Genomic DNA, 57,671 nt, shown 5'->3' on the forward strand with positions numbered 1-57,671 from the left:
AGGGGATCTGCCTGCTTCCCGCGCTCGACTTGCATGTATTAGGCACGCCGCCAGCGTTCGTCCTGAGCCAAGATCAAACTCTCCAATAAAAAGTTTGCGATAAGATTGACACCGATCAATCTCATGCATATCTTAGCTTCAAAAATTGATACAGGGTTATGAAGTCTTCTGCCGAAATCAACACGGCTTTCAACTTCTTAACCTGACATCTGTTTCAGGCTGGTTGTTTTGTTCAGTTTTCAAGGAGCAAATTCAATGTCGCCTCTCGAAAAGCGACTTAACTAATATACCATCTATCAAGAACAAAGTCAACACTTTATTATCTTTAAATTCTTGTTAAAAGATGTTTTTTAATTGGTTGCCTCTAATGCAACTTAAATAGTATATCATCATGATTAATGGCTGTCAATAGATGACTAGATGGAATCGGTAAATGCTTGGCTGACAAAACTTTTGGTTCAGCGAAGCAGTATTCCATTTGCCGTTAGCAATCGCCATAAGTAAGCAATCTTTTTTAACAGCACGATAAATAATACTATGCGAATATCGAAAAGTCAACAGTGATTTTTACCTTTTTACGAATCAGATGAATGTTTTGATCGCCTTAATTTACTTTATCCCGGAATTACGACTTTAAGGCGATCGAAAACAATCCAGCTTTGAACCGTAGCCGGGCGGAAGGTAACCAATTAGATTTAAGGTTATAGAAATTTTACCCCATCTGCATAAGCTTCAGGAACTTTAGACGCTAATTCAACCTTTAGCGGTAACCCGTGCTAATAATGACACTGGAGTACAGTGATAAACTGAGTCATTGGATTGTCAGATTCTCATTCTTTAAGATATGGATTAATGTGGTTAATCAGATCCTGGATTTCTTTTGATTGATTATAATACATTTGCTTGGCAGCCTGGTCATTTGTTTGAATCGCGAACCCTTCCAGATCGGCTTGAATTTTCCGGAGCTGTGCTGACAGGAGTGGTTTTTGTTTAACTTGCTGCTGTTTTTCTTCATCATTATACAAATCAACATAAACCTTCCCCGTTGAATCAATTTGGGCTAGGTAAATCTCTTTAAAATCCTTTGCCCCCTGTTTCATCACTTCACCAAGAAGCCATTCCTCCGAATAACCAAGATAATTCAGGCGCTTCGACATAAGGACACCATCAATAATAATAAGTGAGGGCGTATGCTCCGACTCCACCGGCAAATTAATATCTTTTGGTGTTAACGGATTATATTCTGTCTTCTTCATGACACTTATTTTACCATTTGTCTCCAGTACTGCCGCTTCAACGTCAGACAATTTAAAGGCATTTTTTTCGCGCAAACCCATCATCAGGTCATCAAACGTTATATTAACTTTTGCTAAATTCTTTTCCAAAACATCCCCATTTTTTATCAGGATCGTCGGACTTCCTTCCACGAGCTTCCGAAACGTCAGGGATCCTATCGCCCCCCGCGCAATGAGAAGTGTTAAAACGGAGAATATCGTGACCCCTATCACGGCATTAATCGGCTGCAATGACGCGTTAATAGCCATTGCTGAAGCCATATTTCCAATTGTAATACCTGTAATGTAATCAAAAAAAGTCAACTGGGCGATTTGTTTTTTCCCAAGAATTCTCGCCATTAATAGGACAAAGAAAAACGTCATTAATGACCGGACAACAATGACCATATATTCCGGCATACGCATCCTCCATTCCAAAGCATCATTCATATTTTTTCTTATTGTGGTTAAGTTAGGTAAAAAGATACTGCAAGGAGGATTGGCTATGAAGATTTTAAGGTTAGGAATGATTTTTATAGGTTTATTTATCTTATTTGGATGCTCAACCGAAACCATTCAGCAATTACCGATTTCCGAGACAGCAACAGATATTGAGTACTTGGTTAACGAGGGACAATGGAAACAAGCAAAGGAGGGAGCAAGTCAGATCAGGTCGTTATATAAAGATAATGAATGGAGGTATCAGCTGATGGGAGATAAAACAGAATACAGTAATCTTGATGAAGAAATTTCAAAGCTTCAGGTATCTATAGAGGAAAAAGATACAGAAGAGGCTAAACGGAGCATCGCCGGCATCAAACACTACATTGAATCTCTTTATTTTCGATAAGTTCCGGAAAAGATGAAGGAAAAACCTGCCTCTAATAAAATCTGCTTCGAAAGAAAAAATACTAGAAGAGAATGGAGGTTTTGTATAATGGATAAAAAGAATCGGAATAAGACGGATCGGCGCGTCACTGCTCCAGGTATTGACCCGGATGATTCCTATGGCGAACCCGCAACAGATGCCGAAATTGAAAAAGGTGAATCCACAAAGGTTACAAGATTCACGTATGATGAGTATGACCCAAGCGAGAAATAAGTTGTCTCCAGCACATATCGAACTATCAGGAAAGTAGGTACTATAAATGGAAACGTCCGAATTACTGTTGCGAATTGTCATATCTTTTATTCTGCTTTTTTTACTGGCAAGAATTATGGGTCGCAAAGAGATCAGCCAAATGACTTTCTTCAATTTTGTTTCCGCTATTGCGATTGGTTCGCTGTCAGCAAATTTTGCTCTTAGTCCGGATTTAAATATCCGTAACGGCATTTTGGCAATAACCGGATGGGCTGTATTTACACTGATTATGGGGTTCATTGATATTAAATCAAAAAAAGCACGTAAATTGACAGTAGGTGAGCCGTTAATCGTTATTAAAAACGGACAAATTATGGAAGATTCACTGCGGAGCGCCCGATTGGATATTGATTCCCTGAACGCTTTGCTGAGGCAAAAAAATGTCTTTTCGATAGCTGACGTCGACTATGCCATATTTGAGACAAGCGGGAAACTTTCGGTCATGAAGCAGGAAATCAATCAACCCGCCACAAAAGGCGATATGAACGTAACAAGCACCATTCCGAATGCCCATCCGATTGCAACGGAAGTTATATCTGACGGGACCGTTAACGAAAAAAATCTTTCTGCATTAAACCTTGGCATGAACTGGCTCGAACAACAAGTCGAACAAGCCGGGATAAAAACATTTTCACAGGTCTTTTATGCACAAGTCCAGCCGGATGGAACGCTTTATATTGATAAAAAAGATGACGTCGTGCATTAAGACGTTCATAAGTTTAACAGAAGTTTTTTCAAATTCATTTTTAGAATACTTCGGCATTCGCTATACGATGAAGGACGGGGCGAATGCCGAAGTTTTTCTAATAAGGTCAATTTATAACTTTTTGACGTTAGAAAAAAACGTGCGTTGATCAAAACGGTTAATCAATGCACGTTATTCTTATTGCTCCTGGCTTTGTTTTTCAAATTCGTGATTACACAGCAGCCTTTCATCATGCGGGTGTTCTTCACTTTCCATCTGGACGGTCACATGACCTATACCTTTGTTCTCCAATTCGTGCTCAATGGTCCGCAGCAGTTGTTCACTTGCATGTACCGATAAATCCCCATTTACCACTGCATGGCAGGAAAGTGCATTTTGCCCGCTCGTAATACTCCACACATGCAGATCGTGTATATTGATAATTTCCGGGACATTTTCCATCGTATTGATAATATCATCCAAATCGACATTTTTAGGGGTGCCCTCCATGAGGACGTGAACGGCATCTTTCGTGACGCGCCAGCCACTCGTCAGTACAAGGATTGCAACAATGACACTTGCTAATGGATCGGCCCAGCCCCAATTGAAAAACATAATGAGTAATGCCGCAGCAATCGCACCGACAGAGCCAAGCAAATCACCCAATACATGCAGAAAAGCTGCTCTCAGATTCAAATTTTCCTCTGTATCCCCGCGCATTAAAATCCATGCAACGACGATGTTCACAATTAAACCGATGATGGCGATCGTTAACATGCCAGTCGATGCAACCTCAGGTGGACTCGTAAACCGGTGGAACGCTTCGTAAAAAATGTATAATGAAATCAATATGAGTGTTACGCCATTAAAAACCGCCGCTAATATTTCAAAACGTTTATACCCATACGTATTCCTGTAGTTGGCGACTTTTTCGCTGAATACGAAAGCCAGTAGTCCTACCCCAAGTGATATCGCGTCACTTAACATATGACCCGCATCTGACAGTAAAGCCAGACTATTAGTTAAGAAGCCGCCGATTGCTTCAATAACCATGTATACTGAAATGATGATAAAACTGATCAGTAACGCCTTTTTGTTTGCACCATGTGTATGATCATGCGTGTGATCGTGTCCCAATTGAGCACCTCTCCAATCAACTTCTATTTATCGTTTAATATAAATGATACCGCTAACTGTGATAAGCGTGATCGATTGTTTGTTTTAGCAAGTTCATAACATGTTCGTCATCACATGAATAATACAATGTTGTACCTTCCCGGCGATTTTTCACTAAACGTAAATTTTTCAGGAAGCGTAATTGATGCGATACGGTTGATTGCCTTAGATGCAAGTTCTCAGCAATCTGGTTAACCGAATATTCATGCCGAAAAAGCAAATGGAGAATTCGAATTCTGGTCGGATCCCCTAACGCCTTGAATGTTTGAGATACGACAAATAGCGTTTCTTCGTCCAAATCTTCAAATGAACCGTTCTCAGGCTTTACATTGTATTCATCCATTACAATTCCCTCACTTTTAATTTTAAATTCCTGTTACGTAAGTCGTATCCATTATATGATATACGCTTATATTAGCATATGTTCATATTATAAAAATGTTAACATGTACTGTCAACTGTCCAAATCATTACATTATGATCATCCATCCCATGCTTCTTTATCAGAACCCAAATAACGGGGAAATAAGATTGTTCTAATATATTATCTCTTCCACATCATCATATAACAATCGACTTTCCACCGGCAGGATCTATCGAAGCTGTATTTTTTCTTTCAGTTTGGAGTAATACTAAACAGAAAAGATTCCCCGTTTCAGAATGAACAGAACTAAGGTGCTAATTTCAGGGAGGCATTTACATGAACCAAAGTATGAGCATAGGCAAAATCAGTCAATGGAGGCCAAACAATATAACCTTAAAACCCTTGGAAGATCAGGTCATCGTGATTACAGGGGCATCAAGCGGTATCGGCCTCACAACAGCAAGAATGGCAGCTGCAAAGGGGGCAAAAGTTGTCGTAGCGGCAAGGAATGAAGATGCATTGCAGGAATTGGTTGATGAATTACGGGAAAAAGGTTACGCTGCAGCGTGGGTAAAAGCAGACGTCGGACGTGAAGCAGATGTAAACAAAATTGCGGAAACAGCTATCGAGGAATTCGGGCGTTTTGATACATGGGTGAATAATGCTGGTGTCGCCATCTTTGGCCACGCTATGGATGTAAGCAATGAAGACATTAAACGCATGTTTGATACTAACTTTTGGGGTGTCGTGTACGGTTCGAAAATTGCCGTCAATCATTTCAGGGAAAGAGGTGTTCCGGGTGCTTTAATTAATGTTGGCAGTCTGTTTGGAGACAGAGGCACCGTGATTCAATCCACATATGCCCCCTCCAAATTTGCCGTGCATGGATGGACCGAAAGCATCCGCATGGAATTAGAAAAGAAGAAAGCACCCGTTTCAGTTACACTTATCCATCCCGGCAGAATTGATACACCTTACAATGAACATGCCACGAGTTATATGGAAAAACAACCGGCACACCGAGGCATGATTTACCCGCCAAAAGCTGTAGCCGAAGCCATCCTCTATTCTGCAGAAAACCCGAAACGAGATATGTATATCGGGTCACAAGCAAAAGCGCTTGAATTGTTCGGCACACTTTTGCCTCGCATAACTGACAAATTAATGGAACTTGTCATGTACCCGACCCAGCACGTTGATAGACCATCCAAACCGCGGGAAGAAAGTGCGCTTCATCAGGCGGGGTATGGGATGCATGAACGGGGAACGAACAAGGGGTGGATCCGCTCGTGCAGTATCTATGTGAAAGCTTGTAAGCGTCCAATCCTCTCCACTGTAGCAGTAACGGGCATTGGTTTAGCAGCCTGGGCTTGTGCTAAGCGGAAAGATTAACCGCACATACCGCCAGTCTCTCGTACTAAATTTATCAAGACCGAGGACACAATCATCTTCGGTCGGCGTTTTCTTTAAATAGAAAAGACACAGGTGCCACCATTGATGACATGTTAATCAATAGCATAACGAAGTCATTTGAAAATAGGTACCATTTTAGTTTTTATTGTTTCCAAATTTGCTTTTGTCTGCGAGTAAATAGTAAAGGCCGGAGATACGGAATATCTCCGGCCGGCAATTCATCAAGCTCTAACCAACTCAACTTTACAAAACAAATCCGCCATATACCAGTGTTCCCATAATCACAAACGCTGGGTGAATTTTGAACCGTTCCATTAATAAATAGCTGGCCACGACGAGGAAAGCAGTCTGCCATATACCAATATCTGCATAGGAATCAGCAAAAAACCGCCATGCCATCAGACCGAGCAAAATGGCAATGACAGGTCGGACATACAATGTCAGTCGTTTGACTTTCGGCGAATCTTTATATTTATATAAAAGGCCCATTAATAAAATCATCAGGATTAAAGATGGGGCAACCGAAGCAAAAACAGCCACAATCGCACCCGGGATGCCGCCCACCTCATAGCCGATATAACCTGCCATTTTTGTCGCAATCGGACCGGGCAGCGAATTGCCCAGTGCCAGCACCTCACTGAATTCCTGCACGCTCATCCACTCATAGTTCTGGACAACCTCATTTTCCACCAGTGGGATTGATGCGGGCCCGCCACCATAACCCAGAATACCCGGGATGAAAAAGGCGAGAAAAATTTGCCAGTAAAGCATCACGATGCATCACCTTCCTTTGAATGGTCTGCATCTTTTCTTGCTAAAGCCGCAATGATCAGGACACCAATAACAATGCCTGGATGAATACCTGTCGATTCCAATAAGACCAATATGATCGCGCCCATGATAATGGTTTGTAGCCATCCCATGCCTTTACCTGCTTTAGCAAAAAACTGCCATGTCAAGACAGCCAGCATGACACCGACAACCGGAACAACCGCAGCCGTCATCCCTTTCACCCAATCAAAATCCTTGATGGACGATAACGACATTAATAACACAATCATTAACAGGATTGTCGGCAGTATGGTCGCCATAATGGCATTCAGCATCCCCATCACCCCGGATACCCGATGTCCGATATAGCCGGCGAGTTTCGTGGCGATCGGTCCGGGGAGTGTATTGCCCAGTGCCAATATATCACCAAATTCTTCATCACTTACCCATTGATATTTATCCACCACTTCTTTATGGATCAGGGGGATCGATCCGGGGCCTCCCCCGTATCCGAGCATGCCCACCCGGAAAAAGGCGAGAAAAAGCTGCAGCTGCTGTCTTCCGGGATTTTGTTTTTCTTTGGCTGCTCCCTCACTGTTTACCAACAAGAAACCCCACCATCTGTCCGTGTCTCAGTACCACCGACGAGCACACCGGTATCCGGATCACGCCAAATGATCTGACCTCTGCCAAAGCCGTTGGGCTCAAGCTGGATCGTCACATCATGCTCTTTTTCGGCCAGTCCTTGGGCAAGGTTATGAGGAAAGCGATTCTCCACTTCTAGCTTTCTATCTTTAAACCACTGCCATCTCGGCGCATCCAAAGCAGCCTGTGGTGTCAGACCAAAATCAACCGTATTCATAACAACCTGTACGTGCCCTTGTGGCTGCATGAAACCGCCCATGACGCCAAACGGTCCGACCGGTTGATCGCCTTGTGTCATGAATCCTGGGATGATGGTATGATAACTTCTTTTGCCGCCGGCCAACGCGTTGACGTGTTCCGGATTCATGGAAAAATTATGGCCACGGTTCTGCAGGGCAATCCCTGTACCTGGAACGACTAGACCGGAGCCAAATCCCATATAATTACTCTGAATAAACGATACCATATTCCCTTCATTATCCGCTGCAGCCAGATAGACGGTTCCGCCCTGCGATGGTTCGCCCGCTTCAGGAAGTCCGGCAGTCTCGCTGATCAGCTGTTTCCGGCTTTTGGCATAGTCTTGACCCAGCAACTCGTCAGTCGTATATCGCATATGGCCGCTATCAGTAATATGTGCCTGACCATCCGCAAATGCCAGTTTAATCGCCTCGATTTGTTTGTGGTACGTATCGACGCAGTCCTTTTCCGTGAAATTAAATTCTTTCAAAATATTAAGTGCCTGTAATGCCACAAGCCCCTGACCATTTGGCGGAATTTCCCAAATATCATAGCCCCTGTAATTGACGCTGATCGGTTCCACCCATTCAGACTGATGAGCCGCTAAATCGTCAGCGGAGAGGAACCCGTCATTTTGTTCTGAAAATGATGCAATCTGTTCCGCCAGCTCACCCCGGTAAAATGATTCAGAATGAGATTCGGCGATTTTTTCCAACGTTCTGGCATGATCTTCCGAAGACCAGATGTCACCAGGTTTCGGAACGTTTCCATCCGGGGCAAACGTCTTAAACCATTCCGTGAACATGTCGTCTGTCAGATGTTCCTTAAACGTGTTGAAACCCTTTTTCCAAAACCGGCTTAATGTCGGGGAAACCGGAAAACCTTCCCGCGCGTAATCGATCGCAGGCTGCAACACGTCCCGAAACGGCAGTTTGCCAAATTCCCGAGACAGATCAGCCCAGGCAGCCGGAACACCAGGCACCGTTACCGGAATCCAGCCATATTTGGGGAGTTCCTCGTGTCCTTTTTCCTTTACAGCCTCAATAGAAATCGATTTAGGTGAACGTCCACTGCCATTCAATCCGTGCAATTTACCTTTTGTCCAGACAAGCGCGAACGCGTCACCACCGATCCCATTTGAGGTCGGCTCGACAACTGTTAGACAGGCAGCCGTCGCGATGGCGGCATCAATCGCATTCCCGCCTTTGCGTAAAATATCCAACCCAGCCTGTGAAGCAAGCGGCTGTGATGTCGCGACCATTCCATTCTTCGCAAACGTGGATAATCTTGGCGAAGCATATGGATAATTAAGGTGATCAAGAATTTTCATTCCCATTTTCCTCCCTGCACCTGATTGTAAATTTTCTAAATTTGATCTCATTTTACTTCCCAATAAGTTAATTGTCAACCTCTTATACCAACATAAATGAACCAAATATTTATAAACACTTTCATTTATTAAGTATTATACATTTCACTGGTTACATTTGATTGAAACATGATATCATAGGCTTAAGTCATCCTTTGGAGGTGCGCCATGAAAATGGACGATATCGATAAAAAGCTATTGGAGGAATTGGTTGAAGACGGAAGAGCTTCCTATGTTGAACTGTCGGACAAGGTTGGCATATCACGCGTGGCTGTCAAAGATCGGATAAAAAACTTGAAGGAAAAAGGCGTTATTGAAAAATTTACAGTGGTCATCGACTCGGAAAAATTCGGAAAAACGGTATCTGCTTTTTTTGAAGTGGATGTGGAGCCCTATCGTTTTCAAGAAGTGGCCCAGAACCTCGCTGATCATCCGAATGTTGCCAGTATCTACCAGATGACCGGACCAAGTACCTTACATATGCATGTTTTGGTAGAGGATTTTATGGAACTGGAGACCTTTATTAATCGTGAGCTATATTCCGTCCAGGGGATTACGAGAGTAGAGAGCAGTGTGATTCTGAAGCGATTCAAAAGTCGGGCAGGCTATAAACTGTAATAGCCGCTGTTCATTTTTCCATGATACTGGGAAGTTCCCCTGGCATTGTGCAGCGGTTTACGGAACAGCAGACACTGCCAAAACGACTCTTCATTTGACAGCTCTATTAAAAATGGCAATAATATGCCGCTCCCTGTTAAAATACTAAAAGCGGGAAAAGGAGAAATATCCGAAACTTATACCGATCTTTTTTTCCGGACTCTTTTGTCATACTGCCCGCCCCGCAGTGTGGGCAGCTTAACTTTGTGTCCAATATAACCATGCTTTAAACATTCGCATTATCAAAGCAATTTTGGCACGTCGACTTCCTCCCAACTTCCCCCTGATATTTTATAGCTTCATCTTTTTTCCCTGCCATGCATAGACGCATTAGCTCATGTCATCTGATAGTGTTCAAATAGTCATTCAAGCTATTTTCTGCACACTCAGCTATCAATTCGAGGAAGGGCTCGACATTTTGGTCAACACTTGCCATTTCTAACGTTTTATAATATCTGGCCCGTTGCTCATCTTCGGCTTTCACAATGGCAGGAGGATAACCGTTCTTCATTAAGATGACATTCATTAACAGCCCTGCGGTTCGCCCATTTCCATCTGAAAAAGGATGAATATACACAAATTTAAAATGGCATAACGCTGCTGATTCCACAGGATGCAGCTCATCCTTTTTTTGTTCATACCAGGTAAAAAGCTTACCAATTTCATTTTTTAATTGAAGAAAATGTGGTCCCCTCGATGGCATTGGAATTGTACGTCCAATCAACCCGATACACTTCTGAAAGATTCTTAATTACTTCCGGGGGGAGCGGTCTGAGTTGATCCAGTTCGTTTTTCAACTTATCTATATGATCGAAATTCACCATAAAGCCCTCTCTTTTTTTATTTAAATCATTATCCGCTGAAAACCTTTATTATCATCTATTCTACATTAATTCAAAATTTCCTTTAAACTTTTATCATCAAACAATACAACCTATCAGAATAGTAGTTCCTATTGCTTCAGTATATTTTTTGACAGTTTGGTATTCCAATTAATTACTTATCACACCGTAATGGACTTCCATTTAGTAACATTATAAAATAGGCATACAACACAAAAGTCAGGAGAAACAGTATGAGCCTAGCAGAACAGAAACTTTTATCCCAAAGTGTAACCAAAAGTTTTTTCCAGTATTTCTTGCCTACCCTTATTGGCATGATGCTGATGTCAGCGAATATTGTGATCGATGGCATTTTTGTCGGGAATGGCATCGGGTCTGTCGCGCTTGCAAGTGTCAATGTGGCCGTTCCTGTCTGGTCCATCATCATTTCCATTTCTCTCTTGATTGGTATCGGCGGCGGCACCTTATACTCCATCACGACCGGCGCACGGGACACTGACAGGGCACAGCGGGTGTTCATGCTCGCTATGGTGGGTATCACCATCGTAATGACCGTTATCGGGGGGATTGGGTATATAGCCGCTGAGCCGCTCGCACGTTTATTTGGCGCAAATCCAGACACATTGGACTATGCGATGGATTATATGCAGATCATTTTTATGTGGGCTCCCATCTTGGCGTGGGAAAACGTTCTCAGCATATTTGTCCGCAATGACGGCAGCCCGCAGCTGGCCATGTCGGGCCTTGTCGTATCTGCTTTACTCAATATTGTCCTAAACTACTGGATGATTTTTATCCTGGAGATGGAAGTTACCGGGGCTGCACTGGCATCGGTCATCGCCACAGCAGCAGGATTGCTGATTTATACAATTCATTTTTTCAAAAAAGAATCCGGATTGAAATTCGTCCGACCGGTTTGGAAAAAAGACGACCTCCTGATGATAGGCAAATTGGGCTTCCCCAACTTTCTGTCAGAAGGTGGAACAGCTGTCTTTGTGATCGGGTACAATATTGCATTATCTTACTATGCGGGAACAACTGGGCTGGCAGCATTTTCCGTGATCAATTATTTGCATACCTTTATGTTCCTGGCGTTTATCGGGATCGGCACGTCCATCCAACCGATGATCAGTTTTTATTATGGTGCCAAGAAATATGATTCGATCAAAAATACGGTGAGGATTGCTGAAATAACAGGACTTACACTGGGTGTTATGTTTCTCGCAATTGGCTGGTTTGGTGCCGGGGGGCTTGTTTCGATTTTCGGTGTGGAGACGGAAGCCATACGTCAGCTTGCCATGAAAGGCATCACACTTTTCTTCATAGGTTATTTATTCATGGGAATTAACTTCATCTACATGACCTATTATCAGTCGATCGCTTACTTGCGCCCGTCGATTGGCATCACCCTATTTCGCGGCTTTATTTTGTTAATTGCCGCACTTGTTATTCTGCCGGTCTGGCTCGGCACAACAGGCATCTGGCTTGCGCTACCGGTTGCAGAGGGATTGACGGCCATCTTCCTGGTGGTGTTTGCAAGGCGGGGTGTGATGAACCGGGAGTTGAGATCACATGGGTTTTGAAGAACGCCAACAGCAGGCACTTGATGAGATTTACAATGTTCTATGACCCAAGGCAGCTATGTTAATCTTAGTAAGTCAAGTCTTTTTACAATTCATGCATTTTTTGTTTGCAAATCAGCAATTCGTGTTATAATATACATAGAAAGACATACAATATGAAAGGCCGAAGATACTGGTATATCTCCGGCCAGCAATGAATCGCTCCCCTTCAAGAGGGGCCAGCGCCAGTAAGGAATAGACCTCACCAGCCTGTTAACTCCAGGGAGGTCTATTTTTTATGGTCGATGATTGCCACAACGCGTGTTGCGAATGCAATCATGATAACCATTGCCTCGAACACGGACATAGGCAACACCTCCTTCCGTTATAGCGTATCGCATGACACCTACAACGACGGAAATGCGCCGACCCCCCTTGAGAAAACGATCATTGCATGTACTGATTTTACCATATTATTTCTACTATTTTAGAGCTTGAAAAAGTATTTCTTTTTTTGATTTATCAGAACAATAGCTAACATGATAGAGAAACGTTTTGTAAGATGTTTTTCATTTTCTTGGTACGTAGAGAAAGGTGTCTCAGATTATGTTGCAAAAGTTTTAGTTTTTTCATAATTGCCTTATGGAATTGCCAATCAAGACTGGCAAAATTATTGTCAAATTGGGGTAGTCAAAAAGAATCCACTTTTGACCCGAAAACCATTGAAGTGATGCAACTCCTTTCCTACCTAATCAATATGGATTACAGTTGAAACGTTTCGCTTCTAAAACAAAAGACATCCTTAAATACTAAAAGATGTCTTTTTGCCTAAGTTGCTATTTTTCTTGCTGATGGTCTTGGAGCACGGCCTTTAATAATTCAACAGCACTTTCCTCGGTTGGGTCGTTCGTGCCCAGTTCGCCGCGGAAAGCTTTGGAGAGAATGGATTGTTTAATAGTCTCACTATCGAGCTTTTCCAATAAAGCATTCGATTTGTTCGATGCTTCAAACAACCCTTTTAAACTATTTTTTATTTCCAATTGTTCATCTAAAGGCGGTATCGGAATTAAACTATCTCTTAATTTCCCTAAACTGACAAATTTCTGTGTACTCCCCTTCGCTTTATTGATTAGAGGTTGGACATAACCAGAACTTTCTAAGTAATAAGCCAAATATTCGTTATCTATACCTTCATAGGGCTTAAATAAGGCGACATTTTTAATACTGAACGCATTATGAATCTCCTGAATAAGAGCGGGGTTTCCAATAGTTCCAATCATTGCAAACAAAATATCGCCTTGATCCACCTTTGACCTCTTGCCTATATTCATATGATCCGCTTCACTTATATAATTTACGTTCGTAAAATCAAGTTTACCATTTTTAAGGTTTTTGGAGGTGATTAGCGGATAGCCTTCACTTTGATACTTTGGAGAATCATGCGTGCCATCCCGAACATCAGCGACCTCAGTTGCTCTAACCCAGATCCAGGTATCAGGGATTTCAAATGGTAGTTCATCTCCCATTATTTCTTTTTGTTTTTTTGTTACGTGTTGTTTCGCTTTGGCCTCTTCTATACAATCCATTGCCGGTTTAAGATTGGCATTATTTCTTCGCCACTCAGCAGTCAATTCCCCTCGAAATGCCTTATCCAAAATAGCAGCACGGCGTAGCTCAAATGTTTCCTTTGCTTCTTCGATTAATTGTTTTGCTTGATCGACTTTATCTAAAAGTTCTTCCACTCTATTAGCAATACGTTTTTGTTCATTTATTGGCGGTAAAGGAATCGGTATCATAGACATCTTTGATTTATTAATAATAGAAACAGTAGTGGCATAAGATCGATTGATTAGTTCATTTTGAAAATAAGGTGTTATCGACTGATAATAATTAAAAAGTGGATTCAATATTTCTTTTTTCGGTACAAGAGAATTAATTTGTTGATTGGTACTACATTCAAAATTATTAAAACCAACCTTGCCAATGGACCCAATACAACAAATCAAAGTTGACTCAGAAGGAATTATTTTAGATACTTCTTTCCCCTCATTAGTTAAAAACTCAGATCCATCCCTTACATTTTTTTCATCGCCAAGTTCTGTTGGCTTTATAAAGGGAAAATTCCCACCATAATTTTCGTCTTTCTTTTTAGAAGGTGTCGAACCAGTCACTATATTATTAAGCGTGCCAATACTAACCCAAACCCAATTCGCCGGCACGTCATATGGTTGCTCCTCTTCCGGCACCAGCGCCTCGTCAAGCAATTCCTCAACTGTTTTCTGTTTCTTCTTACTCATCTTTACCTGCCTCCGTGGCTTTCAGTTCGTCGATGACGTCGTTCAACAGGGCGGTTGCCTCTTGCAGTTTTCCGACTGCCTCTTCGGCAGAATCGATTGGGTCGGGCAGATTTTCGTAGACAGATAGGGATTCATCGGCAATCAGGCCAATATCCAGGCTGTCATCTTTTTTCCGGATATCGTCACGGGTGAAGTGATTCCAGCGTTCATCGGCAACGTTAGACCGATCTTCTGTCTGGTATGCCGCCACAAAATCATCGAAATGTTTCACTGTCAGTGGCGTCCGTTTCCCAAAGCTTGGCATGTTCGTGCGCATGTCATATACCCAGACATCGGTCGTGTTGTCTTTATCCTTTTTTCCACGCGTAAAGAACAGCACATTCGTCTTAACGCCCTGCGCATAAAAAATTCCCGTCGGCAGGCGCAGGATCGTATGCAAGTTGCATTTGTCCATTAAGTCAGCACGGATTTGCGCACCCGTTCCACTTTCAAATAAAACATTATCCGGCAGAACAACCGCCGCGCGTGCTTCGTCATTGGTTTTTAATGACCGGTAGATGTGCTGCAGGAAATTCAACTGTTTGTTCGTGGTCGTAAAGGTCAGGTCATCACGCGTTGGGCGCTCGCCACCTTTTTTTGTGCCAAATGGTGGATTCGTCATGACGACATCATAATTCTTCATCGTCGTACCCATATCGGACAGTGTATCACCAAGCTTAATATCGCCGCGCATGTTATGGAGGAGCGCATTCATCAGGGCCAGTCGGTGCGTATCTTTGACAAGCTCCGCACCGGTAAAGGCTTCATAACGCTGAAATTCCGCGTCCTTCTCACCCAAATCAAAATGGTCGTCGGTTTTCGATTTGATATGCGTATCGCCAGCAATCATAAACCCGAACGTACCGGCTGCCGGGTCATTCAAGCGTTCCCCCGGTTGTGGATCGATCAGCTTCACGATCACATCAATCAACGGACGCGGTGTAAAATATTGGCCGGCACCTGATTTGGTTTCACTGGCGTTTTTCTCCAAGAGCCCTTCATATAAATCGCCAAGGCCTTCTTCTTTGGCACTGTACCAGTCAAGGTCGTCAATGGAACGGATGATTTTTTCCAGGTTTTTCGGTTCATCAATATTCGTGGTCGCGTTTGTATAAATCTGTTTCACAATGTCGCTGTCGACTTCACCCAGGTCCAATAAGAGCTGCCGGTAGTGTCTGTGCAGTTCGACTCCATGTTTTTCCGTCAGTGAGTCCCAGCGATACTGTTCCGGAATGTCAGCTTCATTATCCTTCTCCTTCATCATTTTCAAGAATAATATATACGTTAATTCCGTTACGTATTGATGATAAGTAATCCCGTCATCACGTAGCACGTTGCATAGATTCCATAGTTTCTGTACGATTTCCTGATTTCCCACTAAGCTTCTTCCCTTTCGTCATATAATGCTTCATTAATGTCACGGACAAGACTGTCTAACTCACCATCAAAGATTTTGTTCAGCCGGTTATAACCGCCGCTGCTTTTGAACGGTTCGACATTGAATGCTTTCTCCGGATTCGGATCCAGCACACTTTCTTTGAGCAGTTGCTTTTCAATCCGCTTTAGCCAATCTTTTTGGGCTGGCGGCCATACTTTCATTTGATAGATTTTTTTCATAGCGTTCCGAATACGCTCTTCATGGCTTATAAGCGGATCACCCAATGCCTGTTTGCGGATAAAGCTAATGATATCCGCGGCAATGTCTTCGTTTCTCGCATCACGCCAGGCTGCCTGCAGATTTTTCTCGTTGTAGCCCATCTGATCAAGGGAAATCCGCAATTGGCGCAGATCCTCACGTGTCAGGTCTTTCGGCCGGGTGCAGATGATATTCAGTGCCGGAATCTGGTTTAAGTTTTCGTGTATGAATTGGTTGAAGCCTTCCAGATAGTCTTCCGGTTTATCAGCCTTGCCGTACCCGCGATTGACCGCGATGATCTCATCTTCATGCTCAGATATATATTGTCTCGGTGCCTTGGTATGATTTTCATCGATAAATGTGACAAGCGATGGCTGCTTTTTAAACGTATCGGCTGTTTGCTGATGGCCGGTCTGCTTTAAATCATTTAAGAATTCATCAATCGATTTCCCGCCGGACAATGCTTTGAAATCGTCATGTGCTTTATCATCCCACGTTTGTTTTTTGCGCTGGATTTTGGCAATGATAGCTTCTTTCTGTTGCCTGAGTTGTTTCGTGTCAGCAAGCTGTTCATATTCGTCCGTTAACTGACTGAGCGATACCTTGGGCTTTTGCACCACCGGTTTCATGTCAGTATATGGCTTTAACGTTTCATACAGGCCGACCGCATCGAAAATGTTAAAGTGATCTTTACCGATGTCATCACTTCGTCTAGTTGCCCGTCCGAGCATTTGCTCATACAAAATACGAGAACGGACTCGGCGCAAAAATACCAGATTGGAAATACGTGGCACATCGATGCCGGTTGTTAACAAATCAACCGTCACCGCAATTTGTGGCAGACGCTCATTTTTATAGTGCTTAATCGTTCCAAGCGGATCCTTTATTGAGCCCGTAATTTTGGCAACCAGATTATCCTCTATCTCACCATATTTTTCAGTTAACGCGTGTTTTAAAAGCCGTACAACCATATCGGCATGATCATCCGTTGCGGCAAAAATTAGTGTTTTACCTTCTTGGTCCGGGTGGATATAGTTCGTCAATTCATTTAAAATGACTTTGTTAAAGTTTTCGGTAATGACAAGTTTGTTGAACTGGGTGACGTCAATATTCACGTCATCTTCCAGCCGTTCTTTTTCTACACTGCCTGTACCAGCATTGTAAACGGCTACTTCCTCGCCTATTTGCCAGTTAATACCATTTTGTTTCAATGCTGTTTCAAATTGATAGGGCGGCTCGTGGTCGATCAAATACCCGTCAACGACCGCTTCACGATAGGAATAATTGAACACCGGATCACCAAAAATATCGACCGTATGGAGTGCCGGTGTAGCCGTCAACCCAATTCGGATCGCATCAAAATAATCCAGTACTTTGCGGTATTTGCTGACATAGTCGCGATGATCACGGAAAAGGAACTCAACATCGCTCATTTCTTTGTCCTGTGTATACCCGCGGTGAGCCTCATCCACAACGATACAGTCATATTGGTCAACGGTCGGCACATCTTCGTCCGATTCATTGTAAAACAGCCGCTTCACCATACCTTGAACCGTTGCAATATGGACCTTCGTTTCCGGATTGGCTTGTTTTTCCTCCAAAGACTGCAAATTATAAATTTGTGTGAAGGATTGATAATTTTCCAGTTTTGAATCTTTAAAAGCCGCTTCTGCCTGCTCACCAAGGGCTGTCCGGTCCACGAGAAACAGGATCCGGTTGAAGCGATTTGTTTTGACAAGCCGATAAATAAGCCCGATCGCCATGCGCGTTTTCCCAGTACCGGTTGCCATCGCAATCAGAATGTCACGCTGTTCGTTGGATAAGGCGTTTTCGACGGTACGTATGGCCTTGTTTTGATAGTCGCGCAGCCCTAAATAGGCCATGTTTTCGTCTCGTAACTTTTCCGTCGCCTGTTCGACATCCCGCTTCAGAAGTTTTTTCAGGCCTTCTGGTGTATACCAGCCTTTTAACGGACGTGGATGATTAGTGGATTTGCGGGCATCCAGAAACCAGATCCCTGATTTTTGCTCAATTTGCTGTAAGTATTCCCTGCCGTTTGTCGCAAATAGAAATGGAACCCGATAATCACCCCATGACTCATGAATCATTTCATCGCCGTGTTGCGTCACCTGTTTGGCATATGATTTGGCTTGTTCAATATCGGCAGAGATATCTTTACTGGCCTTTTTCGCTTCCACAATCCCGATCAGTTCCAGACCGGCGAATAACGCATAATCAGCAATGCCAGCAGCGAACGGCCATTCGGCAATCGCCATGTTGCGGCCTTTTTCCGGACGTGTCCCATTGCCAAAACGGAGAGTTTCCGTATCGGCTTCCCACCCGGCAGTCTTTAGTTTTTCGTCAATGACAATGCGCGTTTCTGCTTCGTCCAGGTTAACAAGGCTGCCCAATTGTTTCGCGTTCGCTTTACGCTGCATTTTTTCCTGATCGGATTTATATAGCTGCTCGCTGCGGAGTTTAGCCAATTCCTCCTGTAAATGCGCCACTTTTTCCTGATAAGCCGATTCAAGTTGTTCTTTTTCAAACGGATCATCCGGCGTTGCTTCAGGTTCCATGTAATCAGGCGCTTCAAAATCCCACTCACCATAAACCTGCATGAACCAGATGCTCAGACGGAAAGCCATATGCAATAAGCCTGATGCTTCTTCTGTCGTGCCATAGCCTTCGTGCACAGCTTTATTGCCTTTACGGCGAATGGTGTTCAATATCTCATATAAATCGTGGTTTAACAGATCTTCTCGGCTGAGTTCGCTTAACCGGTCAACCTGTCTCAGTTCATATGGCTCGTTTAGTTCTTCCAGCGCATACATATATTTGGTCACCGATTCGCCAAACAGACGCAGCTTGATCAACGTTGTGTTCGGATCCTGATGGACATTCCGTTCAGCTGTTTCACCGAGATTTGCCAGCAGCGGCCAATGCGCCTGCAAAAATGAAAAATTGCTGTTCCCCATACACTCACCCCAAAAGCAGGTACTTTCCTACTATTATAGTACATTTCGCTTGGGAAGACATCGGGAAAATTTTTGCTAGAGGCGCCCCCTTTTACGGGTGAGACTCGATTATAGTTATTGATAGGTATACTTATGTAATATATACAGGTCCATTATCACAGCCGACTATCCGGAATCGGAACAAAGAGCCTGTCTCCGCCCCCCTGAATAAACATGTAAATTCTGGGAAGTGTAAAAAGTAAATAGAAAGGAGGATACACAATGAGAAAAAAATCAATTCTGTTTTTGGGGGCTATTTTACTGTTAGGTGTAGTTTTGACAGGCTTTAATACCAACATGGGGCAGCAGCATGCGGCCAAAGTCGATGGTGATGTACTTGAATCAGCGAAACCTGATCACGGCATTGGATCCCAAGATAGCAGCGACACAGAAATACAAAATGGCACCAATGAAGTGATTACCAAAATAAAGGAATTGAAAGAATTAACTGAGAAACAAGTAAACAATCGTGATGAAATCAATCAGCTTGGAAAAGAAATAGAGGAAAGCTGGGATGAAATCGAAAAGAAAGTGGAAAAGGCTTACCCCGAAGATTACCAAAATATTGAGGAAAGTCTTTATCCACTAATTACGATGGCTAAACAGGAAAAGCTAAATAAAACAAAGATTCGTACATTATCACTGGAAACATTGGATAAGTTAGAACAATTCAACCAAAAGTTATAGGGACAGGTGGACAGGTCCATTGCCCCAGTCGACTATCTGGAATCGGGACAAGGGGCCTGTCTCCGCGTCCCAGTATTGCCAATAACTGTTATAAAAACGCCTTTGTAAAATGATTCAACACTGCTGATCCGAATGCCTGCCTGTTTTACGGTTGCAAGTGTGTCACGATTTAGGTGGCAGCCATCACACAAGTGTTTCCATACAGGTGTCAGGATGTCCTGTGCTTTTTCCATAACTGCCTGGTTCACACGGACATGCTCAAACAACAGGATTGCCGCACCAGGTTTTGCTACCCGCCGTATTTCCTCTAGCGCTTGAAGCGGATCAGGGATGGTGCAAAATACAAGCGTCGCTACGATCGAATCAAACGTGTTATCCTGAAATGGCAATTCTTCGGCGTGTGCTGACCATACTTGAATTGGTGCGGCTGATTCAAGTCTGTTTTTATAGGAACGTTCCCGCATAACAGGATTCGGTTCAATGGCTTCAACTGATACGGCATTGCTGTAATGCGGGAAATTGGCACCCGTTCCGGAGCCGATTTCCAGCACCCTGCCTGTCGCCTGTTCCACAAGTTTCGTTCGGATTTGTTTAAATTTTCTTCGTTCCAGCGGTTTCATAACCGTATCGTACAAGCGCGGAAACCATTCCCCCATCCAATCACCTCGTAGCGGTCAGATGAAAATTTTTACATCGGACCCTCTATTAAAAAGAGCATTCATCAACAAAACTCATCTTTCTTCCATTATAATTCATTCCCCTATGGCCTGACCATTCTCGGGGAAAGATAGTTGTGTTTCGACGGTTCCCCGGTTCCACCCATCCTCAAATAAAGCCCATACCTCGGGAGAAGCATGGGCCTGTTAACTGATTTATCTGCCGTCCTATAAGACATCATGATTATTCTGCTGCGCCTCTTGAACTTGCTGACGGGTATCGTGCAGCTGTTCATAGGCCTGTTGAAATTGCGGATTTTCGGTCGCTTCCGTTCCCGCCTGATCCTGGATCGTTTGTAATTGCTGATCGGCTTGCTGCAGCTACTGTTCTGCCTGCTCAAGCAGCTGGGCATCTGAACCCTGTGCCAAACGCACGGATTCCTGCGCTTCGTTCACTTGCTGACTGGCTTGTTGCAATTGCTGGTGCAAATTCTGGTGTGCCATCTATGTCGCCTCCGTTTATGTTATGATCGTCCATATACAGTTTTTCCCCAATTTTGCATAATATGTATAAGATCAATCACGTATGTTTTATCAGCGGTTTTGACTGGTTTATCATCGCCCGCCCTTTATCACCACTGACAAACCAAACCGTCACGAACGCTTGCCGTCTTCTCTTTTTCGCGCCACATCATTAATCAGCCACATCAGCCAGCGGACAAGTAATAAAAACAAAAACTGGCTTACCATTGAGTAAGACCAATGCCAGTTAATGTAATGGATAAGATCGGTGTTCTGCTCCAGTATAATTTCAAACGCAGTCAGGACACTGCTATAAGCGAGCGCCTGCCAGCACCAGTCGACCACACCTTTATGATAAGTTGTCTGGTAGTAGTAAAGGCCCATTAGCGGCAGCAGCAAATACTCATAAAGAACACTTGACTGAAATTTGGAAAACAATTGAACAGGATAGGAAAGCAAATGATACTTTGCGATCAAATCGCCTAAAAATGTTGTGAAATATGCTGCCGTCAAAAAGCATAACAGCCAATCTTTAAGCGGTGCTTTTTTAATTGAAATACTTAAAAGAATGACGCCTAAAACAAGAAAAAGCCACAATAGAATCTTTTCCATGCTACACAGCTCCCGCGACATTGATAACTTAAGAAAAACTCGGCTGCCGTCTCGTCTTTTCAGATGCCAGAGGTCAGAAGTCAAATTGGAAGAAAATCCGATTTCAATATTGAAAACGTCACCTAAAATGATATACATTCTGACCTTGTTAAAAAAGCCAGGGCACCTTAAATATGGAAAGTAAGGTGGCAATCGTAATAGCAGATAGACCATATGTGAGCAGAGGCCGTTTATAATGCAATCGCAGCATTGGAAACATGACCAGTACGAACAGTGATGACCAGCCAATTGACCAGCCATGATGGTAGTCGATTGCTCCCAGGTAATACCCGCCCCATTCAAATACAATATATAACAAAATCCATTTTGCTGTATAGAAGCATTTATTCATGAACGCATCAGGAAACTTAGTCAGAAAGATAATGACAGTTAAAGGAAGAACAATAAACGCATGTAGGAGGTCCAGAACGCGTCCGGATATACCGATGTTTGAGTGAAATGTCCACAGAGGGTAATCAAATGTAAAAAAGAAATATAATAAATCCATAGCTGTAATATACAGCATCGTCGCATGAAATTTATGAAACCGGGACCAGTCTCCCAAGCGCCATGCCGCTAAAATAATTAACATCACAATTAGAATGTGCATTTAAATTCACCTAACATATCAAATAACTTCCAGAAAACAAGTAACCGTTCACTGGATATAACGATACCCTTTGGCGTTACACCAAAGGGTTCGGCCAACGTTTCATTCGATTAGCTGCTTATTTTTTCTGCCAAGGGTTGCGTCGGAATTGGCCGTTCCGGTTGCTTTTGCCTATAAAAACACAGCTTCCGGCGATTCAGTATTCTAAATCACATCTACTAAATCGGATTCCGGACGGCTTTTTCCCGATCAGTGGCCAGGGGAGGTTCCTCAAACCAGCCTTTTTCGATCATCAAATCCTGTCCTTTGTTCGCATAAAGTCCTATTTCACCAATAAATTTTGCATACTTTGCATGAATGTCATGTCTTAAGGATCGCGACATTGATACGCCAATGTTTTCCATACCCAACTGATTAGCCAAAAGCACATGATAGGCCATTAGCTTGTCACTGAACGCAGGTATTTTTGAATCGGTTACGCGCGGGTCCATAAGCATTGGGGATGATATGTTGTCATTTGCCAAAATATCACTAAACTGCTTAATTTGTCTATCAGCAAGCTGCCAGCCGTTTTTGAAGTAATTTCTTAAGTTTTGGGAAGAAGCTGTTTGCGCAAAACCCATCATCAGCGATTTCCCCAATACATTCGTGGTAATATTTAAAGTTAAATACTTCATTTCCAATCCGGCTATTGGACGCATCTTTCCTCGGAAAAAATTATTAAAGGACTTTTTATCAATGAACGCCACAGACTTGGGATATGGAATGTTTGGCGGCTTCATAATCGCTCCTTTTTCCTGGAGAAGATGTGTTGCTCTTTCATAAATTTCATTAAGCTCCTGTATCCCCTGCCGGTAATAATCCATTACATCTTGTCTCATTGTACTGGCATAGGCCCGTGTATATTGGCCGAATGCGCCGATTGCCATTTGTTGGACATAAAATAACATAAACGTATCATCAAACAGGCGGGGTGTTCCTTTATAGACATCTGATGAACCGAACGCAGCCGGTACCGGAGTGCCTTCTCGCACAAACAATTCCGCAATCGTGTTCAAATGACGCTTGGAAATCCCTTGATTAAACAGCAGAAGGTCTTTGATTTCATCATCCTCGACGACTTCCAAAAAATGCTCAAAAACACAACTGAACATGGAATCGCCCATGTAATTGCTCCACAAGTCACTTAGTTCAGCGGAATTAAGCTTTATGTGTTGCTGATGCTCGGATACTTGGGATTCGAGCTGTTTATCCTTTTCCGATCTTTGGTTCTTCGGATCGTCCATCGTGCTTGCTCCTTTCAAACGACTGTTCGTGTGTCAGGCTGGTGCCGCTCACTCACTCGATCCCGGGCCGCTTTTCGCTCGATTTTGGCCCGTGCTTTCTCGAACTTCGGGTTGTCCATTAGTTGATGTACTCTCTATAGCTTCCCAACCACCATATAAAATATGCATACAGCATATCCCGGTGGTGTCATGTGCTAAAGCGTCATAAAAAAACCGGCTCCCTATTAAAGAGAACCGGTTAGCCTCTATCACACGATGACATCATAGCCTTGCTCTTCTACTGCTTCTCGCATCGCCTCAATGTTGGTTTTAGCATCGTCATATGTGACATCCACTTTGCCTGTACCCAAATTGACTTCAACACCTTGCACACCTTCTAAACCTTCAAGCGCTCCTTTTACGGCACTTTTGCAATGCCCACATGTCATGCCTCTGACATCCAATGTTATTTGCATGATGATATCTCCCCTTTTTTAATAATTAGGCTTTCCAATTTTCTGTGGAGGAAACCGCTCCACAGAAGGAACCTTCCTTCATTAAATCTTAACCCGTTTCAGGCGAAGTGCGTTGGTCACAACACTGACAGAACTCAACGCCATCGCTCCGCCGGCGATCCATGGTGCTAAGAGGCCGATAGCTGCAATCGGGATGCCGGCACTGTTGTAGGCGAAAGCCCAGAATAAATTCTGCCGGATATTTTTGATGGTTGCTTTGCTGATGCCGATCGCTTTTGGAATCAAGAGCAGCTCACCACCAAGAATGGTCACGTCCGCTGCTTCAATCGCAACTTCAGTCCCTGTTCCGATCGCAATACCGATGTCAGCCACGGCAAGTGCCGGTGCATCATTAATCCCATCACCAACCATGGCGACTTTTTTCCCTTCAAGCTGGATCTCTTTTACTTTATCCGCTTTTTCTTCTGGTAAAACTTGTGCGATAACCTGGTCGATCCCAACTTGTCTGGCAATCGCCTGCGCAGTCAGTTCATTGTCGCCAGTCAGCATGATCGTTTCCAGCCCTTGTTCGTGCAGCTGTCTGATCGCTTTAACGGCCGTCTCTTTAATCGTGTCTGCCACCGTGACAATGCCGCGATATTCACCCTCAACGGCTATCAGCATGGCGGTTTTACCATCTGTTTCATAGCTGGCCATGTCATCATTGGCTCCACTGATGGCGACGTTATGTTCGTTCATTAATTTTCTGGTTCCGACCAGTATTTTTTGATCGGCAACAGTTGCTTTGATGCCCCGGCCAGGTACTGCCTCAAACGAATCGGCTTCTGCGATGGCGATATCCTGCTCCGTGGCATACGCAACGATGGCTTCCGCGAGCGGATGTTCCGAACCTTTTTCCGCGCTCGCCAGCAGCCTTAACGTTTCGTCATCACCAGTAAAGTCGGTCACTTCCGGTTTACCTTTTGTAATTGTGCCAGTTTTATCCAAAATCACCGCATCAAGCTGATGGGTCCGCTCCAAATGCTCGCCGCCCTTGAACAAAATACCGGTTTCGGCGGATTTCCCGGTGCCGACCATAATCGACGTCGGTGTCGCCAACCCTAAAGCACACGGGCAGGCGATCACGAGCACAGCGATCGACGCAACCAGCGCCGGTTCAAATGCACCAGGCTGTACGAACGCAATCCAGACAATGAATGTCAAAATGGCAATGCCGACAACAATCGGAACAAAATAACCAGAAATAACATCGGCCAGCCTTTGAATGGGTGCTTTGGACCCTTGGGCATCTTCCACGACTTTCACGATGGAAGCAAGCGCCGTATCCTTGCCGACTTTCGTAGTTTCCATTTCAATCGTCCCATTTTTGTTCATGGTCGATCCGATGACATCCGATTGCACATCTTTTTCAACCGGGAGCGATTCACCGGTGATCATTGATTCGTCAACCGATGTTTTGCCCTTAACAACCGTGCCGTCCACCGGAAATTTTTCCCCCGGTTTAACCATGAGACGATCACCAACTGCTACATCTTCAACCGGGACCATCACTTCATCGCCATTGCGGATGACACGTGCCTGTTTGGCCTGCAGGTCCAGCAGTTTTGACAGCGCGACTGTTGTTTTACTCTTAGCACGCGTTTCCAGGTACTTTCCGAATAAAATAAGCGTAATCAAAATCGCACTCGTTTCAAAATAAAGATGTGGCATATACCCCGGGTTGCCGATTGTTTTCAATGCTTCGTATAAACTGTAGAAATACGCCGCACTCGTACCCAGGGCAACAAGCACATCCATGTTGGCCCCACCATTACGCAAATTTTTATAGGCACCAACGTAAAACTGCCAGCCAATGATGAATTGAACCGGCGTTGCCAAGGCAAATTGGAACCACGGATTCATCAGGATATCCGGGACATTCATACCTAACAAATGGTCAGCCATCGTGATCAACAGCGGAATTGCCAGGAGAGCAGAAATGATGAGTTTCGTTTTCATTCGCTTAATTTGCTTTTCTTTCTGCGTCTGTTTGCCTTCTTGGTCCGCTTTCACCTGGGCGTCATAGCCAAGCTTCTGAATCCGGCCAATAATATCGTCCGATTCCATCAGCCCCGGATTGTATTCCACAGCAGCACTTTCGGTTGCCAGATTAACGCTGGCCAGTTTAACACCGCTCTGTTTATTGAGCACTTTTTCTATCCGATTAGAGCATGCAGCGCACGTCATGCCATATACGTCAAATTCTGCTTTCTCGGTTTGCACGCCATAGCCCAGCTTTTCAATTTTGGCAGATATATCATCAATGGAGGCGGCAGAAGGATCATAGTCAACAGCTGCTTTTTCTGTTGTTAAATTGACTTTCGCTTCGACACCGTCCATTTTATTGAGTACTTTTTCAACCCGGTTCGAGCAGGCAGCACAGGTCATCCCTGTTACACCAAGCGTTGTGTGTTCTGATTCACGCATCATTTATCCCCCCTACTTGGAAAACTGCTTCATGACTTCCATTAACTCTTCGATGGCTTCGTTACCTTCGCCTGATTGGACCGCATCACTGACACAATGCTTCGTATGCCGTTCAGCTACGGAAAATCCGACTTTTTTCAAGGCCGCATTAATCGCGCTAATCTGAACTAAAATATCCACACAATACCGGTCCTCTTCGACCATTTTTTGAATACCCCGTACTTGTCCTTCAATCCGCTTTAGACGATTAACAACAGCTTCTTTCTCATCTTGTGTCCGGGGTGTCACCGGATGGTCATGCATATATTCGCCCAATTGCTCTCCTCCTTTCACCTTCTAATTATAGGGTACCCCCCTTGCGTATATTTGTCAACTTATAAAATCAATCTAAATTGGTGTCAAAAAATAAACGCTACCAATTGTTCAATAATTTGACTTATTTTACCCGGGAAAAATGGAATTTCAGTATTATAATGATCATTGAAGGGACAAACTTTTCTGTCGGTCAGGATGAATATAACGTACCCGCCGGAGCAGAAGTAATGATCTCCCTTGCCAATGAAGAAGAAGGCATCATGGCGATGATATCAACCTGGAAGATGGCGATACAGCAACATTTACACCTGATGAACCGGGTGAATATACCATCTATTGCTCAATTCCATGCGGTAATGGACATAACGAAATGACAACAACATTGGTAGTTGAATAAAATATAGCCGTAAAGAAGCTATTCCAGGGGGGGGAAGCTTCTTTTTGTTTGGCTTTGTTAAAATGACTTGAGAGTTGTTTTGAAGTAAAACGCCAGACTTCAAAACAAAAATGCCAATTAGACTTCAATTCAAATGCGAGAGACTTTAAATCAGCTTTACCGCTCTTTCCTCTTATCCGATGGGTTTTCTCTTATGCCTTTAGCAGCTTGGCATTGATCGCCACAATGATCGTACTCAAGCTCATCAGTACTGCACCAACTGCAGGGCTGAGTACAATGCCGATTGGTGCAAGCACACCTGCTGCGAGCGGAATGGCAACGATATTATAGCCCGCTGCCCACCACAGGTTCTGTACCATTTTGCGATAGGTCTTTCCAGACAGCTCCATTAATGATACAACATCTTTCGGGTTGCTCTTAACCAGTACAACATCGGCGGATTCCATCGCGACGTCTGTTCCAGCACCAATGGCAATGCCCAAATCGGCTGTCGCCAGTGCGGGTGCATCATTGACACCATCACCTGTCATGGCAACTTTCCACCCTTTTCTTATTATTGTCTTGATCTGACCTGCTTTATCGTCAGGTAGGACTTCGGCATATACCTCATCAATTCCCAGCTGCTTTGCGACCCAATCAGCGACTTTTTGGTTATCCCCTGTCAGCATAATTGAATGGATCCCTTCATCTTTAAGTGATGCGACGGCTTCTTTTGCTGTCTCACGGACCATATCTGCAAGGGCAATCATGCCGGCCAGTTCATCGTCCAATAGCAAAAACACGACAGTTTTCCCTTCTTCTGATAATCGTTCAAACGTATTCTGGTCATAAGCCATGTTGTTATTGTTTACATAACCGGGACTGACAACCTTTACGTTTTTTCCATCAATTTTGCCTGCAATGCCTTTGCCGGTGATCGAAGTAAATGCTTCAATCTTTTTCAGCTCCAGATCTTTGTCCTCTGCAGAACTGACGATGCCGGCTGCAATCGGATGTTCCGAATTTTGCTCAAGACTGGCCGCCCAGGTCAGCACGTCATCTTCACCGTATCCTTCCTGTGGTACAATGTTGGTAACACCGAACGCGCCTTCCGTTAAAGTACCGGTTTTATCAAACACAACCGCATCCAACCGTCGTGCCCCTTCAAAATTGGCGCGGTTACGGATAAGCAGTCCCTGTTTGGCCGAAATGGACGTCGACACGGCGATCACCAGTGGCGCTGCCAGTCCAAGCGCATGCGGACATGTGATGACCATCACGGTGACCATCCGCTCAAGGGCAACATCAAAGGAATACCCGAGCATCAGCCAGACAAACAATGTGACAAACCCTGATGCGAGCGCAATGTAAAACAACCATTTGGCAGCACGGTTGGTCAAGTCTTGTGTTTTTGATTTGGATTCCTGTGCTTCCCGTACTAACGTGATGACCTGGGACAGATAGGAATCTTCACCGGTCTTCTCCACTTTTACTTTGATGGACCCTTCTTTATTAACCGATCCACCAATGACTTCATCGCCTTTATTCTTCTCGATTGGAACAGATTCACCGGTCAACATTGATTCGTCAATGGCCGAACTGCCATCGTAAATCGTTCCGTCGACTGGGATTTTTTCGCCTGGTTTAACCAGTACGTTATCGTCATGTGTCAATTCCGATGTTGGGACGTCTGTCACGCTGCCGTTCTCATCAAGCTTATGTGCTTCATTCGGCATGAGTTTAACCAGTTCTTCCAATGCGTTCGATGCGCCCATCACTGACCGCATCTCAATCCAGTGACCAAGCAACATAATGTCAATCAATGTGGCCAGTTCCCAGAAGAAATCACTGCCTTCCCAACCGAAAACGGTCAAAGAACTGTACCCGTACGCAACAAGAATCGCCAGGCCGATCAAGGTCATCATACCCGGGTTTTTATCTTTCAGCTCATTAACACCACCCGTAATGAACGGCCAGCCACCGTAGAAGAATACAAATGTCGCAAGTGCGAACAGAATATATTGATCAAACGGGAAACGCCAGTCGACACCGATAAAATCCTGAATCATTGGTGAGAGAATTAAAATGGGTATGGTGACGATTAAGGCTATATAAAACCTTTTTCTGAAATCACTGACCATATCGCCATGATCGTGGTGATTGTGCCCCTGATGATGGTCATGACTGCCATGATCGTGATTGTGATGATATTCCTCTTTCCGATGCTGATTCTGATCGTGCTCATGATGGGATTCATGGTTAGAGGAATGCTGATTATGATGATTAAGTTCAGCATGCTTGCTTTGATTCTTCTCAAGATCGTTAGTCATTTATGATCCTCCTTTCTGAAACCATACAATAGTTTTCAACATGGCGGCTTTTTTATTACTCTTTTATACGCTTACCCCCATAGGGTAAATGGTAAACATAGAGTCTGCTGAATAGTTAAACGTATTGGCAGGTCTTCGTGCGAATTTAGGGCTGTAACACGTGATTTCTTATTTGTATCAAGAAAAATGGTGATAGGTAACGCTAGTTTGAGTTGGTTCTGCATGAGTTCGAATTGTTCTCTTACGAATTGGGACTGTTCCCGCACGAGTTTGCCTGCCTCTCGCACGAGTTGAGACTGTTTTCGCACGATTTAACGCTGCTGTCTCGCCTCCCCAATCTAAATAGCTATAGACACATAAAAAACACCGGTGCAAAATAGCGCCGGTGTTCCTCTCTTATCGATTTATCTCGCCTTAACGGGCAGCAAGCCCCAACTTGAATATATCATGAAAGCCAGGAAAGGTAAGTGGGGGGCAGCTGCCCGTAAAGGTCCGATTCGGTTCGGGCCTGCACGATGCAGGTCACAAAGGCGTTGCAACAGGACAAGGAAAGCTGCGACAGCGATACATCGCACGAAGAAAAAGTGCTTTCCTTTTTCGAGGACGTTGCGAACTTAGCCTTTGTTCCTTAATACCCAGCGGGAAAAACCGCCCCGCTGAATGAAGTTTCACTTTATCCCGCATGTAACGGACACTAATCCCCCAAAAGACAGGGGATAACCGCCCGTAAATGTCCGATTCGGTTCAACTAACATTCAGCGGGAAAAACCGCCCCGCTGAATGAAGTTTCACTTTATCCTTTTTGCGCTTTAATAGCATAGTGTTCTGAATCCGAATAAAATAGCTCCGTTTCAAACCCATGTTCCTTCAGCATGCTTTCCATTTTTTCAGAAGGAATTCTGATTTCGAGCGGCGGACCGGATTCCGAATCAACAGCCTCCCAGTCCATTAACAGCAGATATCCCCCTGGTTTGAGAATCCGTTTCATTTCCTCGATGGTCCGATCGATACTTCCAACTTCATGAATGACAAATGTATTTAAGACTCGAGTCACTGAATGGTCAGGAAGATTAACATTTTCAAGATCACTCACAACGGATTGAATGTTCCCGATGTTTTCTTTTTCAGCATTCTGGTTGAGCCTTTCAAGCATTTCCGGTTCAATATCTACGGCGTAAACATCACATTCTGTCAGCTTAGCCAGAGGAATTGTAAACAATCCAGGGCCTGCGCCTAAGTCTGCAACCGTATCACCGCTGCTCACGTTCAAATGCACAATTACTTTTTCAGGCTGTAATTGTGCTTTACGTTCGTCGCTCACTAATTTATCCGCGTTTCTAGGATTAAATCGTTTATCTGTCATGAACATCACCTCTTAATAGCTCAATTTCAGTTTACCATTTTTGTTAAATCCACACTAACCATTCGTTAAAAGAAATCCAGCCAGATTTTGACAGCTGTCCCTAGAATCAAGACTGCTAAAATACCTTGCAACACTTTTGTATTGACGCGCTTTCCAGTATTAGCTCCCATCGGGGAAGCAATCAGACTTGCGATAATCATGATGACAGCCGGAGCAAACAGCACTTGCCCCGTCATGACTTTACCAGCAGTGGAACCAATCGACGAAATGAACGTAATCGCAAGTGATGATGCGATGGTCATCCTTGTTGGGATCTTCAATACAAGCAGCATAATCGGAACCAAAATAAAGGCGCCGGCTGCTCCAACGATACCGGCACCAATCCCGGTTACAAATGCTAAAACCGCCGCGAGCCATTTATTAAACGTGACCTGATTAAGCGGGATATCGTCCATTTGCTTCTTGGGAACAAACATCATAACAGCTGCGATAGTGGCCAGCACACCATAAACAAAATTAACACTGCTATCCGCCATAAAACGCGACCCATAGCCGCCGATGAAGCTTCCGATCAAAATGCTGATCCCCATATAAATAATGAGGGTTTTGTTCAAGTAGCCACCTTTCCGATAAGCCCAAACACCACCAATCGTTGCAAACAGCACTTGAACGGCACTAATACCGGAAACTTCGTGGGCTGTGAACGCTGATAAGCCTAATAGGGGAGGGATGTATAAGAGCATCGGATATTTAACGATTGATCCACCGATGCCTACCATACCTGAAATAAACGAACCGACAAAACCAATCAGGAATAGAACAATGATAAAAACGAGACTGTATTCCATATCAACCTTCCCTCCAAAAAGAAGGGGGCCCCTGAATGAGGGGGCTCCGTTACGCTTTTTTAATCCAGAATTTTAGGACGTCGCCTTCTTCTGCTTCATCGACCAGTTCATGGCCGCCGGATTTGGCCCATGCAGTCAGATCACTTTTAGCGCCTTTATCCGTTGCATGCACTTCCAGAATGTCACCTGAATCAATCTCATCAATTGCTTTTTTCGTTTTCACGACTGGCATTGGGCATGCCATACCTTTTGCATCTAATACTTTTGCTGCTTCCATTATAAGTTCCTCCTTTTAAAATCTTGCACTGGGCCTTCCCTCATACCTGAAGGAAGACAACTGCAGAATGATCAACCATGGACGGCACAGCGGTTTGGTCCAATTTCCATTTCGCGTTGTTTTTCGTCCTCCGGATTCATGTTACCCATATTGGTCTGCCGGATATTTTCATATTCGTTCGGCTGCGGTGGCAGATTTTCTGTCACCATCGTACGAAATGCTTGTTCATCATCCACTTGCAAACCCTCGTTGCGCTGATACAAGTCTCCAAGGCGTGCTTTGACACTGCCGTCATCACTCAATTCTTCCACGAATGAATAGTGTGCAGGTAATACGACTAGATCATCAGACAGCTCTTTATACCGGCTGTACAGTGTCTCACGAAGATCGCCCACCCAGTCTTCAGCTTTTCCGGCCAAGTCCGGGCGGCCGATGGATTTGACAAACAGAATATCACCTGTCAGCAAGTACTGATCATCAATGATCAGGGACGTGCTTCCAATCGTGTGCCCTGGTGAATAGAGCGGCTGCACCTTGATGGTTGTGTTGCCGATTGTTACATCATGACCTTCTTCCAATGGCGCATAGTCAAATGTCACGTCACCAGCATCTTTCGGTGGCAAGTGATACGTTCCGCCTGCCTTTTCAGCTAGCAGACGGCCGCCGGAAATATGGTCGGCATGCAAGTGTGTGTCGACAGTATGCTTAATCGCAACCCCTTTTTCCTCAGCAAACCGTTCATAAATATCGGTCATCCGGTTCGGATCAATGACAGCAGCTTCGTTACCCGAGACGACCATATACGACAAGCAGCCCTTGCCGAGGCGGACAAACTGATAAAGACTTCCACCGTCATTCAAGTCAGCTATTTTCATTGGTTCCAGATGTTCACTCCAAGCTTTCATACCGCCTTCCAGATCATAAACATTCGTAAAGCCCTCTTCTTCCATCATCTCGGTGACCATCTTGGAGGAGCCGCCTTTCGCACATACAACAATTATTTCCTGATCTTTATTCAATTTCTCAGCGACAGGATCAATACCGTCCAACAGATTGAAGTAAGGCTCATTGATCACCTCAACGCTATCCCCTTCAATCTTCCAGTCATCAAATTCATCTGTATTCCGAACGTCCAGAATCAATGTCTGTTCACGATTAACGACGCGTTTTGCCAGTTCCTTCGTGGTAATGCTTTGTGACATCATGAACGACCTCCTTATCATTAAAATGTCAGTGAGATATCGGCGTCTTTGGCAAATTCAATAAACGTTGCTGCTCCGCCTACTTCAATACCTTCTACAAAAGCGTCTTTTTCCAAATTCATAACATCCATCGTCATTTGACAGCCAATCATCTTAACGCCCATCTCCTGTGCCATTTCCAATAAATCACTAATGGACGGCACATTCGCTTTTTCAAAACCTTCCTGGAAATGTTCTTTCCCTTCCGGCAGCGGCAAATTCTTGTGCGCTTCCTTATGAATCAGGTTCAGTCCTTCAAATGTGAAGAAAATTCCTACCTCTTTATCAGAAGCTGCAGCTGCGGTTGCAATATTAAATACTTTGTATGCGTCAAACATACCACCATTTGCTGCGATAATAGCGACTCGTGTATTATTTTCCATTGTTTATTCCTCCCAGTTAGATTAATTGTTTTGTTCCGTCAGACCTCTCCATTCGGCCATATCTGATTTTAAAACTTTTTTCTGATCACTCGTGATGCCAAAACACTGCGGCCCGCGTCAATTACGTCATTGGCTGTATTGCCCATGGATGGCTGCCCATTTACTTCTCCACGTCTTCATCCCAAGCAAGCATACCACCATCCACATTGGTCACATGATAGCCTTGTGCTTCCAAAAATTCACTTGCTTTGCCGCTTCTACCACCTGACCGGCAAACCATGTAATAGTGTTTGTCTTTATCAATTTCATCAAGACGATCAGGAACCTCCCCCAGCGGAATGTGTTTAGCACCTGGAATTTTTCCTTGTGCGACTTCATCATCTTCACGGACATCAATGACATGAAGCTTTTCATTGTTTTTTACTTTTTCGGCCAGTTCTTTGGTCGTAACTTTTTTCATAGCCTATTTCCCTCCTGGATCTGTTTTATTTGTCCCCCAAATGTGCCGTTTATAATCGTTGTTACGGGTATGGGCAGGGGTATCAGAGTGTCAAAAAATACTTATACCTGTAAGGGTATAAACGGAAGCGTAAAAAAAGGTTAGCACTATTTATGTGACTTAACCTATTTTCAGGTTGTAAAAGTATAAGCCGTTTGCCAGCCATTTTTATCTGCTTTTGACAAGCAGGTTGACGGCTTCTTTAACAAGGTCTTCCGAATTTTCACCGTTTTGATTCTGTTCACGAATACACTGCTCGAGATTTTGGCTGACAAGAAGTGCTACCGTGCGATCAAGGGCATTACGGACTGCTGTCATTTGTGTAACAACATCACGGCAATCCTTTTCTTCCTCCATCATTTTCAACAGTCCTCTGACTTGGCCTTCAACCCGTTTCACACGGTTTTTAACATCTGCTTCATATTCCATAAGTTTGTCACTCCTTTGATCCCAATGGGGCTACCGGTATACGCGCTTCTCTTCAAAGGGACTATTGTCATAATATACCCCGCATGGTATTTTGTCAAGGTGTTATTCATATCCTCACAGGATGCCGAGATATGATGGGATACTTGACCTAACTTGTGAGAATTTCGGTACAAATATCCCCCATATAATTTCGGGATAAACACGTTAATATGGCGATTTTAAAACCCTGCCCCGCAATTAATCAGCGGGACAGGTTGCAATCGTTAATTATTCTTTTATTGCCTTCCTCGACAATAATCCCTGGAAACCCGGACAATCATCATCACAGCTATGGTTACTCGACGTCGTCGTCCCAGGCCAGCATGCCGCCATCAACATTTGTGACATGATAGCCTTGTGTTTCCAAAAATTCACTTGCTTTGCCGCTTCTGCCACCGGAACGGCAAACCATGTAATAGTGTTCGTCTTTATCCAGTTCGCCAAGACGCTCCGGAACCTCGCCCAATGGGATATGTTTGGCACCGGGGATTTTGCCTTGTTCTACCTCTTCATCTTCCCGAACATCAATAACATTGACGTCGTCTTCTTTGTTTTTCACTTTTTCCGCGAGTTCCTTCATCGTAATTTGTTTCAAACTATGACCTCCACCGTTGAACAATTTGAGTATGACAACTCTAACAATTAGCGTTTGACACGTATCTTAACAAAGATAACCTTAATATGCCAATCTTTGGCCATCGTACCTTGCTCACCCATTCAGTCAACAGCCCACATTTCAGAAACGCAATATAGAATGTTTGACACCCGCTAACCGTGTTTCCGTTTGACGAACACCGGGTAACATGCTATCTTTTGAAAGAATAAGACGACATTTTAAAACGTATTATAAGGAGCATTATACCAATGTAAATCTAAAATCCCCCATCAGCTCACAGTTTTGTTAATATCATAAAATGGAAAGGGATTTTTATGACGACACAGGATCAAGTCAGTAAACGACGAACATTCGCCATTATTTCACACCCGGATGCCGGGAAAACCACCATGACTGAAAAACTACTGTTGTTCGGGAACCTGATTCGTTCAGCCGGAACCGTTAAAGGAAAAAAATCGGGCAAATTTGCCACGTCCGACTGGATGGAAATTGAAAAGCAGCGTGGCATTTCGGTTACTTCCAGCGTAATGAATTTCCCATACAATGGCTATCAAGTCAATATTCTGGACACGCCCGGTCACGAGGATTTCAGTGAGGATACGTACAGGACGTTAACCGCCGTTGACAGTGTTGTGATGATTATTGACGCGACAAAAGGTATTGAGGCACAAACCATTAAATTATTTAAAGTGTGTAAAATGCGCGGGATTCCAATTTTTACCTTCATTAATAAACTGGACCGTGAAGGACGCGAGCCACTCGAGCTGCTTGAAGAAATCGAGGAAGTGCTGGACATTGAGACTTATCCGATGACTTGGCCAGCCGGAATGGGCAAACGGTTCCTCGGCACATTTGACCGCTACGGGGAGCAGTTCATCCAGTACAACGGCAATGAAGAGGAAACCTATATTCCATATGCCGATCTGGACAATCCGGAACATGAAGCATTAGTTTCCGACGGGACCTATCAGGCAGCCAATGACGAGCTGGCACTGGTGGAAGAAGCCGGTGACGAATTTTCACTCGACGCTGTCCTGTCCGGTGATCAGACACCTGTCTTTTTTGGAAGTGCCCTGGCACCATTCGGGGTCCAAACATTTTTCGATACGTTCATTTCGATGGCCCCTGCACCAGCACCAAGAAAGTCAACAGAAGGCGTCATTTCACCGGATAATCCGGACTTTTCCGGATTCATTTTCAAAATCCAGGCAAACATGAACCCGGCTCATCGTGACCGGGTCGCCTTTCTGCGCGTCTGTTCCGGTAAATTCGAACGCGGCATGAGCGTCAAATTGGCACGTACTGGCAAGCCCATCAAACTGGCCCAATCACAACAGTTTGTTGCCTCCTCCCGTGATACGGTTCAAGAAGCATATGCTGGCGACATTATTGGGATTTATGATCCAAACGCCTATCAAATCGGCGACACGGTAGTTGAAGGGAATCATCTATTCGAATACCAAGAGCTGCCGCAATTCCCGCCGGAGCAGTTTCAGCGCGTAACGGCGAAAAACGTGATGAAAGCGAAGCAGTTCAGAAAAGGCATCGAACAGCTCGTCCAGGAGGGCGCGATTCAACTGTATAAACATCACCGTTCCGAATCGTATATTTTAGGAGCCGTTGGTGAACTGCAGTACGAGGTATTTCAGTATCGGATGCGCAATGAATACAATGTCGATGTCGTGCTCGAACCAATTGGTGAGCGGGTGCCACGCTGGCTGAAGCCCGAACAAGTCGACCCATCCATGTACGATGAGCGCAACATGCTTGTCAGGGATCGCTCCGACAATTACGTTGTGTTGTTTAAAAACGAATTTTCCATGAACTGGTTCAAAGACAATCACCCGGATATTGAACTAATCGACCTGTTTGACGTGAATCAGTATGACCAGACAACATGATAGCAGCCGTACGAAATGCACAGAATTTCCATTGCGGGAATCTGTGCGTTTTTATGGAATCAACCCAATTTCCCGAGGCACCTTTTTCAGCTGACTTTTTGTTGATTCTTTCATTCTTCTGTTGATTCCGCCGCTCTTCTGTTGATTCTTTCGTTCTTCTGTTGATTCCGCCGCCTTTCTGTTGATTCTTTCATTCTTCTGTTGATTCCGCCGCTCTTCTGTTGATTCTTTCATTCTTCGGTTGATTCCGCCGTTCTTCTGTTGATTCTTTCGCTCTTCTGTTGATTCCGCCGTTCTTCTGTTGATTCTTTCGTTCTTCTGTTGATTCCGCCGTTCTTCTGTTGATTCTTTCATTCTTCTGTTGATTCCGCCGTTCTCCCCTTGATTCTATCATTCTGCTACGGATGGTCAAATCAATTTTAATGCCATGCAAAAAACGGCCGCCCCAAAAGCTTACCTTTTGAGGCGGCCGCCTAATCGCCAGGATTAAAATCAGGAAAGTTTCCCGGCTGTTTTTATTTATTGTCTGATTCAACTTATGGTCAGGACACCGCTATCTCGTACAGCAATGTATTCCGGGCGTTTTTTGCTGCCCGAGAATGGCTCAACCAGACGATTTTCCACACTATTGTATACCATGAATAAATTGTTGCGCGGATACGGGGTAATGTTGCTCGTTGACCCGTGCATGGTGTTGCATTCAAATAGCGTTATGGAGCCCGCTTTCCCGGTTGGTACGGAAATGCCGCCTCCCTTTTCAGCGAGCCGGCGCAAGCTCTCTTCGTCAGGCACGCCGAATTTTTGTTTTTTCAGTGACTCCTTATAGTTATTGTCAGGTGTTTCCCCTACACAACTGACATAGTAGTTCTGGGACCCCGGTATAAGCATCAGAGGTCCGTTAAATGTATAGTTGTCAGACAAGGCAATCGACAAACTGACTGCTCTCATCCGAGGCATGCCGTCCTCTACATGCCATGTTTCAAAGTCCGAATGCCAGTCAAATTCCTTTCCTTTGAAACCAGGCTTGTAATTAATACGGGATTGGTGTATATAGACATCGCTTCCCAGTAGGTGGTTCACAATGTCCAGTAGCCGCTGGTCGTTTGCAACGTCTTTGAAGTAGTTGTCGTCATGATGCACGTGAAAAATAGAACGGATGTCATCGCTTTCCGGTTCACGGATCACTTTATCGGACGTGACATCTTTATTCGAATCCTGCAATTCAAAAATGGCTTTCTGCATATCTTTAACTTCCTCGTCAGAGAAGAAATTCTCAATCTGCAAAAACCCATTCTTATCATAGGAATCAAGCTGTTCTTTTGAAATAGGGGCCCCTTTATCGTTGGATCGATCCGTGTGTATGACAGGGTCCTTTCGTTCCAAAATTTCCGGCTGGTCCTTTTTTCGCGAAGGATAAAGATCTTCCATTAGAAAAAACACTCCCTATTAAAGTTTTTCACTAAAAAGCTTTATATACTGTTAAGTTCCCTAGTAAGCCGGGAAACTTTCCTGCAATAACGCTTAACGACACCTCGACCTTCTTATTTAGCTCCTAAAATCCCTAATTTAAAAATGATTTAAAATTATTATACAACTGCAGCCAAATAATTGCAAACCCATTAAAAAGTACCAATCCTTTCACGTTTGGAAAAGGGTCATCCAGCCAGTTGTTGTCATTTTTGGCCGGTATGATCTTTAATTCGACCGTTTTGAAAGATAATCCGGCCACTTTGACAGCAATCCGGCCGCCTCCCCATATTTCCCGGCCATTTTTATTCGAACGCTTCCAATGATGGCGGCAGTCGGCGATGTAACCTAAAACATAAGAAAAACTCGGCTCCCGCCTCGTCCTTCCAGAGGTCAGAGGCCGGAAGTCAGACTTGAAGAAATCGGCGAATTAGCCATTTCGGTATTGAAAACGTCGTCCAAAATTTTATAGTTTCTTTTAAAAAGCTGTCTTACCAGACTGGAACCGGTCAGATAAGACAGCTTCGTCACTTTGTCAGGACCAATTTTTCTCTTTATCCTTTTTCAACGCTTTATAGAAAGAAATAATCATGAGCAACATGATAAATGAGAATGGTAGTGCGGCTGAAATTAAAGCATTCTGCAAAGCCTGCAGCCCGCCAGTGTACAACAGTACCGCTGCAATGGTCGATTGCGCCAGCCCCCAGGTGAACTTCACCGTTGTTGGTGGTGACATCGAACCATTGGTAGTCTGCATGCCAAGGACAAATGTAGCCGAATCTGCAGATGTGATAAAAAACGTGCTGATCAGCAGAATGGCCAGAATCGATAAAATCATCCCAAATGGCAGTTGATCAAACAACCCAAACAAAGCCTGTTCTTCAGGAAGTCCGGCAATATCAACGCCATTATTTTGGGCGTCAATCCCTGAAATGCCAAACGTTGAAAACCATAAAAACCCAACAACAGTCGGTACGATCAAAACACCTGACAAAAATTCTCTTATGGTACGCCCTTTTGAAACCCGAGCAATGAATATCCCGACAAACGGAGACCAGGCAATCCACCAGGCCCAAAAAAAGACTGTCCAATCCAGCACCCATTGCCGTTCAGATTCATCATTGGGCGACAAACGGAAACTTTCAGATGGCAATTGCTGAATATAGGAGCCGATTGTATCCGTCAATGAATTCAAGATATATAAGGTCGGCCCGAGGATCAACGTGGCCAAAAGCAGGATCCCACCCAGCCCCATATTGGCATTGCTCAAGTACCTAATGCCTTTGCTGAGGCCGGTATACGTCGAAATCATAAACAAAACCGTTACAATCAGGATGATGATAAGCTGGACCCAAAATGAAATCGGTAGTTCAAACAAATAAGCAAGACCACCATTGATCTGCGTGGCGCCAAATCCCAGTGTTGTCGCTACTCCGACAATCGTGGCAAATACCGCAATGACATCCACCACCTTCCCCCAGGCTCCTTTCATCCGTTCACCAAACAGGGATTCCAGTGAAGCGCTGACGAGTCCAGGTTTTTCATGACGAAACATAAAATAAGCCAGTACAAGCGCAATCACCGCGTAAATGGCCCATGCATGAATGCCATAGTGAAAAAATGTCACACGCAAGGAATCCTCAAGTGCCTCTCTTGTGCCAGGTTCGGCTGCCGGTGGGGTCTTTATATAGTGGGATACCGGCGAGGCAACACCGTAAAAGACAAGACCAATCCCCATCCCCGCACTAAACAGCATGGCAAACCATGATGGATAACTGAATTCTGGCTTTTCACCAGCTTTTCCCAGCTTGATTTTTCCATACGGACTGAAAACCAAATACAAACAAAATAGAACGAATAACGTGACAATGACCAAGTAAAACCAGCCAAACTGAGCCGAAATAAAGCCCATGATGTTTCCCGATATTCGTTCAAACTGATCAGGCAAAACGGCTCCCAGTATGGATAACCCAACAGTAATGACCAACGTCACCCAAAAGACGATTGTTACCTTTTTCATATGACTCAACCTTCCTATTTAGTGATACGACATTTATCCATACCGTTAGTTTTTCGCTGGGCGGTTATTCTATTCAGTGATAAAGGCAACAGATAAGGAAGCTAATTCGGCGATTCGAAAGGCAATTCAAGCAAATGACTTGCTTTCACCAGCACATGCCATACACTGTCATTAGCTTGAAAATGAAAGAGGACTGACATCAGTGAAACAGGTCTACAGTGACGTTTTCCAATATAGAGGAACACATTATGACTTCGGTTATGTCCAGGGCGAACAACTCAGAGACTCGCCCATTCTCCCTAACCGGCAAAAACAATGGGAGCCCCGGAAAGATCGTCACTTTTTAATTAACCCGGCAGACGTTAAACAGGCGCTTATGACATTTGCCCCGGGAATCTGGGATGAAATTCGCGGTCTGGCCAATGCGCTTAATATGACGATGAACGATGCGATCCAGCAGTTTGGCGGCTATTATCTAGAATATGGCTGGAGCGGCTGTTCCATTTTTACCGATTCCGATTACATGATCCGCAATTATGACAGCCACCCTGTTTCCTATGAGGGACGCTATCTGCTTTATCAGCCGACCGATCAAGGGTATGCCGTCATCGGTCCGTCCATGCAAATTACCGGCCGGATGGATGGGATGAATGAAAAAGGACTCGTCATGGGCTATAATTTCACCCATCGTAAACAATCAGCAGATGGCTTCCTGTGCAATATGATCGGACGCATGATTCTGGAAACATGTGCCAGCGTTGAAGAGGCTATTACCGTGTTGAAAGCCATTCCGCACCGGCATTCGTTTAGCTATGTTTTGTTGGACCAAAGCGGTAAGTCATATGTTGTGGAAGCTTCACCAAGAGAAGTTGCAGCACGCAGATCCAATGTGTGTACCAACCATTTCCATGTGCTGGATGAGGAAAACCGATACCGGCAGGAAGAATCACGCCGGCGGGAAGAGGCCATTCAGGAGCAGCAACGGTATGCAACTGATCCGTACCAGGCTTTCCGAGTGATGAATGATTCGGCGAAGGAAGTTTTCTCGAATAAATATGACGCCTCGGCCGGAACGCTTCACACCGCCGCCTATTTCCCGGCCCAGATGAAAGCTTGGTTTGCCATCGGCCCGGATCGAAAACCGGTGATTTTTAATTTCAACAAATGGCTCCAAGGGGAAAAGGTTAACGTTAAACGCATCAAAGGCGAACTTGATTATCCGAAGCCATTTGTGAATATGGCATTAATAGAGGCTAATTCGAATACACCTTTCCTGTCTGACTAGAGTGGCAGGAAAAGGTGTTTTTTGCTTGAACCCCCCTACATAAACCACATTATGTTAGAATTGTTATACGATTTTGTTTAGGGGGATTATGATTGAAAGATGAAAACGTATTATCGCTTACGGACTTAACGATGAATTTTGGTGGGAAAAACGTGCTAAATGGCATCAATTTAGACGTTTATCAGGGCCAGATCATCGGCTATATCGGTCCCAATGGCGCCGGGAAAAGTACGACCGTTATAATCATGCTTGGCTTAATAGAAGATTATGATGGGAAAGTTGAAATATTTGGACAGGATATCTCTAAAGGTGATCATACATACAAACGCAAAATCGGCTACGTACCGGAGAATGCAGAGATTTATGATAATCTCACGGCCAGCGAATACTTGACGTTCATTGGTGAACTCTACGGATTGGATCAAGTGGACGTAGAAGTCAAGGCGCGAAAATTAATGCATGCATTTGAAATGGAAGATGTTTTCCACACACGGCTTGCTTCTTTTTCAAAAGGGATGCGGCAAAAGGTTTTAATCATTTCCAGCTTGCTGCATGATCCTGACTTATTGTTTCTCGATGAACCGTTAAATGGGTTGGATGCCAATAGTGTGATGGTTATTAAAGAAGTTCTGTCACAGCTCGCTGCCCAAGGGAAAACAATATTCTATTCCTCGCACATCATGGACGTTGTCGAAAAAATCAGTAACCGTATTGTGCTGCTGCTCGATGGAGAAGTTGAAGCTGATGGCAGTTTTGAGGCGTTAAGAGAGCAAAGTAAAGAAGGAACGCTGGAGGCAATATTTAATCAGCTGACAGGATTTGATGAGCATGAAGATGTTGCCCGAGATTTTGTCGGGATTGTTGGTGGGGAAGATCGTCATGGATGATTTCCGTTCATTAAAATGTCTCGATCGGTTTCAATTTCTATTTAAGCGGTTTGGTATTGACTATGCCGACCTGCGAAAAATCCTCCAGCTGAAATTAACAATGGACCAGCGGCGTGTTCCGACCATTTTCAATATGAACGGAGCAAAAAAGAAAGAAGGCAATCAGTTTCTCAAATCATTATGGCTGTATGGACTGTACGGGCTCATCCTGATTCCTTTTCTATTTTTTGGCGATCATTATATGCTGCAGATGAGTCTCATGTTTGGCATCATGATGTTTTTCCTGATGACATCGATGATTTCTGATTTTACATCTGTATTGCTGGATGTCCGGGATAAAAACATAATCGGTACAAAACCGGTGAGTAAAAAAACAATCAGTGCAGCCAAAATGGTTCACGTCAGTATTTACATGTCGTTGTTGACGGGGGCGTTTCTGGCCATCCCGTTTATCGTCATGATTGTCACCAAGGGCGTTTTATTTTCGTTATTGTTTTTAGGCCTGTTATTATTAAACGTTATCTTTATTATCGCCCTGACCGCACTTGTGTACATAGTTACACTAACCTTTTTCAACGGGGAACGCTTAAAGGATATTATCAATTATGTCCAAATCCTTTTATCGGTTGGAATTGTCGTTGGCTATCAACTGCTGGCCCGTTCTTTTGAAGTGGTTGATTTAACGGTTTCCTATACGTTTAGCTGGTGGCATTTATTGCTTCCGCCGATTTGGTTTGGTGCGCCATTTGAATGGTTGCTTGGTCAAAACATGTCAGGCGGGATCATCATTTTGTCATTAGCCGCTTTCATCGTCCCGGTTATCTCGATTATCCTATACGCCCGGTTGATGCCTGCTTTTGAACGAAATTTAGAGAAGCTATTGAGCCATTCCGGGACAAATAAAAAGAAAATGTTCAGGCCTGACAATCTGTTTGCCCGTTTTGTCTGTTTCGATCGGGAGGAGCGCGCGTTTTTCAGATTTGCATCCTTAATGATGAAAAAAGAAAGGGAATTTAAATTAAAAGTTTATCCGGTACTTGGGATGGCGTTTATTTTTCCGTTTATCTTTTTGTTCAATTCGTTCAGTGATGGTTCATTTTCTGAGGTTGGGCAAGGTAAAACGTATTTAACCATTTATTTCAGCAGTATCATGATTCCATCAATCATTCATATGCTCAAATACTCGGAAAACTATAACGGGGCTTGGATTTTACGTGCAACACCGATTGAGGACCCGATCTCACTCCACCGCGGGACAATCAAGGCCTTTCTTGTCAAACTTTATTTACCTATTTTCATGGTATTAAGTGTGGTCTTTACCGTTATTTTTTCTGTAAGGATTATACCTGACTTAATTACTGTGTTTCTGGCGGCTTGTCTACATACGATTATTTCGTACAAACTCTTAAATGATGAAACCTATCCATTCAGCCAATCGTTTGAGTTTGCACAGGATACAAATACAGGGGTCAATATCTTACTGATGCTGTTTGCGGGATTGTTCGCACTTATTCACTTTCTCGTCTTATCGATAAGCTTCGGCATTTATGTTTATTTGGGTATTTTATTGCTTGTAACGGTTGTTAGCTGGCTGGTGGTTTTTCGCAAGACAGGCGGTAGCCGGGGCGAAAAACAAGCATAAAAAGATCAACGGAGCTCTGACATAATCAGAGCTCTGTTTTCAGTGGGTGCTGTTGCTGCTTGATTTGGTAGTGTTGTCGTTCTCGCTCGAGTTGGGGCTGCTCTCGCTCGAGTTGATGGCGCTCTCGCTCGAGTTGAGGCTGCTACCGCTCGAGTTGGGGCTGCTCTCGCTCGAGTTGGGGCTGTTGTCGCTCGAGTTGGGGCTGCTCCCGCTCGCGTTGAGGCTGCTCTCGCTCGAGTTGATGTTGCTCTCGCTCGAGTTAGGGCTGCCCTCGCTCGAGTTGGGGCTGTTGTCGCTCGCGCTGAGGCTGCTCCCGCTCGAGTTGAGGCTCCTCTCGCTCAAGTTGGGGCTGCTCCCGCTCGAGTTGATGGCGCTCTCGCTCGAGTTGAGGCTCCTCTCGCTCGCGTTGGGGCTGCTGTCGCTCGATTGAATCGGAAACACTGGAGTCCCAGATCAATCTGAAAACACCGCTTCTACCATTTTATCGACATGAATCTCCGTAGTGTTCAACAACGGAATATCGACATCCCCTTCTTTCAGGATCATGGGCAGTTCCGTACACCCCAGGATCAGACCATCCAGTCGCTCTTCCTTGATCAGCTTGTTGACGATACTCAGAAAAGCTTCTTTCGTGTCCTCTTTCACAATCCCATTTTCCAGTTCATCCACGATTCGTTGATGGATGAATTGCTGGTCTTCTTGAGCAGGGGTAACAATCTTTTTGTTGCCCGATTGGAATGGTTTCTTGAAAAAGTCATGTTCCATCGTAAATTTGGTACCCAGCAGCCCGACGTTTTGCAGCCCTAATTCGTCTGCTTTGTCATACGTTGCTTCGACAATGCTGATCATCGGAATCGTTACTTTTTTCCGCACGTCGTCAAATACAATATGTGGTGTATTCGCGGAGACGACCACAAAATCAGCGCCAATGTCTTCCAATTGCCGAGCCGCTCCGCCTACATACTCAACCAGATCATTCAGCCGGTCTTCGCTGATATACTGAAAAATGTTATACATGTTGATGCTGTTGATAAACAGCTCCGGCAGCGTCTGCTTACTGTTCATACCTTCCTGATATTTTTGGATAAATGATTGGTAGTAATCGACCGTTGATTCAGGTCCCAACCCACCGACAATTCCTGCCCGTTTCATGCTACCACGACCTTTCCCTAGTATTTAAATCGGTTAACTTGCTTATATTTATGTTACCATACTTTCCGCGTATTGTATAAATTTAAAAAGACATTCCAATACTACTATTACGGAATTCACATGAAACGGTGATTGCTTTTCAGAAAGGAGAGACAACATGCCGACAACCACTGATGAGAAAACCATACATTTAATCATTGAACGACAGAAAGATCCCGATTCCGACCCCTATAAAGAAGAATTTTCCATACCATATAGACCGAATATGAATGTCATTTCCGCGCTTATGTATATCCGGGAGAATCCGGTCAATAAAGCTGGCGACGAAACCATTCCAATCCAGTGGGAAATGAGTTGTCTGGAAGAAGTGTGCGGCATATGTTCGATGGTGATCAATGATGTGCCGCAACAAGCCTGCGCCACGCTGATTGATGACCTTGAACAACCGATTCGAATTCAACCGATGCGGACCTTTCCGGTTGTGCGTGATCTGATTATTGACCGGGAAAGCATGTTCGATTCCCTGAAACAGGTAAAGGCGTGGATACCTATCGATGGTACATACGACATCGGCCCCGGCCCGCGTATGAATGAGAAAAAACGTCTGATGGCCTATGAGCTTTCCAAATGCTTCACATGCGGTGTCTGCTTGGAGGCGTGCCCGAACGTGAATGATAAAAGTGAATTCATGGGACCGTTTGTGTTCCCGCAAGTACGACTTAAAAACGCCCACCCAACCGGTGACATGAACAGTGAGGACCGCATTGAAGCGTTCATGGAGGACGGCGGCCTGCAGGGCTGTAGTAACTCGCAAAACTGTGTTCAGGTCTGCCCAAAAGGGATCCCGATAACCACATCCATTGGAGCCGTCAACCGGAAAGCCACATTGCAATCGTTCCGAAGCTTTTTTGGGAGTGATAGGTATTAAAGCAGTCTTCAGCTAAAGACTGCTTCGTTTTTCGCCGGCAAATCAGATATTGCCGCTACCCTCTTTTTATTTTTCGTGTATGCTCCCCAAGTTTTAGAGCAGGTGTGCGAATCTCACCAGATGTATCGGACAATTTGATCGGAATAGTTTGTTCCTCATCTCTCTTTCCTGAGCATCCAAATGAGAGCAACTTGTGATGCAGCATAATGTCCCAAAGGAGCACCTAAATCGTGGCTAGAAAGAAACGATGTCAACGATTGCTTTTCCGTCTGTACGTCCGCTTCTTGTATTTCCCATCTTTTATGATGAATCGCCCCACGCAAGAGTGATCCATTCCTGTATGTCCACAAAAAGTAGCGCTCCAACAGCCAATTTGTCAGACGCTCGTGTTCTGCATAAAAAATGTCACTACTTGGCTGATAAGCGACTTTCAACCTGCCAGCTTCCTTACCGCGCCGTTCACTGGAAAAATGTATAACACCATCCCGATTTTCCATCGACATATTTGCAAAATAAGTTGACAATGCTGCAACCCTTGCACCGAGCACGGCAAGTAATCGATTCATATCCAAACTGAAGAAATAAACACCCTTTCGATTACCACGCATCACGTATGTCCGAACATTAATTTGTAAGGAAGAATCGGCAAAGGGAACCAACGGCATTTTGCGCAGGCGTATTTGGCTCACTTTAAAAGAGACGATACTGAGCCATGCCTTACCATAAAACGTATCCAGTTGAAGCCCGGGTGGCAAATACGGGGTGAGTACGTGGCATGGAATCGGATAATGCCTAAACAACAGATGGTCCCATTGCTGCATCATAACCCAGGGGGCATCAGGCAATGGTGAATCACGATGTGCCGTGTTGTTTAATATTTCTTCATACATCTTTCTCATCCCTCTTTCAGTCATACTTGTCCTAGTATGGGCAAAAGGGCCTTCACATTATTTAGCCATTGCCGTAATCATATTCCAATACGCGTGAAGCAACATCAAAACGAAGGTGAGTCCGTTGACGAAGTCGTATTACTCAGTATCGTGATCAGCTGACAACTAAAAAAGCGCCTCTCCTTTAAGTGATTAGAGGCGCTTGTTAGACGATTCATATTATGTGATAGAGGCTTTTTCATCAGTCAGTACACCACTTAGCAATTGAACTGCCACATCTATTTCCTGTTTGCTCACGATAAGCGGCGGTAGAAGCCGGATAACATTAGGACCGGCATTTAAAACGAGCAGTCCTTTGTCAATTAATGAGCTGATCTTATGGGATACATCCTCAGTGCATTCGATGCCAATCATCAGCCCTTTACCTCGAATAGATGACACAACCGGCAGATCCCCAACAGACTTATTCAGGCGTTCCTGCAAATACCTGCCTTTTTCCGTCACCCCATGTAAAAAATCGTCCTGAAAAACATGCTTCAATACCGCTTGTGCTGCTGCCATGGCCAGTGGATTTCCACCGAATGTTGCCGCATGGCTTCCCGGTCCGAATGCATCACGAAGCGTCTTTTTAGCCATCATGGCACCGATAGGGACACCGCCACCAAGCCCTTTCGCTGACGTGATGATATCCGGGGAAATGTCGTAATGCTGGTAGGCAAATGGTTTACCTGTGCGGCCAATACCCGTCTGGACCTCATCAATGATTAAAAGGACGTCATTTTGCCGGCATACATGTGCCACTTCCTGTACAAAGTCAGGGTCAGCCATATGAATGCCGCCTTCGCCCTGGATCATCTCCATCATAATGGCAGCTGTGTCACCGTCCACAGCCCGTTTAACAGCATCACGATCATTAAATGGCACATAGTGAAAGGATTCAAGCATCGGACCGAACCCGGTATGGATTTTTTCCTGACCGGTTGCCGCCATGGATCCGAATGTGCGCCCGTGAAAGGACTGTTTAAATGAAATGATTTTATGTTTACCTGTTGCTTTGCGGGCCAGTTTGATGGCTGATTCATTTGCTTCGGTGCCGCTATTGCAGAAAAACACCTGGTCACCCGTACTATTTTCGATAAGCCATTTTGCTGTTGCTTCCTGAATCGGCTGTTGATACAGGTTGGATACGTGCCAATACTGATTGAGCTGGTTCTCCAGTGCTAGTTGAACGTCCGGGTGTCGGTGTCCAAGATTGCAGACGCCAATGCCTGCTCCAAAGTCCAGGTAAGTGTTGCCGTCTGTGTCTTCAACCGTCGTTCCTGATGCCTGTTTGACTGATAGATTAAATCGTTTATATGTTGGAAAAAGTGCTGACACGTTATACAGCCTCCTCTGATCGTTTAATCGCTGTGCCGGTGAACCCGGCTTGATTGATCGCCTGATTCGCATCGGCGATCATGACAGTGGGCAAGTCCTCATTTAAACAGGCAAGTGCCGCTTTCACTTTTGGAATCATCCCGCCATGAATGACCCGCTTGGCAATGAGTTCCTCAATTTCCGCCTCTGTTGCTGACGGGAGCAACCCCTCTTCCGTTATAATGCCTGGTACATCTGTCACAAAAATCAGTTTTTCGGCATTTATCGCCTGTGCAATGGCACCCGCGGCACTATCGGCATTAATATTATACCTGTCACCGTTTTTGCCGGCTGCAATCGGCGCAATGACCGGGACAATGCCTTGATCCAGGATTTGCAGCAAAAATGGAACATTGATACCCGAAACATCGCCGACATAGCCGTAAGTTGGCAAATCCTTTGGAGCACCAGTCATCAGATTGGCATCCGAGCCGGAAAAACCTGCTGCCTGAACACCAGCCGTATTCATTTTTCGTGTTATAGCATTATTGACATGCCCGGCCAATACCATTTCCACAACATCCATCGCCTCAGCGGATGTTGTGCGTAACCCGTCAATAAACGAAAACGGAATATCAAGTTTTCCCAGCATGTCTTGAATAGCCGGGCCACCGCCATGTACGACAATCGGTTGGATGCCATTCTGCTGAAGCTGCTTGATGTTATCGAAAAACCGGTCTGATAAATTGTCAATGATACTGCCGCCACATTTAATAACTGCAATCTCATCCATCATGCGCCCCCCTCACGTCCGATAGCTAGCATTAATGCGCACATAATCATACGTTAAATCGCAACCCCACGCTTTCCCACTGCCATTGCCGGCATTCAGATTGACCGTGATGCTGACATCATCATTCATTAAATACTCCGAGGCCTCCGCTTCGGAAAATGCCAGTGGCTGACTGTTTTGCAGCAGCGGAATTGTACCGAGAGATACATCAATTGTTTGCGCATCCGCATCGACGCCACTCCGGCCAATGGCGGCAAGAATTCTCCCCCAATTAGGATCTGCCCCATAAACGGCTGTTTTGACAAGTGACGAGCCGACAATCGTTTTGGCTGCTTTAGACGCCTGATCGTCATCGAATGCGCCTGTCACATTCACTTCGATTAACTTGGTGGCCCCTTCCCCGTCTCGTGCAATCATCTTTGCCAAATCTTCACATGTGGACTGCAACAGGTCGGTAAATTGATCCCAATCGTGATGCTCCGGTGTCAGGCTTTCATTGCCTGCCTTTCCGCTGGCCATTGTGAGCACCATGTCATTCGTCGATGTATCACCGTCCACTGTAATGCGATTGAATGTCTTATCGGTGGCCTCTTTCAACGCCACCTGCAGCATTTCCGGTTCAATGGCAGCATCCGTTGTTATAAATGCCAGCATAGTCCCCATATTTGGCTCAATCATACCGGACCCTTTTGCCGAACCAGCCATCGTCACGGTTTGCCCATCAATGGTTGTTTGATAGCACGTCGATTTAGTCGTGGTATCTGTCGTCAAGATCGATTCGTTAAAAGCTGCCGCCGCATTTTCATCGGTTGACAGATGAAGATTTCCAATATTTGGAATGATTTTATCCATTGGCATATCAAGCCCGATAATGCCGGTTGAGGAAACAGCAACCCTATCTTCCGGCAACGCCAATTGTTCTGCCGCAGCCCGGCGCATTGTATACGCATCTTGTTTGCCTTTTATCCCGGTACAGGCGTTAGCGTTACCGCTATTGACAATTACCGCCTGCAATTTCCCCTCTTGAGCAATGCTGTCTTTCGTAACGTCTAATGGTGCTGCCTGAATGATGTTCAGTGTATATAACGCAGCAGCACTAGCAGGCACGTCACAATAAATCATCCCAAGATCGTTTCGTTTGCGCTTCACACCCGTATGCATGCCCGATGCCTGGAACCCGGCCGGTGTCACAATCGTCCCCTTTTCCATTTTTTTAATGCTGCCTTCTTTTGTCAGCACCATTGTTCCTCCTCCTTTCATGGAATCTATCCCGCCTGTAATGGTCAGTAACCCGCCAAATAACGGCGGCTAACAGTTCCTTATGGATAAACAGGTGCAAATGCCAAACCTGTTTTCTCATCAAGCCCGAACATCCGGTTCATATTTTGCACAGCCTGACCTGCTGCCCCTTTAACAAGATTATCAATAACCGAAACGATCATAATCCGGTTGGTTCGTTCATCGTAGGCCAGTGACACATCACAAAAATTCGACCCATAAACTTCTTTGGTACTTGGGTATGTACCCTGTTCTCGTATTCTGACAAAATAGCAATCTTTGTAGCTCTCTTTGTATAAGGCCACTAGTTTTTCAGTCGTCATGCCCTCTGGTGCATCCGTGTAAATCGTTGTCATAATGCCCCTTGTCATAGGTACGAGATGCGTACTGAACGTTACGGCACCTGCATGGGAACTCCAGTCGGACAGAACTTGCTCAATTTCCGGTGTATGCTGATGTTCATGAACTTTGTAGATTTTCAAATTGTCATTCATCTCGGTGAAATGTGTAACGGTGGTAGCGTTTCTCCCCGCGCCACTGACGCCGGTCTTGGCATCAATGATAATTGTATTGGGATCAATCAACTGACGTTTTACTAGCGGTGCCAACCCAAGTAAGGCGGCAGTCGGATAACAACCCGGATTAGCAACCAGCTGTGCTTTTGTCAGATCGGTGTCCAGCCATTCCGTAAGTCCGTATACCGCATTATCAAGCACTGCCGCATTAGGTGCTTTCTTGTTATACCACGCTTCATATTGCTCTGTATCGTTCAATCGAAAATCACCAGATAGATCAATGACCCGGGTGCCCGCTTTGATTAATTCCGGCACTAGTTCTGATGACACACCTGATGGCGTTGCCGTGAAGACAAGATCAGCATCCCTAGCGATTTCTTCCGTAACAATAGGCTTAAGCTCCATTCCGGCAACCGCTTGCAGGTGTGGATAACTGTCCACCGTTTCTGACCCGTGCTGACTTGATGAATGACAGGATTGAATGGTGACGTCAGGATGTTGCTGCAATAGACGTATAAGTTCTGCTCCACCGTACCCAGTTGCACCAATAATCGCTACGTTCATATGACATCGTCACCTCCCGCGTTTTATTTCTCCCTATTATAAAATGTATAAAAATAATGTCAAGTGTATATTTATAAATTTATATAAATATTTCCACATAATTCATAACTGTTCTTCCTAAGTCAGGGATTTTAAAATTATGATTCTTACTTGCGTGTTCAAAACGATACGGGAATAGCAGAACCGTATTATTTAAGGCGTTTTTTATCCATCATTCAATAAAAGAAGTTGATTTAGAGGTATTCTGGAAAGTAAGGTTTTCCTTTTAGCAACAGAGATAGAACGGAGTATAAAAAAATCCCATACCACTTTTAAAGTGATACGGGATAATTTGGCATTCGAATATGAATGATTAACCTTTTGGGTCAAACACGTCTTGATACAGTTATTCAGGAGAAACAAATTGGTTTAAGAAATATGGAACACCACTGTTATAGTAGTTTTTTCGGGTTTCAATATATTTTCTAATTTCCTCGAAAAACACATCAGCAAGAATTGGGTATTTTACGGTTCGAACTTGATCAATCGGCGAATTGTGCGCAATGACGGTATCGATGCTGTCGAGTAAATTATTAATGAGTTGTTGATTCGGTTTTATTCCCATCACATCTTGGAAAATGTCCTGATCTTCTACAGGATCCAATAAATGATAAGGAAGTTTCATATCAACGTGAATGCCATCAACCAGGTCCTGATCAATTAAATGTTTTATTTTCTTATTGTATACACCACAGGTTGCGATGACTATCCTTCCTGTAAATACGTTGCGTACCACTTGCAGCAGATCCGTAATTTCGTCTAACTTATCAATTAAAAATTCTCCGCCACTGAACATCACAGCATCAAATAAAAAGCCGCTCTTTTTCAGATATAGATACAAGTCTTCCTTTGTTTTATGTTCCCGAGGCGTCCTGGCAATTATTTCTTCATAGTTATGGCAGCCATAGCAATGCAGTAGACAACCTGATAATGAATGAATAAGCAATGTGGTATGTTCCGGCACATCTTGAAACGTGCGAATGAATCGGTTATAAAACTTCAATGTCCTACCACTTCTTCAACCGTTTCTTTTTTCATTCGTTTGCGCACATTCCAATCGTGACGACGAGCTTTGGACCAAAAATTGTATTTTCCTTTGTAATACCCTTTTTCATCTGTATTAATATTGTTTCGTGCAATCATTTTCAAATAGCCGATCACACGACTAAATGTGGCAATATCCTGTGAGCCGCATCTCGGGCAAGTGTGGATGTTTCTTGCATCTTCAGCGATGATTTTTTGACCACATTCCATACACGACGTAATGGTTGGTGTTAACGTTATATAATTAATTGGTTTTTCAAAGATTTTATCTAAATAGATAACCAATTTCTCAGCTGCTACCTTTGACTCCAAGAAGTGGTGCAAGACACTTCCCGATGTCGCATACCCTTGAAATTCGGCGCTGTTTTCCAATTGGTCTAGGAAATCTTCCTCAGAAAATGGTGTCATACATCCACTTGTTAAGTATGGATTTTCGCCTTCACCTTGTGTGAAAATGGCTCGATTATGTGCTTCAGCCCATTTTTTATCATGTCGGGCCAGTTTAATCGCGGCATTTTCAGCAGGTGCATACTCAATACCGCAAGCTACTTTGTCACGCACAATAAACGCATTAACAATATTTGTCATATGCTGCATTAATTCATGAGCAATTAACTGTCCCTTTTCGTCTTTAATACCATCTTGATAACCTATGTTAATGAGACCTTCGTTCACCCCAGTAATCGCAAAGACATTAAAGTAATTTTTTAAATTGTTATTGTAGGCAAAAAATGTTGGGTAAAGATCTCTGTTTTGTTCCAGCCAGTTCCGCTTGGCCATATGTGCTTCTTGCATAATCTCCATATATTCACGCATTTTGTCTTTAACCAAGTCTATATCATGGCCAAATTCCAATAGTAATCGATTTGCATTTAAGTTTAATACTTGTACAGCACCAGTCGAGCCGGTAGAAGAACCAAATACACCACCGCCGGCTTTGGACAGTGTTTCTAAGTTAATCTGCAACCGGCAGCAAAGACTGCGGCTTACTTCGGGATCCTTCGCCTGAATGGCGGGATTCAACACTTTATAATATGGATCTTCAAATGGTTTGGTTTTAAAGTTTTCAAAGTAGACCCCACCCCAATGATACATCTTATCCAATAATTCAAGAAAAAGCGGGTTATGATAATTGAAGTCATCATCAATTTGAATCGTCATTAATGGGAATGTAAATGGGATGCCGTCGCTTCCCGTGCCTTCACTCATTACATTAATGATCGCTTGATTTATACGGTCAAAATATTCAGACGGAATCTCTGAATACTTAATTGGCAGACCTTCCCCGCCAATGACAATATATTCATCTTTAATTTCTTCTGAAGGTTTGCCAAACTCCAATGTAATATTCGAAAAACTGCTTTGCGCACCGGAACGTAGCGGCATGTTTAATTCCCAAATTAAGCTTTGAAAGAGTTGCTTTAAATCGTCATCTGAATAATATGAACCAAATTTATCTTCGTTGTACAAATAGGATGCAGCAATGGTAGAAAGCTGTGCAAGCATTACCGCACCGGAAACTTGCTGAGAAATTAGTGTAACGACATTACTGAAATGTCTAACAAGAATAGACAAGCGTTTTGTTGGCCTCGATTTGATCATGTTTTTAGCAAGTGATGGTATTCCTATCATGGCAATGTCACGGCAGCTAATTGATACACAATATGGCGCCAACTGTTTATCATGAACATAGATAACACCTTCGTCATATAATTCCTTGATTCGGTTTGGAAGAATATGACGAAACAAAAAATCCTGCTCAGCATGATTGTTTAAGTTATGACGCAGAAGAGGTAAGGAATAAACAAAATTGCTGTTTTCGTGTTTTAAATAATCCGCTTTCTTGTCATCCGCATGGGATGTGAACGTTTCAATAATGTCTTCTGAGCTTTGAAACATAAAATATCTCTCCTTTGTTTTGTTCGTTCGCTTTGAATATAACACAATATATAGTGTTTTAAAGTGATTTAAATCACTATATATAGAATTTGGCAAAAAGCAAAGATACCAGTGTATTATGGATAAAAAATCCCGTACCACTCATCATGGTGATACGGAATTTTCAGCGTTTGTTCCAATTAAAAGCATTTGTCATCTTGCCAATGTAAGTATTTTAAAGAGCCAGGTTGATCTAAACAGGACGAGCATTACTATTTTTATATCATAATCCACTAATCAAAACAATCCCAAAACTGGTCCCCTAAACTGATCAGGCACTTTCCTGATGCACAATGGTTGTCCGGGTTTTCGCTTTTACCGGTGTCATATTGAATACAATATTCAGGACAATGGCCGTCACACTGCCTGCTACAATCCCGTTACTTGTCAGAATTTGAATACTTGACGGGAAGTTGTGGAACAACTCCGGAACCACTGTTACGCCCATGCCCATGCCGACTGAACAGGCAACAATCATCGCATTTCCTGGGGAGTCAGATATCACAACACTCAACATTTTTATTCCCTGGGCAATAACCATTCCGAACATGGCGACCATCGCACCGCCCAGAACAGCCGTCGGAATAATGGTTGTCACGGCTGCTATCTTGGGAATCAGTCCAAGTAAGACGAGCATCAAACCGGTGATTATAATGACCCTTAGTGATTTGACACCTGTCATCTGCATCAACCCGACATTCTGCGAAAAAGCTGTATACGGAAAGGCATTGAAAATCCCGCCGAGCAAAATAGCTAAACCTTCCGCACGATAACCATTGGAAAGATCCGCTTCCTTCAAGTCTTTTTCCGTCATATCCCCCAGCGCAAAATAAACACCCGTCGACTCGACCAGGGACACCATCGCCACTAGAATCATCGTCAAAATAGCAGACCATTCAAACGTCGGCATGCCAAAATAGAATGGCTGAACGACGTGGAAATATGACGCGTCGCCAACTGCCGAAAAATCAACGCTCCCCATCAACATCGCTGCAACAGTCCCGGCTGTCAAACCAAGTAGTATTGCAATCGATCGGGTAAAGCCTTTTGTGAAACGATACAACAAAATAATGCACACTAGCGTCCCGAATGCCAACGCGAGATTGTTGATCGAACCGAAATCACTGGCGCCTTCTCCCCCGCCCATATTGTTGATGGCCGTGGGGATCAGTGTGATACCGATAATCGTCACAACTGTCCCCGTCACAATCGGTGGAAAAAAACGAACCAATTTGCCGAAGAAGCGGCTGATGAAGAAAACGACGACACCCGAAACGATAATTGCACCATAAATGGCTGTTATCCCAAACTCACCACCAATCGCGATCATTGGCCCCACTGCCGTGAACGTACAGCCAAGCACAACGGGAAGGCCAATCCCGAAAAACCGGTTACGGACCACTTGCAAAATCGTCGCAACCCCGCACATCAAAATATCAATGGCCACTAGATACGTTAACTGGTCGGATGTTAAGCTAAGTGCCTCCCCCACAATGAGCGGCACTAAAATCGCACCGGCATACATCGCCAACAAATGCTGAAAACTTAAAGCAGCTGTTTTCATGATCGTATCGCCTCCTTCGATTGAAATGTAACGTGACCATCAGCCAGTGACGCAATCGTTGCCAATGACTCGACACGAATGCCGCGTTCGCGCAGCATCTTTCCACCTTCCTGAAACCCTTTTTCAATTACAACGCCAATTCCTTCCAGCGTTGCACCAGCCTGTTCAACCAGATCAATCATTCCTAGGGCCGCCTGACCGTTCGCCAAAATATCATCAATAATCAGCACAACATCATCACTGTCTACATAGTCTTTTGAAATCGATATGTCATTCGCTTCTTTTTTAGTGTAGGAATAAACTTCTGTTGAATAAAGATGCTCATTCAGCGTGAGCGATTTGCGTTTCCGGGCAAAAATCACCGGAGCCTGCAAGGCCAATCCCGTCATAACAGCTGGTGTGATTCCCGACGATTCAAGTGTCAGAATTTTGGTAATGCCTGAACCTGCAAACCGCGAAGCAAATTCCTTTCCGATACGTTGCATGAATACAGGATCAACCTGGTGATTCAAAAATGCATCCACTTTTATGACCGAATCGGATAAAACCTTTCCTTCTGTCAAAATGTTTTGTTTGAGTGATTCCATCCTGATCTCCTTTCCAGGAATTAAAAAACCCGAAAAACAAGCTTCCACTCAAACTATGAGGAAAGCCATGTTTTTCGGGTCATCAATAACGTGGACGAGCATCAGCTAACTACGGTACGTTCTATCGTAACGCCTGCACTAGTCTGCCCTGACGTCAGCAGGCTAAGTTCGCGACGTCCTGTCGCAACACCTACACTAGTACGTCCTGTACGTCGAAAATCCGAACATTGCACAAAAGGAATTCACCATCTTCGCGGGGTCATCCTCTTGTACTGCTTTCTTTCATAGTCGGTTCATTTATGGTAAACCGGTAGAAACTTGCAGGCCATATTCCTGCGATTATATGAAAATAGCTATTTGATTGTTGTCTATTATAGCATTTTTGACTAAGAATACAACCCGGTTATTAAAATTCAATTATTCTGATAACGATCACCTCCCCCTTTCCATTTTGTTGATTGACATATTTATAAAAGTCATGTACATTAACAATTAGACGAACATTTTATTTATTATTATACTTATCATTCGTTTTTAGGGGTGTAACGATGGAAAATGTATTTGATTACGAGGATATTCAATTAATACCAGCCAAATGTATTGTCAGCAGCCGCTCCGAATGTGATACAACGGTGAATTTTGGCGGCTAC

The 57,671-nt window shown here is 44.1% G+C and carries 56 protein-coding genes, 1 rRNA gene and 1 riboswitch (1 of these 58 running past the window's edge); of the genes, 15 read left to right on the forward strand and 42 right to left on the reverse strand.

The window, feature by feature from the left end; all coding sequences use genetic code 11:
- Together ACFQ4A_RS05030 and ACFQ4A_RS05035 are read right to left on the reverse strand one after the other, a co-directional pair.
- Positions 1 to 89 (reverse strand): 16S ribosomal RNA (locus ACFQ4A_RS05030); the annotation flags it as partial.
- A gap of 741 nt (positions 90 to 830) precedes the next feature.
- Positions 831 to 1,694: a DUF421 domain-containing protein gene (locus ACFQ4A_RS05035; protein ID WP_382398226.1), complete on the reverse strand. Its 864-nt coding sequence runs from the start codon at positions 1,692 to 1,694 to the stop codon at positions 831 to 833.
- An 85-nt stretch (positions 1,695 to 1,779) separates the two neighbouring features.
- On the opposite strand from ACFQ4A_RS05035, the gene ACFQ4A_RS05040 reads away from it, so the two are divergent.
- The 3 genes from ACFQ4A_RS05040 to ACFQ4A_RS05050 all read left to right on the forward strand — a co-directional run bounded on the left by ACFQ4A_RS05040 (position 1,780) and on the right by ACFQ4A_RS05050 (position 3,121).
- On the forward strand, positions 1,780 to 2,124 hold the full coding sequence (locus tag ACFQ4A_RS05040) for a DUF4363 family protein (RefSeq protein WP_382398228.1): 345 nt from the start codon (positions 1,780 to 1,782) through the stop codon (positions 2,122 to 2,124).
- A gap of 87 nt (positions 2,125 to 2,211) precedes the next feature.
- Positions 2,212 to 2,376 (forward strand): hypothetical protein, encoded by a 165-nt coding sequence (locus tag ACFQ4A_RS05045; RefSeq protein WP_382398230.1) that lies wholly within the window; start codon positions 2,212 to 2,214, stop codon positions 2,374 to 2,376.
- Positions 2,377 to 2,422: 46 nt separating this feature from the next.
- The gene (locus ACFQ4A_RS05050) at positions 2,423 to 3,121 is read left to right on the forward strand and encodes a YetF domain-containing protein (RefSeq protein WP_382398232.1); all 699 of its coding nucleotides are present in this window, start codon (positions 2,423 to 2,425) and stop codon (positions 3,119 to 3,121) included.
- 177 nt (positions 3,122 to 3,298) lie between these two features.
- Here ACFQ4A_RS05050 and ACFQ4A_RS05055 read toward each other — a convergent pair whose 3' ends face one another.
- On the reverse strand, positions 3,299 to 4,237 hold the full coding sequence (locus tag ACFQ4A_RS05055; protein ID WP_382398234.1) for a cation diffusion facilitator family transporter: 939 nt from the start codon (positions 4,235 to 4,237) through the stop codon (positions 3,299 to 3,301).
- Between the two features lie 52 nt (positions 4,238 to 4,289).
- Positions 4,290 to 4,619: an ArsR/SmtB family transcription factor gene (locus tag ACFQ4A_RS05060; protein WP_382398236.1), complete on the reverse strand. Its 330-nt coding sequence runs from the start codon at positions 4,617 to 4,619 to the stop codon at positions 4,290 to 4,292.
- A 357-nt stretch (positions 4,620 to 4,976) separates the two neighbouring features.
- Between ACFQ4A_RS05060 and ACFQ4A_RS05065 the strand changes: the two genes are divergently transcribed.
- On the forward strand, positions 4,977 to 6,032 hold the full coding sequence (locus ACFQ4A_RS05065; RefSeq protein ID WP_382398238.1) for an SDR family oxidoreductase: 1,056 nt from the start codon (positions 4,977 to 4,979) through the stop codon (positions 6,030 to 6,032).
- A gap of 264 nt (positions 6,033 to 6,296) precedes the next feature.
- On the opposite strand, the gene ACFQ4A_RS05070 is transcribed toward ACFQ4A_RS05065, so the two are convergent.
- The 3 genes from ACFQ4A_RS05070 to ggt are packed head-to-tail and all read right to left on the reverse strand — an operon-like array spanning position 6,297 to position 9,036.
- Positions 6,297 to 6,824 carry a chromate transporter gene (locus ACFQ4A_RS05070; protein WP_382398380.1) on the reverse strand — a complete coding sequence of 176 codons (528 nt, stop codon included), beginning with the start codon at positions 6,822 to 6,824 and terminating at the stop codon, positions 6,297 to 6,299.
- The gene (locus tag ACFQ4A_RS05075; protein WP_382398240.1) at positions 6,824 to 7,432 is read right to left on the reverse strand and encodes a chromate transporter; all 609 of its coding nucleotides are present in this window, start codon (positions 7,430 to 7,432) and stop codon (positions 6,824 to 6,826) included. The genes ACFQ4A_RS05070 and ACFQ4A_RS05075 overlap by 1 nt, the downstream gene beginning before the upstream one ends.
- On the reverse strand, positions 7,423 to 9,036 hold the full coding sequence (ggt, locus tag ACFQ4A_RS05080; RefSeq protein WP_382398242.1) for a gamma-glutamyltransferase: 1,614 nt from the start codon (positions 9,034 to 9,036) through the stop codon (positions 7,423 to 7,425). Before ggt ends, ACFQ4A_RS05075 begins: the two co-directional genes overlap by 10 nt.
- Before the next feature lie 207 nt (positions 9,037 to 9,243).
- Between ggt and ACFQ4A_RS05085 the strand changes: the two genes are divergently transcribed.
- On the forward strand, positions 9,244 to 9,693 hold the full coding sequence (locus tag ACFQ4A_RS05085; RefSeq protein WP_382398244.1) for an Lrp/AsnC family transcriptional regulator: 450 nt from the start codon (positions 9,244 to 9,246) through the stop codon (positions 9,691 to 9,693).
- A 379-nt stretch (positions 9,694 to 10,072) separates the two neighbouring features.
- Here the strand turns inward: ACFQ4A_RS05085 and ACFQ4A_RS05090 are convergent, their stop codons facing one another.
- Positions 10,073 to 10,456 carry a Fic family protein gene (locus ACFQ4A_RS05090; RefSeq protein WP_382398246.1) on the reverse strand — a complete coding sequence of 128 codons (384 nt, stop codon included), beginning with the start codon at positions 10,454 to 10,456 and terminating at the stop codon, positions 10,073 to 10,075.
- A 351-nt stretch (positions 10,457 to 10,807) separates the two neighbouring features.
- On the opposite strand from ACFQ4A_RS05090, the gene ACFQ4A_RS05095 reads away from it, so the two are divergent.
- Positions 10,808 to 12,157 (forward strand): MATE family efflux transporter, encoded by a 1,350-nt coding sequence (locus ACFQ4A_RS05095; RefSeq protein WP_382398248.1) that lies wholly within the window; start codon positions 10,808 to 10,810, stop codon positions 12,155 to 12,157.
- A gap of 268 nt (positions 12,158 to 12,425) precedes the next feature.
- Here ACFQ4A_RS05095 and ACFQ4A_RS05100 read toward each other — a convergent pair whose 3' ends face one another.
- The 4 genes from ACFQ4A_RS05100 to hsdR form a co-directional block, all read right to left on the reverse strand.
- Positions 12,426 to 12,503, reverse strand: coding sequence for a putative holin-like toxin (locus tag ACFQ4A_RS05100; protein ID WP_382398382.1), 78 nt, complete (start codon positions 12,501 to 12,503; stop codon positions 12,426 to 12,428).
- 469 nt (positions 12,504 to 12,972) lie between these two features.
- Positions 12,973 to 14,433 (reverse strand): restriction endonuclease subunit S, encoded by a 1,461-nt coding sequence (locus ACFQ4A_RS05105; RefSeq protein ID WP_382398250.1) that lies wholly within the window; start codon positions 14,431 to 14,433, stop codon positions 12,973 to 12,975.
- Positions 14,426 to 15,850: a class I SAM-dependent DNA methyltransferase gene (locus ACFQ4A_RS05110; RefSeq protein WP_382398252.1), complete on the reverse strand. Its 1,425-nt coding sequence runs from the start codon at positions 15,848 to 15,850 to the stop codon at positions 14,426 to 14,428. Before ACFQ4A_RS05110 ends, ACFQ4A_RS05105 begins: the two co-directional genes overlap by 8 nt.
- On the reverse strand, positions 15,850 to 19,083 hold the full coding sequence (gene hsdR / locus ACFQ4A_RS05115) for a type I restriction-modification system endonuclease (RefSeq protein ID WP_382398254.1): 3,234 nt from the start codon (positions 19,081 to 19,083) through the stop codon (positions 15,850 to 15,852). The genes ACFQ4A_RS05110 and hsdR overlap by 1 nt, the downstream gene beginning before the upstream one ends.
- Before the next feature lie 261 nt (positions 19,084 to 19,344).
- On the opposite strand from hsdR, the gene ACFQ4A_RS05120 reads away from it, so the two are divergent.
- Entirely contained in the window at positions 19,345 to 19,809 is a 465-nt protein-coding gene (locus ACFQ4A_RS05120) for a hypothetical protein (protein ID WP_382398256.1), read from the forward strand.
- Positions 19,810 to 19,841: 32 nt separating this feature from the next.
- On the opposite strand, the gene ACFQ4A_RS05125 is transcribed toward ACFQ4A_RS05120, so the two are convergent.
- From ACFQ4A_RS05125 to ACFQ4A_RS05160, 8 genes are all read right to left on the reverse strand, one after another.
- The gene (locus ACFQ4A_RS05125; RefSeq protein ID WP_382398258.1) at positions 19,842 to 20,465 is read right to left on the reverse strand and encodes a class I SAM-dependent methyltransferase; all 624 of its coding nucleotides are present in this window, start codon (positions 20,463 to 20,465) and stop codon (positions 19,842 to 19,844) included.
- A 381-nt stretch (positions 20,466 to 20,846) separates the two neighbouring features.
- On the reverse strand, positions 20,847 to 20,969 hold the full coding sequence (locus tag ACFQ4A_RS05130) for a hypothetical protein (RefSeq protein ID WP_382398260.1): 123 nt from the start codon (positions 20,967 to 20,969) through the stop codon (positions 20,847 to 20,849).
- 150 nt (positions 20,970 to 21,119) lie between these two features.
- Entirely contained in the window at positions 21,120 to 21,599 is a 480-nt protein-coding gene (locus tag ACFQ4A_RS05135) for a CBO0543 family protein (protein WP_382398262.1), read from the reverse strand.
- Between the two features lie 148 nt (positions 21,600 to 21,747).
- Complete coding sequence (locus ACFQ4A_RS05140) at positions 21,748 to 22,248, reverse strand: CBO0543 family protein (RefSeq protein ID WP_382398264.1); 501 nt, start codon at positions 22,246 to 22,248, stop codon at positions 21,748 to 21,750.
- Between the two features lie 218 nt (positions 22,249 to 22,466).
- Positions 22,467 to 23,534, reverse strand: coding sequence for a DUF3231 family protein (locus ACFQ4A_RS05145; protein ID WP_382398266.1), 1,068 nt, complete (start codon positions 23,532 to 23,534; stop codon positions 22,467 to 22,469).
- A 248-nt stretch (positions 23,535 to 23,782) separates the two neighbouring features.
- Positions 23,783 to 23,989: a copper chaperone CopZ gene (gene copZ, locus ACFQ4A_RS05150; RefSeq protein WP_382398268.1), complete on the reverse strand. Its 207-nt coding sequence runs from the start codon at positions 23,987 to 23,989 to the stop codon at positions 23,783 to 23,785.
- A gap of 81 nt (positions 23,990 to 24,070) precedes the next feature.
- Positions 24,071 to 26,458 carry a heavy metal translocating P-type ATPase gene (locus ACFQ4A_RS05155; protein ID WP_382398270.1) on the reverse strand — a complete coding sequence of 796 codons (2,388 nt, stop codon included), beginning with the start codon at positions 26,456 to 26,458 and terminating at the stop codon, positions 24,071 to 24,073.
- Positions 26,459 to 26,467: 9 nt separating this feature from the next.
- Positions 26,468 to 26,758 carry a metal-sensing transcriptional repressor gene (locus ACFQ4A_RS05160; RefSeq protein WP_382398384.1) on the reverse strand — a complete coding sequence of 97 codons (291 nt, stop codon included), beginning with the start codon at positions 26,756 to 26,758 and terminating at the stop codon, positions 26,468 to 26,470.
- 92 nt (positions 26,759 to 26,850) lie between these two features.
- On the opposite strand from ACFQ4A_RS05160, the gene ACFQ4A_RS05165 reads away from it, so the two are divergent.
- The gene (locus ACFQ4A_RS05165) at positions 26,851 to 27,144 is read left to right on the forward strand and encodes a hypothetical protein (RefSeq protein ID WP_382398272.1); all 294 of its coding nucleotides are present in this window, start codon (positions 26,851 to 26,853) and stop codon (positions 27,142 to 27,144) included.
- Between the two features lie 214 nt (positions 27,145 to 27,358).
- Here ACFQ4A_RS05165 and ACFQ4A_RS05170 read toward each other — a convergent pair whose 3' ends face one another.
- From ACFQ4A_RS05170 to ACFQ4A_RS05210, 9 genes are all read right to left on the reverse strand, one after another.
- Entirely contained in the window at positions 27,359 to 29,476 is a 2,118-nt protein-coding gene (locus ACFQ4A_RS05170; protein ID WP_382398274.1) for a heavy metal translocating P-type ATPase, read from the reverse strand.
- Positions 29,477 to 30,269: 793 nt separating this feature from the next.
- Positions 30,270 to 30,839 (reverse strand): class I SAM-dependent methyltransferase, encoded by a 570-nt coding sequence (locus tag ACFQ4A_RS05175; protein ID WP_382398276.1) that lies wholly within the window; start codon positions 30,837 to 30,839, stop codon positions 30,270 to 30,272.
- Positions 30,840 to 30,904: 65 nt separating this feature from the next.
- On the reverse strand, positions 30,905 to 31,687 hold the full coding sequence (locus ACFQ4A_RS05180; protein WP_382398278.1) for a sulfite exporter TauE/SafE family protein: 783 nt from the start codon (positions 31,685 to 31,687) through the stop codon (positions 30,905 to 30,907).
- 49 nt (positions 31,688 to 31,736) lie between these two features.
- Positions 31,737 to 31,964 (reverse strand): sulfurtransferase TusA family protein, encoded by a 228-nt coding sequence (locus tag ACFQ4A_RS05185; protein ID WP_382398280.1) that lies wholly within the window; start codon positions 31,962 to 31,964, stop codon positions 31,737 to 31,739.
- A gap of 71 nt (positions 31,965 to 32,035) precedes the next feature.
- Positions 32,036 to 33,166 (reverse strand): MBL fold metallo-hydrolase, encoded by a 1,131-nt coding sequence (locus tag ACFQ4A_RS05190; RefSeq protein ID WP_382398282.1) that lies wholly within the window; start codon positions 33,164 to 33,166, stop codon positions 32,036 to 32,038.
- 20 nt (positions 33,167 to 33,186) lie between these two features.
- Positions 33,187 to 33,588, reverse strand: coding sequence for a DsrE/DsrF/DrsH-like family protein (locus ACFQ4A_RS05195; protein ID WP_382398284.1), 402 nt, complete (start codon positions 33,586 to 33,588; stop codon positions 33,187 to 33,189).
- A gap of 160 nt (positions 33,589 to 33,748) precedes the next feature.
- Positions 33,749 to 34,048: a rhodanese-like domain-containing protein gene (locus ACFQ4A_RS05200; protein WP_382398286.1), complete on the reverse strand. Its 300-nt coding sequence runs from the start codon at positions 34,046 to 34,048 to the stop codon at positions 33,749 to 33,751.
- Positions 34,049 to 34,255: 207 nt separating this feature from the next.
- Positions 34,256 to 34,516 carry a metal-sensitive transcriptional regulator gene (locus ACFQ4A_RS05205; protein WP_382398288.1) on the reverse strand — a complete coding sequence of 87 codons (261 nt, stop codon included), beginning with the start codon at positions 34,514 to 34,516 and terminating at the stop codon, positions 34,256 to 34,258.
- Positions 34,517 to 34,850: 334 nt separating this feature from the next.
- Positions 34,851 to 35,150 (reverse strand): rhodanese-like domain-containing protein, encoded by a 300-nt coding sequence (locus ACFQ4A_RS05210; RefSeq protein ID WP_382398290.1) that lies wholly within the window; start codon positions 35,148 to 35,150, stop codon positions 34,851 to 34,853.
- Between the two features lie 335 nt (positions 35,151 to 35,485).
- Here ACFQ4A_RS05210 and ACFQ4A_RS05215 point away from each other — a divergent pair, with 335 nt between their 5' ends.
- Entirely contained in the window at positions 35,486 to 37,072 is a 1,587-nt protein-coding gene (locus tag ACFQ4A_RS05215) for a peptide chain release factor 3 (RefSeq protein ID WP_382398292.1), read from the forward strand.
- Positions 37,073 to 37,123: 51 nt separating this feature from the next.
- Here ACFQ4A_RS05215 and ACFQ4A_RS05220 read toward each other — a convergent pair whose 3' ends face one another.
- The 3 genes from ACFQ4A_RS05220 to ACFQ4A_RS05230 all read right to left on the reverse strand — a co-directional run bounded on the left by ACFQ4A_RS05220 (position 37,124) and on the right by ACFQ4A_RS05230 (position 40,559).
- On the reverse strand, positions 37,124 to 37,426 hold the full coding sequence (locus tag ACFQ4A_RS05220) for a hypothetical protein (protein WP_382398294.1): 303 nt from the start codon (positions 37,424 to 37,426) through the stop codon (positions 37,124 to 37,126).
- A gap of 177 nt (positions 37,427 to 37,603) precedes the next feature.
- Complete coding sequence (gene thpD, locus ACFQ4A_RS05225) at positions 37,604 to 38,500, reverse strand: ectoine hydroxylase (RefSeq protein ID WP_382398296.1); 897 nt, start codon at positions 38,498 to 38,500, stop codon at positions 37,604 to 37,606.
- Between the two features lie 574 nt (positions 38,501 to 39,074).
- Complete coding sequence (locus ACFQ4A_RS05230) at positions 39,075 to 40,559, reverse strand: glycine betaine uptake BCCT transporter (protein ID WP_382398298.1); 1,485 nt, start codon at positions 40,557 to 40,559, stop codon at positions 39,075 to 39,077.
- A 202-nt stretch (positions 40,560 to 40,761) separates the two neighbouring features.
- Between ACFQ4A_RS05230 and ACFQ4A_RS05235 the strand changes: the two genes are divergently transcribed.
- The 4 genes from ACFQ4A_RS05235 (at position 40,762) to ACFQ4A_RS05250 (ending at position 44,803) form a co-directional block, all read left to right on the forward strand.
- Positions 40,762 to 41,844, forward strand: coding sequence for a C45 family autoproteolytic acyltransferase/hydolase (locus tag ACFQ4A_RS05235; RefSeq protein ID WP_382398300.1), 1,083 nt, complete (start codon positions 40,762 to 40,764; stop codon positions 41,842 to 41,844).
- 92 nt (positions 41,845 to 41,936) lie between these two features.
- A complete protein-coding gene (locus ACFQ4A_RS05240) occupies positions 41,937 to 42,731 on the forward strand; it encodes an ABC transporter ATP-binding protein (protein WP_382398302.1) in 795 nt (264 codons plus the stop codon).
- Entirely contained in the window at positions 42,724 to 44,373 is a 1,650-nt protein-coding gene (locus ACFQ4A_RS05245; protein ID WP_382398304.1) for a hypothetical protein, read from the forward strand. Before ACFQ4A_RS05240 ends, ACFQ4A_RS05245 begins: the two co-directional genes overlap by 8 nt.
- Positions 44,374 to 44,425: 52 nt before the next feature.
- The gene (locus ACFQ4A_RS05250; protein WP_382398306.1) at positions 44,426 to 44,803 is read left to right on the forward strand and encodes a hypothetical protein; all 378 of its coding nucleotides are present in this window, start codon (positions 44,426 to 44,428) and stop codon (positions 44,801 to 44,803) included.
- A gap of 23 nt (positions 44,804 to 44,826) precedes the next feature.
- Here the strand turns inward: ACFQ4A_RS05250 and ACFQ4A_RS05255 are convergent, their stop codons facing one another.
- Entirely contained in the window at positions 44,827 to 45,525 is a 699-nt protein-coding gene (locus tag ACFQ4A_RS05255) for an aspartate/glutamate racemase family protein (RefSeq protein ID WP_382398308.1), read from the reverse strand.
- 157 nt (positions 45,526 to 45,682) lie between these two features.
- Between ACFQ4A_RS05255 and sdhB the strand changes: the two genes are divergently transcribed.
- A complete protein-coding gene (gene sdhB, locus ACFQ4A_RS05260; protein WP_382398310.1) occupies positions 45,683 to 46,453 on the forward strand; it encodes a succinate dehydrogenase iron-sulfur subunit in 771 nt (256 codons plus the stop codon).
- A 155-nt stretch (positions 46,454 to 46,608) separates the two neighbouring features.
- On the opposite strand, the gene ACFQ4A_RS05265 is transcribed toward sdhB, so the two are convergent.
- From ACFQ4A_RS05265 to ACFQ4A_RS05305, 9 genes are all read right to left on the reverse strand, one after another.
- A complete protein-coding gene (locus ACFQ4A_RS05265; protein WP_382398312.1) occupies positions 46,609 to 47,343 on the reverse strand; it encodes a YqjF family protein in 735 nt (244 codons plus the stop codon).
- 219 nt (positions 47,344 to 47,562) lie between these two features.
- Positions 47,563 to 48,720 (reverse strand): acetylornithine transaminase, encoded by a 1,158-nt coding sequence (locus ACFQ4A_RS05270; RefSeq protein WP_382398314.1) that lies wholly within the window; start codon positions 48,718 to 48,720, stop codon positions 47,563 to 47,565.
- Position 48,721: 1 nt separating this feature from the next.
- Complete coding sequence (argB, locus tag ACFQ4A_RS05275; RefSeq protein WP_382398316.1) at positions 48,722 to 49,492, reverse strand: acetylglutamate kinase; 771 nt, start codon at positions 49,490 to 49,492, stop codon at positions 48,722 to 48,724.
- Positions 49,493 to 49,504: 12 nt separating this feature from the next.
- Positions 49,505 to 50,734, reverse strand: coding sequence for a bifunctional ornithine acetyltransferase/N-acetylglutamate synthase (gene argJ, locus ACFQ4A_RS05280; protein WP_382398318.1), 1,230 nt, complete (start codon positions 50,732 to 50,734; stop codon positions 49,505 to 49,507).
- 77 nt (positions 50,735 to 50,811) lie between these two features.
- Entirely contained in the window at positions 50,812 to 51,849 is a 1,038-nt protein-coding gene (gene argC, locus ACFQ4A_RS05285; protein ID WP_382398320.1) for an N-acetyl-gamma-glutamyl-phosphate reductase, read from the reverse strand.
- Between the two features lie 385 nt (positions 51,850 to 52,234).
- Positions 52,235 to 52,891, reverse strand: coding sequence for a 4Fe-4S cluster-binding domain-containing protein (locus ACFQ4A_RS05290; protein ID WP_382398322.1), 657 nt, complete (start codon positions 52,889 to 52,891; stop codon positions 52,235 to 52,237).
- The gene (gene nrdD, locus ACFQ4A_RS05295; RefSeq protein ID WP_382398324.1) at positions 52,888 to 54,831 is read right to left on the reverse strand and encodes an anaerobic ribonucleoside-triphosphate reductase; all 1,944 of its coding nucleotides are present in this window, start codon (positions 54,829 to 54,831) and stop codon (positions 52,888 to 52,890) included. Before nrdD ends, ACFQ4A_RS05290 begins: the two co-directional genes overlap by 4 nt.
- A gap of 310 nt (positions 54,832 to 55,141) precedes the next feature.
- The gene (locus ACFQ4A_RS05300) at positions 55,142 to 56,434 is read right to left on the reverse strand and encodes a nucleobase:cation symporter-2 family protein (protein WP_382398326.1); all 1,293 of its coding nucleotides are present in this window, start codon (positions 56,432 to 56,434) and stop codon (positions 55,142 to 55,144) included.
- Positions 56,431 to 57,021, reverse strand: a complete 591-nt coding sequence (locus tag ACFQ4A_RS05305) for a xanthine phosphoribosyltransferase (RefSeq protein ID WP_382398328.1) — start codon at positions 57,019 to 57,021, stop codon at positions 56,431 to 56,433. Before ACFQ4A_RS05305 ends, ACFQ4A_RS05300 begins: the two co-directional genes overlap by 4 nt.
- Positions 57,022 to 57,286: 265 nt before the next feature.
- Positions 57,287 to 57,388, reverse strand: a riboswitch (purine riboswitch).
- A gap of 181 nt (positions 57,389 to 57,569) precedes the next feature.
- Between ACFQ4A_RS05305 and guaC the strand changes: the two genes are divergently transcribed.
- Positions 57,570 to 57,671: the 5' portion of a GMP reductase gene (gene guaC, locus ACFQ4A_RS05310; protein WP_382398330.1), read on the forward strand. It continues 879 nt past the right edge of the window; only the first 102 of its 981 coding nucleotides appear in the window; it begins with the start codon at positions 57,570 to 57,572; its stop codon lies beyond the right edge, outside the window.

This window comes from Lentibacillus salinarum (genome assembly GCF_042679865.1).
GTDB lineage: Bacteria > Bacillota > Bacilli > Bacillales > Amphibacillaceae > Lentibacillus > Lentibacillus salinarum.

What these genes read in the sequence shown, in the direction of transcription:
- ACFQ4A_RS05185 (WP_382398280.1), bottom strand. Translation starts at nt 31,964, where the DNA reads ATGGAAGCAGCAAAAGTATTAGATGCAAAAGGTATGGCATGCCCAATG.
- ACFQ4A_RS05305 (WP_382398328.1), bottom strand. Translation starts at nt 57,021, where the DNA reads ATGGAATCACTCAAACAAAACATTTTGACAGAAGGAAAGGTTTTATCC.
- ACFQ4A_RS05065 (WP_382398238.1), top strand. Translation starts at nt 4,977, where the DNA reads ATGAACCAAAGTATGAGCATAGGCAAAATCAGTCAATGGAGGCCAAAC.
- ACFQ4A_RS05125 (WP_382398258.1), bottom strand. Translation starts at nt 20,465, where the DNA reads ATGGGGGAATGGTTTCCGCGCTTGTACGATACGGTTATGAAACCGCTG.
- ACFQ4A_RS05070 (WP_382398380.1), bottom strand. Translation starts at nt 6,824, where the DNA reads ATGCTTTACTGGCAAATTTTTCTCGCCTTTTTCATCCCGGGTATTCTG.
- nrdD (WP_382398324.1), bottom strand. Translation starts at nt 54,831, where the DNA reads ATGTTTCAAAGCTCAGAAGACATTATTGAAACGTTCACATCCCATGCG.
- argJ (WP_382398318.1), bottom strand. Translation starts at nt 50,734, where the DNA reads ATGGTGCTGACAAAAGAAGGCAGCATTAAAAAAATGGAAAAGGGGACG.
- copZ (WP_382398268.1), bottom strand. Translation starts at nt 23,989, where the DNA reads ATGCAAATAACATTGGATGTCAGAGGCATGACATGTGGGCATTGCAAA.
- ACFQ4A_RS05100 (WP_382398382.1), bottom strand. Translation starts at nt 12,503, where the DNA reads ATGTCCGTGTTCGAGGCAATGGTTATCATGATTGCATTCGCAACACGC.
- thpD (WP_382398296.1), bottom strand. Translation starts at nt 38,500, where the DNA reads ATGGAAGATCTTTATCCTTCGCGAAAAAAGGACCAGCCGGAAATTTTG.
- ACFQ4A_RS05180 (WP_382398278.1), bottom strand. Translation starts at nt 31,687, where the DNA reads ATGGAATACAGTCTCGTTTTTATCATTGTTCTATTCCTGATTGGTTTT.
- argC (WP_382398320.1), bottom strand. Translation starts at nt 51,849, where the DNA reads ATGAACGTAGCGATTATTGGTGCAACTGGGTACGGTGGAGCAGAACTT.
- ACFQ4A_RS05130 (WP_382398260.1), bottom strand. Translation starts at nt 20,969, where the DNA reads ATGGCACACCAGAATTTGCACCAGCAATTGCAACAAGCCAGTCAGCAA.
- ACFQ4A_RS05220 (WP_382398294.1), bottom strand. Translation starts at nt 37,426, where the DNA reads ATGAAAGAATCAACAGAAGAACGGCGGAATCAACAGAAGAACGAAAGA.
- ggt (WP_382398242.1), bottom strand. Translation starts at nt 9,036, where the DNA reads ATGAAAATTCTTGATCACCTTAATTATCCATATGCTTCGCCAAGATTA.
- ACFQ4A_RS05155 (WP_382398270.1), bottom strand. Translation starts at nt 26,458, where the DNA reads ATGATGCGTGAATCAGAACACACAACGCTTGGTGTAACAGGGATGACC.
- ACFQ4A_RS05135 (WP_382398262.1), bottom strand. Translation starts at nt 21,599, where the DNA reads ATGGAAAAGATTCTATTGTGGCTTTTTCTTGTTTTAGGCGTCATTCTT.
- ACFQ4A_RS05265 (WP_382398312.1), bottom strand. Translation starts at nt 47,343, where the DNA reads ATGTATGAAGAAATATTAAACAACACGGCACATCGTGATTCACCATTG.
- ACFQ4A_RS05175 (WP_382398276.1), bottom strand. Translation starts at nt 30,839, where the DNA reads ATGACAGATAAACGATTTAATCCTAGAAACGCGGATAAATTAGTGAGC.
- ACFQ4A_RS05195 (WP_382398284.1), bottom strand. Translation starts at nt 33,588, where the DNA reads ATGGAAAATAATACACGAGTCGCTATTATCGCAGCAAATGGTGGTATG.
- ACFQ4A_RS05190 (WP_382398282.1), bottom strand. Translation starts at nt 33,166, where the DNA reads ATGTCACAAAGCATTACCACGAAGGAACTGGCAAAACGCGTCGTTAAT.
- ACFQ4A_RS05035 (WP_382398226.1), bottom strand. Translation starts at nt 1,694, where the DNA reads ATGCCGGAATATATGGTCATTGTTGTCCGGTCATTAATGACGTTTTTC.
- ACFQ4A_RS05085 (WP_382398244.1), top strand. Translation starts at nt 9,244, where the DNA reads ATGAAAATGGACGATATCGATAAAAAGCTATTGGAGGAATTGGTTGAA.
- ACFQ4A_RS05160 (WP_382398384.1), bottom strand. Translation starts at nt 26,758, where the DNA reads ATGCATGACCATCCGGTGACACCCCGGACACAAGATGAGAAAGAAGCT.
- hsdR (WP_382398254.1), bottom strand. Translation starts at nt 19,083, where the DNA reads ATGGGGAACAGCAATTTTTCATTTTTGCAGGCGCATTGGCCGCTGCTG.
- ACFQ4A_RS05040 (WP_382398228.1), top strand. Translation starts at nt 1,780, where the DNA reads ATGAAGATTTTAAGGTTAGGAATGATTTTTATAGGTTTATTTATCTTA.
- ACFQ4A_RS05140 (WP_382398264.1), bottom strand. Translation starts at nt 22,248, where the DNA reads ATGCACATTCTAATTGTGATGTTAATTATTTTAGCGGCATGGCGCTTG.
- ACFQ4A_RS05170 (WP_382398274.1), bottom strand. Translation starts at nt 29,476, where the DNA reads ATGACTAACGATCTTGAGAAGAATCAAAGCAAGCATGCTGAACTTAAT.
- ACFQ4A_RS05105 (WP_382398250.1), bottom strand. Translation starts at nt 14,433, where the DNA reads ATGAGTAAGAAGAAACAGAAAACAGTTGAGGAATTGCTTGACGAGGCG.
- ACFQ4A_RS05050 (WP_382398232.1), top strand. Translation starts at nt 2,423, where the DNA reads ATGGAAACGTCCGAATTACTGTTGCGAATTGTCATATCTTTTATTCTG.
- ACFQ4A_RS05120 (WP_382398256.1), top strand. Translation starts at nt 19,345, where the DNA reads ATGAGAAAAAAATCAATTCTGTTTTTGGGGGCTATTTTACTGTTAGGT.
- ACFQ4A_RS05045 (WP_382398230.1), top strand. Translation starts at nt 2,212, where the DNA reads ATGGATAAAAAGAATCGGAATAAGACGGATCGGCGCGTCACTGCTCCA.
- sdhB (WP_382398310.1), top strand. Translation starts at nt 45,683, where the DNA reads ATGCCGACAACCACTGATGAGAAAACCATACATTTAATCATTGAACGA.
- ACFQ4A_RS05205 (WP_382398288.1), bottom strand. Translation starts at nt 34,516, where the DNA reads ATGGAATATGAAGCAGATGTTAAAAACCGTGTGAAACGGGTTGAAGGC.
- argB (WP_382398316.1), bottom strand. Translation starts at nt 49,492, where the DNA reads ATGGATGAGATTGCAGTTATTAAATGTGGCGGCAGTATCATTGACAAT.
- ACFQ4A_RS05300 (WP_382398326.1), bottom strand. Translation starts at nt 56,434, where the DNA reads ATGAAAACAGCTGCTTTAAGTTTTCAGCATTTGTTGGCGATGTATGCC.
- ACFQ4A_RS05255 (WP_382398308.1), bottom strand. Translation starts at nt 45,525, where the DNA reads ATGAAACGGGCAGGAATTGTCGGTGGGTTGGGACCTGAATCAACGGTC.
- ACFQ4A_RS05215 (WP_382398292.1), top strand. Translation starts at nt 35,486, where the DNA reads ATGACGACACAGGATCAAGTCAGTAAACGACGAACATTCGCCATTATT.
- ACFQ4A_RS05095 (WP_382398248.1), top strand. Translation starts at nt 10,808, where the DNA reads ATGAGCCTAGCAGAACAGAAACTTTTATCCCAAAGTGTAACCAAAAGT.
- ACFQ4A_RS05245 (WP_382398304.1), top strand. Translation starts at nt 42,724, where the DNA reads ATGGATGATTTCCGTTCATTAAAATGTCTCGATCGGTTTCAATTTCTA.
- ACFQ4A_RS05230 (WP_382398298.1), bottom strand. Translation starts at nt 40,559, where the DNA reads ATGAAAAAGGTAACAATCGTCTTTTGGGTGACGTTGGTCATTACTGTT.
- ACFQ4A_RS05200 (WP_382398286.1), bottom strand. Translation starts at nt 34,048, where the DNA reads ATGAAAAAAGTTACGACCAAAGAACTGGCCGAAAAAGTAAAAAACAAT.
- ACFQ4A_RS05145 (WP_382398266.1), bottom strand. Translation starts at nt 23,534, where the DNA reads ATGGACGATCCGAAGAACCAAAGATCGGAAAAGGATAAACAGCTCGAA.
- ACFQ4A_RS05060 (WP_382398236.1), bottom strand. Translation starts at nt 4,619, where the DNA reads ATGGATGAATACAATGTAAAGCCTGAGAACGGTTCATTTGAAGATTTG.